We start from the raw sequence: 55,192 nt of genomic DNA on the forward strand, positions 1-55,192 counted from the left end.
CGAACGCCTTCAGTGCCAGGTGCAGCATGACGATGGAGTCCTTGCCGCCCGAGAACAGGATCACCGGACGCTCGAACTCCCCCGCCACCTCGCGGAAGACGTGCACCGACTCGGCTTCCAGGGCGTCCAGGTGCGAGAGCGCGAAGGGGCTCTCGGTCCCGGGAAGGCTGTGGGTCGCGGTCGTCATGCCAGGCCCCTCGTGGTCAGGAAGGTGTGCAGTTCGGCGGCCGAGTCGGCGACCGTCCGCCCCTGGGTCTCCAGGCGCAGCTCCGGGTCCCGGGGCGCCTCGTACGGGTCGTCCACGCCGGTCAGGCCGGAGATCTCGCCGGCAGCCTGCTTGGCGTAGAGGCCCTTCACATCCCGCTCCGAGCAGACCTCGACCGGCGTCGCGACGTGGATCTCCAGGAAGTCCGTGCCGTTCGCCGCGTGCCGCTCGCGCACGGCGGCGCGCGAGTCGGCGTACGGTGCGATCACCGGGGCGAGGACCTTGACGCCGTTGGCCGCCAGCTTCTCGGCGACGAAGCCGATCCGGGTGACGTTGGTGTGCCGGTCCTGCTTGGTGAAGCCCAGGCCCTTGGAGAGGAACTCGCGGATCTCGTCACCGTCGAGGACCTCTACCTTGTGGCCTTCGGCGCGCAGCCGCTCGGCCAGCGCGAACGCGAGGGTGGTCTTGCCCGCGCTCGGCAGTCCGGTCAGCCACACAGTGGCGCCGCGCTCGCAGGGGGCGGCCGCGGGGGCCGCCGTAGCCCCCGCGACGGACTCCTCGCGGTGCGAGGTGTCGGCTGTCGTCACGGTGATGTCTCCTGATCGGTAAGTGAATTGACTGGTGGTCAGAGATGGATGCCGCACTCGGTCTTGCCCGAGCCCGCCCACCGGCCGGCCCTGCCCTGCTCGCCCTCGCCGGGCTTGGCGGTGCAGGACAGCGGGGAGCAGCCGATGGAGGTGTAACCCTCCCACAGCAGCGGGTTGAGCAGGACCCCGTTGGCGTTGACGTAGGCGTCCACGTCGGCCTGGGTCCAGCGGGCGATCGGCGCGAGCTTGACCTTGCGGCGCTTGGCGTCCCAGGCCACCACCGGAGTGCCGGCGCGGGACGGCGACTCGTCGCGGCGCAGCCCGGTCGCCCAGGCGTCGTACCCGCCCAGGCCCCGGTTCAGCGGCTCGACCTTGCGCAGCGAGCAGCACAGGTCCGGGTCGCGGTCGTGCAGTTGCGGCCCGTACCGGGCGTCCTGCTCGGCCACGGTGAGCTTCGGGGTCAGCGTGATGACGTTGACCGGCATGACCGCAGCCACCGCGTCCCGGGTGCCGATGGTCTCGGCGAAGTGGTAGCCGGTGTCCAGGAACACCACGTCCACGCCCGGGAGGACCGAGGAGGCCAGGTGTGCCACCACCGCGTCCTCCATCGAGGAGGTGACGCAGAACCGCTTGCCGAAGGTGTCGGCGGCCCACCGCAGGATCTCCTGCGGGGTGGCCTCCTCCAGCTCGCGGCCGGCTCTGGTCGCCAGCTGCTCCAGATCAGTCGTGGTGCTCATGCGGTGTACCCCCGTTGGCGGTCGACAGCAGGCCGAGGAACTTCAGCTGGAAGGCCCGGCGGCAGGCCGCGCACTCCCAGGCGCCGTGGCCGGTCTCGTTCGGGCGCAGGTCCTCGTCCCCGCAGTACGGGCAGTAGAACGGTGCGGCGCGCTCGCTCACGACAGGGCCTCCTCGTTCGCCCGGGCGGTCCACTGGGCGAACCGCTCGCCTTCGAGGCGCTCGGCCTGGTAGCGGGTCAGCAGGCGCTCGACGTAGTCGGGCAGGCCGTCCTTGGTGACCTTGAGCCCGCGGACCTTGCGGCCGAACCCGGCCTCCAGGCCCAGCGCGCCGCCCAGGTGCACCTGGTAGCCCTCGACCTGCTCGCCGTTCTCGTCCGTCACCAGCTGGCCCTTGAGACCGATGTCCGCGACCTGGATCCGGGCGCAGGCGTTCGGGCAGCCGTTGATGTTGATGGTCAGCGGCTCCTCGAACTCCGGTAGGCGGCGCTCCAGTTCGTCGATGAGGGTGCGGCCGCGCTCCTTGGTCTCGACGATCGCCAGCTTGCAGTACTCGATGCCGGTGCAGGCCATGGTGCCGCGGCGGAACGGGGACGGGGTGACCCGCAGGTCCAGCGCCTCCAGGCCGGCCACCAGCGACTCGACCCGGTCCTCGGCGATGTCGAGGACCAGCATCTTCTGCTCGGCGGTGGTGCGCAGCCGGTCCGAGCCGTGCTCGGCGGCGAGGTCGGCGATCCTGGTGAGCAGCTCGCCGTTGACCCGGCCGACCCGCGGGGCGAAGCCGACGTAGAACTTCCCGTCCTTCTGCCGGTGCACGCCGACGTGGTCGCGCCAGCGGCCGCTGGGCTCCTCGGGTGCCGGGCCGTCGATCAGCTGGTACTTGAGGTACTCGTCCTCCAGCACCTGGCGGAACTTCTCCACGCCCCAGTCCGCGACCAGGAACTTCAGCCGGGCGCGGTTGCGCAGGCGCCGGTAGCCGTAGTCGCGGAAGATGCCGATCACACCGCCGTAGACGTCCGCGACCTCGTCCAGCGGCACCCAGGCGCCGAGGCGGACGCCCAGCTTGGGGTTGGTGGACAGCCCGCCGCCGACCCAGAGGTCGAAGCCGGGGCCGTGCTCGGGGTGGACCACGCCGACGAAGGCGATGTCGTTGATCTCGTGCGCCACGTCCAGCAGCGGCGAGCCGGAGACCGCGGACTTGAACTTGCGCGGCAGGTTGGAGAAGTCCGGGTTGCCGATGAAGCGGCGCTGGATCTCGTCGATCGCCGGGGTGCCGTCGATGATCTCGTCCTCGGCGACACCGGCGACGGGCGAGCCGAGGATGACGCGGGGCGTGTCGCCGCAGGCCTCGGTGGTGGACAGGCCGACGGCCTCCAGCTTCTGCCAGATGGCCGGGACGTCCTCGATCCGGATCCAGTGGTACTGCACGTTCTGCCGGTCGGTCAGGTCGGCGGTGCCCCGGCCGTACTGCTCGGAGACCTCGCCGATCGCCCGCAGCTGGGCCACCGTCAGCCGGCCGCCGTCGATGCGCACGCGCAGCATGAAGTACTCGGCGTCCAGCTCGTGCGGGTCCAGGATGGCCGTCTTGCCGCCGTCGATGCCCTCCTTGCGCTGGGTGTACAGGCCCCACCAGCGCATCCGGCCGCGCAGGTCGGCGGGGTCGATGGAGTCGAAGCCCTGGCGCGCGTAGATCGTCTCAATACGTGTCCGTACGTTGAGACCGTCGTCGTCCTTCTTGAACTGCTCGTTGGCGTTGAGCGGCGTGAAGTGGCCCATGCCCCACTGGCCCTCGCCGCGGTGGCGGGTCACCTTGCGGGCGGCGGCTGGGCGGCGCACGGGTGCGCTGTCGGCCGCGGGCTCGACCGTCTCGGGAGTGGTGGCCATGGTGTCGTCCTTTGGGCGGCAGGCTGGGGGAGGGGCTGGCATCCCGACCGCGAAACTGCTTCCGACCTGCGGACTTGGGCAGGTTCAGGCAGGCAGTGACCTCGGCCGGAGGGCGCCTGTGCAACCGCTTCTGCGGGTATGGCAAGGGGTGGCGCCGGGTGCGGTGGTGGCAGCGGGGTGGGGCTCAGGTCACCGGACAGATGGCGCTGGACACGCGAAGGAGATCGACGTGCAGTCGACCTACCAGGGTGGCTCCGGCGCTTGGCATGGCAAGAGATTCGCACGGCGAGCGACTCTCGGTCCACTAACATCCGAATAGTGGACGCATTGGTTTCACTATGCGATACGCCAGGAGCAAGCCGCAGACCGGGCCCGCTGTGTCACCTGCCGCACTGCGCGGGCGAGTCGGAACCGCCCCCGCCACCCCCCTTATATACGTCGTACCCGCCGCCCCTCGGCCGGCCGTCCGGCGGGGTGCCCGGCGGCCGGTCCGAGCGGCCCCGGCGGCCGGGTCGCAGGGCGGGCCGGGAGGGGGCACCGGGCCCGCTACCGTAGGGGCGTGCAACCAGCAGGGGAAACCTCCAGGACGACGCCCGACCGGCCTTCACGACGCCGTGGCAGGCGTCGGCGCGCCGTGCGCAGATCGGCGTGGCGGACCACGCTCTGGGCCCTGCTCAAGGACACCACCAACACCTGCGTCGAGTACCGCGTCACCGGGCTCGCCGCGGAGGCCGCGTTCTTCACCCTGCTCTCCATCCCGCCGCTGCTCCTCTGCCTGGCCGGCACGCTCGGCTACCTGGACGAGATCCTCGGCGCGGGCACCATCGACAAGCTCAAGCACGACATCGTCTCGGCTGCCGGGACGGTCCTCTCACCCAGCTCGATCGAGCAGATCGTCCAGCCGCTGCTCACCGGGGTCTTCGACAACGGCCGCCCCGACCTCATCTCGATCGGCTTCCTGCTCTCGCTCTGGTCCGGCTCGCGGGCCCTGTACATCTTCATCGACACCATCACCGTCATGTACGGGCTCGACGGCAAGCGCGGCATCGTCCAGACCCGGCTGATGTCGCTCGGCCTCTACCTCGGCGCCCTGGTGATCGGCTCGCTCGTGCTGCCGCTGCTGGTCGCAGGACCTGGGCTGCTGGTCTACGAGCTGCCCACGGCGGCGGGCGTGGTCAACGCGCTGTACTGGCCCGCCACCATCCTGCTGCTGGTCGCCTTCCTCACCACGCTCTACCACGTGGCCGTCCCGGTCAGTACCCCCTGGCGCGAGGACATCCCCGGCGCGCTGGTCGCCCTCGGCGTGCTGGTGGTCTGCAGCGTGCTGCTCCGGATCTACCTGATCCACTCGGTGGAGGGCCCGTCGGTGTACGGGTCGCTGGCCGCGCCGGTGGCCGTCCTGCTGTGGATCGGTGTGGTCGCGCTGGCCGTCCTGATCGGCGCCGCGATGAACGCCGCCATAGACCGCAGGTGGCCGACGGTCGAGACCGCCGACGCCCGCGCCGAGAACGAGCGCGCCAGCGAGGAGGCCGCGGCGGCGGTGGTCCGCGAGGTCACCGCCCGGCGCGCGGTGGAGCGGGCCCGGCTGGCCAGGGAACTCGGCCTCGCCGAGGGCCACGAGGACGAGTACGAGGACGACGAGGACGACGGCGACGTCCCCTCCGAGTACCCCGAGCGCTGGGCCGAGATCCTGCCGCCGAAGGACCTGCGCGGCCGCCTGCGCCCCGGCGGCACCCACCGCCGCCAGCCCCCGCCACCGCCCGACGCCGACCGCCCGGCCGCCCCGCCGCACGGCAACCCCCACCACGGCCCCCGGCCCGGCCGGTAGGGCTTCGTCGCGCGGCATCTCCGCACCGTCCGAACTCGAATCCGGGTGACCGGCATCGGCATCGGCACGGACCGGTACCGGCAGCAGGGGCCCGGACGCCTGGCACGGCCGGGCCCGGATTGCGACCGGTGATACGAAATCGTATAGTCCTAAATCGTGCAGTCCGAAACCGTGCCATCCGAGTGGTCGGCCCTGCTGGCGCTCCAGCGGGCCACCCACGCCACCCTCCAGGTGCTCGCCGCAGAGCTGGTCGACCTGGACCTGACCGCTTCCGAGATCAATGCGCTGGCCAACCTCGCCGATGGTCGCGGGCGGACAGTGTCCGAACTGGGAGCGGCCGTGGGCACCCGCCCCACCACCCTGACCAGCGTGCTGGACCGCCTGGAACGGCGCGGCCACATCACCCGGGGCACCCGCCCGGGAGACCGCCGGGCGGTGCTCATCGAGCTCACCTCCTCCGGACGGCTCGCCGCCACCACGATCCGGCAGGCCGTCACCGACCTGGAGCGCCGCGCGCTCGGCCAACTGCCCGCCGACGCGATTGCCGGCCTGCGCACCGCCCTGCAGGCCCTGACCGAGGTGTCCTCATGACCCCGCACCAGTCCGGGACGCAGACCGACAGCGTGCCCACCTTCGATGCGTTGATGGCCGAAGTGATGGCGACCGCCGAGCGGTTCGGTCACCGGGAGCATGTCCACCTGACGTGGCTGGCCGTGCGGCGGTGCGGCGTGCCCGCAGCGGTCGGCCTGGTCAGCGACGGCATCCAGCGCACCGCCAGCTATGCGGGTGCGCCCCAGAAATACCACGTGACCGTCAGCCGCGCCTGGGTGGAACTGGTCGGACACCATGCGGGCGAGCTCGGCGAGAGTGACTTCACCACGTTCGCCGACCGCCACCCCGAACTGCTCGACAAGCGTCTGCTGACCCGTTTCTACCGTCCGGCGACACTGGCCGGCCCGCAGGCGAAGAACGGCTGGGTCGAGCCCGACCTCGCCCCGTTCCCCCGGTAGGACGCCGACCGGCGGCACCCCGGGAGGAACGGGCGCGGCGGCGGCAGCGGAGCAACGGCCGCACGGGTTCAGCAGGTTGTGGCAGGCGGCTGGCCCGTGCGGCCTGCCCTCACCCTGCCCCGCCGGGGCTGCGAGGTGGGCCTGGCCGGCAGAGCCTCCTGCGTAAGACCGGTCCCACGGATATGTACCGGGTGCTGATCGTCTGTGAAGCCGACAACCTCGCCTCGGTGAAGACGATCGAGCACCACGGCGGCGTCCTCGAAGGCGTCCGGGACGACGAACACGGCCCCGTGCGGCGTTACCGGATCAATATCCAGTCTGAGATCCATGCCCCCGGGTGGTGCCCGGCTGCCCCTGCGGGAGGCGTACGAAGTCGCCTGACGGGGCGCGCAGTTCACCGCGCCGCCGGGACACCGGCCCTGACGGCATGCCCCCTCGATCGCCGGGATGCCGTCGGGTGGCCAGATGGAGGCGGCGGGCGGACAGCAGGGCGGCGGCGAGCAGCAGCAGGTCGCGCGCGGCGAGCAGTAGGGCGGCCGGCACCGAGCCCTCGGCCAGTGCGCGGCCCATGAACGGGAACACCGCCATGGTCAGCGGACAGGCCGTCAGGACCAGGTAGGCCACCGGCCGCTGCGAGCTCTCCCGGTGCAGCAGGCAGACCGCCGCGAGTGCCACCAGCCACACCAGGTACTGGGGACTCAGCACCCGGCTGGTCACCGTGAACAGCAGCACCGCCGTCAACGCCGCGTCCGGCAGCACCCACTCCGGCCGCAGGTCGGCCCGCAGCCGCCAGCACACCAGCCACCCGAGCGCCAGCACCGTGCAGACCTCGCTGACCACTGTCGCCACCCGGACGTACGGCCCGAGGAACTCCGTCGAGCCGTAGTTGACCGCCAGCCGGCCGGACCAGCCCAGGTGCCGGGCGAGGTGGAACGGCAGCGCGCCGAGCGACTCGAACTGGATGCCCCGCTCCTGCTGCGCCGTCAGGAACCCGTACGCCCCGGGCCAGGCCAACGCCGCCCCGCCGCCGGCCACCACCAGCCCGAGCAGCGCCGCCGTCCGGCTGCGCCGGGTGCGGAGCCCGCGAGCGGTGCCGATCAGCAGCAGTACCGGCCACGCCTTGATCAGCGTGCCGAGCGCGACCAGTGCGCCGAACACCCGGTCGCCGCGCGCCGTACCCCGGCGGCCCGCGAGCAGTGCGGCCACCGCCACGGCGGCCACCACGATGTCGAACCGGGTCCACGGGACGGTCCACAGCAGCGGCAGCCCCGCCGTCCACAGCCAGAGCGCCGCCGTACCGCGTCCGGACCCGACCCCGGCTCGGACCAGCCCGGCCAGCACCGCCAGGTCGCACAGCGCGCACAGCAGCACGAAGGCGCGGTCGTACCCGACGAAGGGGAACAGCGCGGGGGCCAGGATCACCCCGGCCGCGCCGGGCGGGTACTGCCAGGTGACGTCGCCGATCGGGAAACCGCCACCTGACAGGACGTCGAACCACCCGTGGTAGACCCGCGAGACCGAGTAGTCGAGCGGGTCCGTCGTCGCGAACGGCCCGACCTTGAGTGCGCCGGCGACCAGGACGGCACGGCTTAACAGCCAGACGAGGACGGGCCAGGCGGTGGGCGGGACGCGTCGTCGGAGGTGCGGAATCATCGGGCCAGTCTGTCAACCGGTCAGTTCGGGCCCGGCGCCGGTGTTCCGCATACTGAATGATCGTGACCACCAACGAACCACCGACGCCGGACCGGGTCCGGCCCGTCGTCCTGCCACCGGCCCTGCTGATCCTCCTGCTCGGACTCTGGGGGATCGGGCGGGGCGGGAGCATCTGGCGGGACGAGGCGGTGAGTTACCAGGTCGCCCACCGGAGCCTGCCCGAGATCTGGCGGATGCTCCACGAGATCGACGCGGTGCACGGGCTGCACTATCTCCTCCTCCACACCGTCTTCCGGTGCTGGGACGGCGGTCTGCTCGCGCTGCGGCTGCCCTCGGTGCTCGCCATGGTGCTGGCCGCCGCCGCGCTGGCCGAGATCGGCCGACGGCTCGCCGGGCCGAGGGCCGGGCTGCTGGCCGGGCTGGTCTTCGCGCTGGTGCCCGCCGTGCAGCAGTACGCGCAGGAGGGCCGCAGTTACGCCTCGGTGTGCGCGGCCGTGGTGGTCGGCAGCCTGCTGCTGGTCCGGGCCTGGCAGCGGCCGCGGGCCTCGGCCTGGGCGGCGTACGGGGCGGTGATGCTGCTCGGTGCGCTGCTGCACGAGTTCGCCGTGCTGGCGGTGGCCGGGCACGCGGTGACCCTCTGGTGGGGGCGGGCCGGGCGCCGGGTGTGGCGCGGTTGGGCCGTGACGACGGCGCTCGTGCTGGTGGGGCTGCTCCCGCTGGTGCTGATCAGCCGCGCGCAGGCGGACCAGGTCGCCTGGATCAGGACGCCGGACTGGTCCGACCTCTGGGCCCCGGCGCTCACCGGCGCCGTCGGCGCGCTCTGCGCCTGCCTGCGGCAGCCGGCCGTCCCCGGTGCGGTGCCCCGGCTGCGGGCACTGGCGCTGCCGCTGCTGGTGCTGCCCCCGGCGGTGCTGATCCTGGTCTCGTACCTGGACCCGCTCTATGTGGACCGCTATGTCGTCTTCAGCTACGCGGGTCTCGCCCTGCTGCTCGGTCTCGCGCTCGACCGGGGCTGGGCCCGGCTGCCGCGTGCGCTGGCCCGGTGGCCGACCGCCGGGCGGCCGGTGGTCGCGGCCTTCGCACTGGCCGCACTCGTGCTGGCGCCGCTGCCGCTGGAACGCGGTCTGCGGACCCCGCAGAGCAGGCCCAACGACGTGGCCGCGGCGGCGCGGGCGGCGCGGGACCTCGGGCGCCCGGGGGACGCCGTGCTCTTCGTCCCCGGTTCCCGCCGGGAGGCCGCGCTCTACGACCCCGCCGCCTTCGCCGACTTGACGGATATCGCACTGGTCCGGAGCGGCGCGGACTCCGGGACCATCAACGGCGTCGAGGCCGCACCCGAGCGGATCCGGGCCGCCCTGGCCACCGTGCACCGGGTCGTCCTGGTCACCGACCCGCGCCCGCGGGGTGCCTCCGCGCGCGACCGGGCCAAACTCGCCGTGCTCGCCGCGCGGTTCAAGCCCTGCCGCAGTACGGCGGTCCGCGGCATCACGGTCACCCTCTATGCGGTCCGGGGTTCCTGCGACTGACGTCGCAGGTGCCGGCCGCGGTTCGGCCCGATGGCGGGATCGTGGCCACTGCGTCAACTCGGGCAGGTCCGGGAGCGGTTGCGGTCTTGATCGACAACTCCCTTGACCGGCTGGGAGGTTGGCCTTACTCCGTCAGGTCACCGGCGCGGCTGCGCACGCAGAAGCGCACAGGCCCCGGGCCGGGCCGACCGGTTGGGGTCGACCCGGCCCGGGGCGGCGGGCTAGATGAGCGGAACCGCACCCGGCAGGACATCGGCGCGGAAGCTGAGTTCGCCCTGCTGGCGGGCGGTGACGCGGACCAGGCCGGAGGGGAGCAGCTGGGTCTCGATCCGGCACGGGGTGTCGAGCTCGACGTAGCGGTGGAAGGCGGTCTCCATCGCGACCGGCAGTGCCGGGTGCGGGTGCAGGACGGCCTGGGTCGCCTGGCGGGCCGCTTCCAGGAGCAGCATGCCGGGCACGTGGTCGACGGGATGGTCGAAGTACTTGGGGTGCGAGGTGTCCACCCGCAGCTGCCAGGCGCTGCCCGGGCCGTCGTGGTCGGCGAGCGGCGAGAGCAGGACGTCCTCGGCCCGGTGCCGGCCGGACTCCGTTGCGGGAACCGGTGGTTGGAGGGGGAGTGCGGAGGCCATGGCCCGCGAGGCGTCCGAGTGGTCGGCGCGCAGCCGGCGGTAGACGGCGGGGGCCTGGATGGTGAAGCGCGAGCGTGCGCGGGCGTGCAGCATGCCGTCGCGGAGCAGTTCGATGTGCATGGTCATCGCGACCGGGCGGCCCCGGCGCTGGACCAGATCGGTGCAGAGCACGCGTAACTCGAGCTCCACGGGCCCGAGTCGGGTGCCGGGGTGCAGCACGTCGGGGATCAGTGCGTAGCGGTAGCTCTCCCAGACCAGGTGCTGGTCGAGCGGGATGTCGTAGCCGACATGGCAGAGCAGTGGGAAGAGTTGACGAACTGTCTCGGTCACCAGCAGTGGCTCGTAGGATCCGTCCGCACCTAAGTGGAAGGACTGGTCCTCGGGCCACCGGGCGGTGACGGTGAAGGAGTCGGGGGAGGTGCGCTGCCAGGCCGTCAGGAAGACCTCGTCGGGGTCGAGCTTGTGCACGAGGTGCTGCGGGACGGTTCTTTCGGACATGGCTGCGGCGGGGGCAGTGTGCGTAAGGTTGGACATATCGGGCGTCTCTCAACTCCGAGTGCAGCGCTTCTCGGTACGCGGGTTGAATACTGCGACGGTCAAAAAATAAAGTACGTTCAGTTTTTTGTCGATGTCCCAGGAGCGAGTTGATGGCACAGCCCAAGCAGGAACGGGCGATCCGCAAGCGGTGGTTGATCCTCGAAGCCGCAGCCGAGGTTTTCGACCGGTACGGGTACTCCGGGGCAGCGATCAGCAAGATTATGGAGCGGGCCGAGACCACCCAGGGGGCGGTCTACTTCCACTTCAAGTCCAAGGAGGACCTGGCGCGGGCGGTCATCGTGCACCAGGCCGACAAGCTGGACCTGCCGAAGTCCCCGCAGGGGTTGCAGCAGTTGGTGGACCTCACCCTCTACCTGGCGGTCGAGCTGCGGCACAACGTGCTGCTCCGGGCCGGGGTGCGCCTCGCCGTCGAGCAGGAGGAGTCCGGGCTCGCCGAGTACTCGGTCTACGAGTGGTGGATCGAGCAGTTCTCCAAGGAGCTGACGGTGGCCCGCGAACGCGGTGAACTCCTTCCCGACGTGGACAGTCGGGGCTTCGCCCGGCTCCTGGTGGCGGCCTTCACCGGTACCCAGGTCATGTCGCAGATCTCGACCAACCGGACCGACCTGCCGGAGCGGATCGCCGAACTCTGGCGCTACCTGCTGCCGGGAGTCGCCCGGCAGGAGGTGCGGGAAGACGTGGCCATCGACATCAACCGCTGTGGAGCATGGTCATGACGGTGCGAATCGCGCTGACGGGTGCGACCGGCTTCATCGGGTCGACGGTACTGCGTACGCTGCTCGGTACGGGTGCGGAGGTCCGCGCCCTGGTGCGGGGCGCTGCGCCGCAGGACGGCGGGGTGCACCGGGTGCCCGGGGACCTCACCGACCGGGCCTCGCTCCGCGAACTGTGTTCCGGCGCCGAGGTCTTACTCCACCTGGCCGCGCGGGTCGGCGGCACCGCCGAGGAGTGCGAGGCGGTGAACTCCCGGGGGGCCGGGATGCTGATGGCGGAGGCGGTACGGGCCGGGGTGTCGCGCATCGTGCAGCTGTCCACGGCCGCCGTGTACGGCTGCGGTCCGCACCGGGGCATCCCGGTGGACGGGGTGCGCCCGGAGCCGGTCTCCCATGCGAGCAGGACCAGGCTGGCGGCCGAGGGCTTCGCCCGGGAGGCCGGCGCGGTGGTCCTGCGGCCGGGTCTGGTGCTCGGCGCGGGGGACCGCTGGGTGGTGCCCGCCTACTCCGAACTGGTCAGCCGGGTACCGGCGTTGTGGGCCGGCGGTGCCGGCCTGCTGTCCGTGGTGGAGGTCCGCGAGCTGGCCCGCCTGATCGCCGCGCTCGCGACGGCGGCGGAGCCGGTCGAGCCCGGTGTGTACCACGCGAGCCACCCGCAGCCCGTGCCGGTCGGCGAGCTGCTCGCCGAACTGGCCCGGCACGGCGTGCTGCCGCCGCAGTCCGGGCCCGACCTGCCGTGGTCGGAGTGCGTACGGCTGCTGGCGGAGACGCAGGGGCGGGTGTCGGTACGTCAGTTCTCGCTGCTGGCCCAGGACCACTGGTACCGCAGCGCGGAGATCTGGCAGCTGGCGGACTGTCCGGCCGGTCCGGGGCCACTGGCGCGGCTGGGTGACGCGGCCCCGTGGTACCGCGACCATCTCGCGACGGCCGAACGGCCCGAGGCGGGCTGAACTCCCCCTGACGGACGAGGAGGTGGCGTTCCGGCCACCTCCGGGGGCCTCGTAGGGCAGCTCTGGCCACCTCCGGGCGCCTCTGGCCGGTCGGAAGCGGAGGGTTCCGTTCCTTCAAAAACAAAGAGAGCGTTCTGTATTATTCTCGGGGCGGTCAGGTTGTGGCACGCGGCGGAGGGGAGGCGGACGGGCGGCGGAGCCCGCAGGGGACCGGTGGCGCCGGCCGGGGTGCGCCGATGCTCCGGTGTCACGGAATGATGTCGTCATGCGCTATTTACGGACCGGCCAATACTGGTGTGCTAGCGTTCGGCGCGTACCTGCACGGTCGGTCGTAGACGAAGATCGAACATATTCGTCGACGTCATCCGATGTTCAGAGCGCGGTAAATCACGAGTCCGCTCCCGTGGGCTGCGTCCGATTCTCCGTCGGGCCCGAGCGGACTTCCTTCTTGAATGCTGCAGGGTCGGTGGCCTGCGCTCACCGGGGTCCATGCTCGCCGTCTGCTGCCGCTTCCCCGAGATACGGTGGAGGGTGACCGGGTCATGCACGTTTTGCTCGGGCCGCATGAACTGCCACTGCGCGGTCGTGCCGCCGAGATATCCAGAATCCGTGAGCTGATTTCCTCGGTGGAGGTTCTCGGCAGCGTACTGCTCGAATTCGAGGGAACCTCCGGCGCCGGGAAATCCAGAATGCTCCACGAGGCCGGGCGGGTGGCGGAAGGGCTCGGCGTCCCGGTCCTGAACGGCCTGCGCGGCGAGGTGGACTCGGGCGGCCCGCTGGTCGTCCTGCTCGACGACCTCCACGGTGCGGGTGCCGAGGACGCCAGGGCGCTCAACGCCCTGCGCGGACAGGTCGCGGACACCCCGACCGTCTGGTGTGTCACCCGCCGGCGCGGTTCGGCCAACGGCCCGGTGGACAACGCCCTGCTCTCCATGACGATCCATCACGAGCGAGTGGCACTCAGCCGGCTGGGTGAACCCGAGGCGCACGCGCTCGCCGCCGACCTGCTGGGGGCCGAACCGGATGCCGCACTCGCCCGGGTGCTGGCCGAGGCGGGCGGGCACCCCGAGGCGTTGAAGGCGCTGGTCGAGGGAGTGCGGGAGGAGGGCTGCCTGACGTTCGGGCCGACGGCCCGGCTCACCTCGTACGCGACCCCCGAGCGGGTCCGCGTCCTCGTGCAGCGGCTGCTGCACGAATGCTCCGCCTTCTGCCGCCGGATGCTGCGGGTGGCGGCCGTACTGGACCGCCGGATCGCCTTCGACGAGCTGGCGAGGCTGCTGGGCACCACACCCGCCAATCTGCTCCCCGCCTTCGACGAGGCGGTGATCGCCGGGCTGGTGCGCGGCGACACCGGTGACCTCGCCTTCGCGAACGAGCTCTTCTGGCGGACGACCTGCGAGTCGATGCCGCCCACCGTGCGGACGGCGCTGCGGCGGCAGGCCGCAGCCCTGCGGGCCCAGCACTTCCGGGCACAGGGGCCGGCGGAGGCGGGCCGGGGAGGGCTTGGGAGCGATCAGCCGGCCGAGGGCCGGGCTGGGCGAGCCCCGGGCTGGGCGGGCGTGGATAAATCGATGGCCCTCCCGGACGGACCCGCACTACCGTGGTGCCCGTCCGGGAGGGCCCATCGGTGGCCGTGCCCCGGGCTGTTGACTGTGTCGGCTGTCGAGTGACAAGGGAGGTGGGGACCGTGGTGGCTGTCGTTGTCCGGCGCGTCGCCCGTGCCAAGAAGACCGGCGTTCCTACCTCCGTGGTCTCCGGCCGACCCACTCCCACACCCCTGCGCTGACGCCCGAGCGTCGAGCGCGCACGGCCGGGGCCACCTTTTCTTCCGAAGGGTCACCCCCCGTTGAACAACTTCTCTGTCGCCCCCCCGCTGTCCGGCTTCGGCTGGGACGAGGCGCGGGCAGCCGAGTTCACCCCCCTCGCCGAGGCCGGGCTCACCCCTGCACGTATCGCACGGGTGGACCGCGGCCAGTGCGAGGTCGTGCTCACCGACCCCGAGTCGGGCGAGCTGCGGACCGTACGGGCCGACTCCCGGCCGGTCCACGACACCGACCCGGTCGGCAATCCCTGCACCGGTGACTGGGCGGCCGTCGACCTGGCGGCCACGCCGCTGCCCACCGTGGCGGCGCTGCTGCCGCGCAGCACCGCGATCATCCGCAAGGGCGCGGGCAAGCGCTCGGACGGACAGGTCCTGGCGGCCAACATCGACTCCGTACTGATCGCCGTCTCGCTCGCGGCCGAGCCCGATCTCGGCCGGATCGAACGCTTCCTGGCGCTGGCCTGGGAGAGCGGTGCAGACCCGCTGGTCGTCCTCACCAAGGCCGACCTGGCGGACGACGCCGAGCACATCAGGTCCGACGTCGAGGGGATCGCGCCCGGCGTGCCGGTCCTGGTGGTCAGCGCCGAGACCGGCGAGGGGCTGGACGTCCTGCGCGCCTGCCTCGGCGGCTCGACCGCACTGATCGGCCAGTCCGGAGCGGGCAAGTCCACCCTGACCAACGCGCTCACCGGTACCGAGACGATGGTCGTCCAGCGGACCAGGGACCGGGACGAGAAGGGCCGGCACACCACCACCACCCGGGAGTTGATCCCGCTGCCCGGTGGCGGCGTGGTCATCGACACCCCGGGACTGCGCGGTGTCGGCCTGTTCGGTGGCGAGGGGCTCCGGCAGGCGTTCGGCGAGATCGATGAGCTCGCCGAGGGCTGCCGCTTCCACGACTGCGGCCACCACACCGAGCCCGGCTGCGCGGTGGCCGCCGCCCTGGCGGACGGCACGCTCCCGCAGCGCAGGTGGGAGAGCTACCTCAAGCTGCAGCGCGAGAACGAGTGGAACGCCTCCCGGACCGACGCCCGGCTGGCAGCTGCCCGTCTCCAGCGGTGGAAGAGCATCACCAAGTCGATGCGCGGGCCGCACAGCCCGACCCGCCGCTGAATCCGACGCCCGACCCGGCGCTGGACCCGAAGCTCGACCCGGTGCTGGACCCTGACGTGCGGCCACCCCTGATCGCGGGGGTGGCCGCACGGCCGCGGGCCGGGGCGGTCCGGACCGGGCGCCGCTGACGGCCGTGTCCGATTTCCGCCAGTCGATGCTCCTGCGGTGACGCAGACTGGACAGCGTGATCGACGACGACACCCGATACCGAGCCGTGGACAGCCGGGACGCCCGCTTCGACGGGGTGTTCTTCACGGCCGTCAGCACCACGGGCATCTACTGCCGGCCGAGCTGCCCCGCGGTCACCCCGAAGCGGGTGAACTGCTCCTTCTACCCCACCGCGGCGGCCGCTCAGGGCGCCGGTTACCGGGCCTGCCGTCGCTGCCGCCCGGACTCCGTCCCCGGCTCGCCCGAGTGGAACCACCGGGCCGACCTGGTCGGCCGGGCGATGCGGCTGATCGGCGACGGCGTGGTGGACCGCGAGGGCGTCGCCGGACTCGCCGACCGACTCGGCTACAGCTCCCGCCAGTTGCAGCGCCAGCTGACCGCCGAACTCGGCGCGGGCCCGCTCGCCCTGGCCAGGGCCCAGCGCGCGCAGGCCGCCCGCCTGCTGCTCCAGACCACCGAACTGCCGGTCACCGAGATCGCGTTCGCGGCCGGCTTCGCCTCGGTCCGGCAGTTCAACGAGACCGTCCGCGAGGTCTACGACCGTACCCCCAGCGGCCTGCGCGCGGAGGTCGCGGCCGGCCGCCGGAACACCGTGCGAGCCGGTTCGATCAGCCTGCGCCTCGCCTACCGGGGCGCCCTCGACAGCGAGCACCTGATCGACTTCCTGGCCCTGCGCGCCGTCCCCGGCGTGGAGGAGGTCGTCACCGGCGCACAGCCCGGTGTCCGCACCTACCGGCGCACCCTCGCGCTCCCGTACGGCCACGCCGTCGCCGAGGTGGACGGCCTGGGTCCGGCCACCGACCCCCGCCGGGGCTGGCTGGACTGCCGCCTGCGCCTGACCGACCTGCGCGACCTCACCACCGCCGTGTACCGCCTGCGGGCCCTCTTCGACCTGGACGCCGACCCGGACGCCGTGGACACCCGGCTGGGTGCCGACCCGGTCCTCGGCGACCTGGTCCGCGCCCGCCCCGGCATCCGTTCGCCCGGCCACGTGGACCCGCACGAGCTGGCGGTGCGGGCGGTGCTGGGCCAGCAGGTCTCCGTCGCGGCCGCGCGTACGCTGGCCGGACGGCTCGCCGACCGGTACGGCGTGCCGCTGGCGGAGCCCAGCGGCGGGCTACGGGTGCTCTTCCCGAGCGTCGCCGCCCTGGCCGGGGCGGAACCGGGCGACCTGGCCATGCCGCAGTCCCGCCGCCGGGCACTCACCGGCCTGTGCACCGCGCTCGCCGACGGCACGGTACGGCTGGACGGCGGCGTCGACCGCGAGCAGGCGGAGGCCGCGCTGCTGGACCTGCCCGGGATCGGACCGTGGACGGTCGGCTACCTGCGGATGCGGGCCCTCGCCGACCCGGACGTCTTCCTGCCCACGGACGCCGGCGTCAGGCACGGCCTGCTCCGCCTCGGACAGGCGGGCGACCCCAAGGCGGCCGCCGCGATCGCGCAGACCTGGGCGCCGTGGCGCTCGTACGCCGTCCACCGGCTGTGGTCCACCGCTTCGGCAGTGAACCCGGCACAGGGACGGACGACTTCGGACAGTGTGAAGGGTGAGCAGGCATGACAACGGTGTTCACGACCATGGAGAGCCCGCTGGGCGTGCTGCTGCTGAGCGGCACCCTGGACGGCAACGGACCGGCCGCGCTGACCGCGGTGACCGCACCCGGCCAGAAGGGGGCGCTCTCGGAGCCCGCCCCCGACTGGGTGCCGGACGCGCTGCCGCTGGCCCCGGCCGTGGAGCAGCTGACGGCCTACTTCGCCGGTGAGCTGACCGTCTTCGACCTGCCGCTGGCACCGGTCGGCACGGAGTTCCGGCAGCAGATCTGGCACGCCCTGGACGACATCCCGTACGGCGCCACCGTCACCTACGGTGAACTCGGCGCGGCCGCCGGGAAGTCGCCGCGCGCGGTGCGGGCGGTCGGCGGCGCGGTGGGCGCCAACCCGCTGCTCGTGGTCCGGCCGTGCCACCGGGTGATGGGCGCCAGCGGCGCGCTCACCGGCTTCGCGGCCGGGGTCGACCGCAAGCGCTGGCTGCTGGAACTGGAGCGCGGGACGCTGTTCTGACGGCCCGCCGGTCCACGGCGACCGCCAGTTCGGGTGGCCTCCGCTGGTTCGGGGGCCACCGGGAGCCGCCGGGGTCAGAGGCCGGTGCGGTCCTCGGGCAGGCCTGGGCCGGTCAGTGCCTTGGCCAGCTGCTCCAGACCGGGCAGGGCGCGCATGACGGCCTCGCGGTCCGCCCGCGACAGGCTCTCCAGGGCGTCGGCCATCCGGCGCTCGTGGGCGTGCTGCCAGTCCCTGAGCTGCTGGTGGCCCGCCTCGGTCAGGGCGATCCGGGCGGTGCGGCGGTCGCCGGGGTCGGCCTGCCGGTCCACGAAACCGGCCTCCAGCAGCTTGCCGACCAGGCCGCTGACGGTGTTCGGAGCCAGCCGCTGGCGGGCCGCCAGCTCGCCGACCCGCAGCGGTGCGGCGGCCAGCGTCTGGAGCAGCTCGACCTGGGCCATCGGCAGCGACTCCCAGGGGTACTCGGTGCGGATGCTGCTGCGCAGCGCCCGGCGCAGTCTGGTGATCACATCCGTGAGCCGCTGGGCGCGCTCGATCGCTGCGGCCTTCTCCAGCACGGACTCACCACCGGTGAGGGTGGGGTCGGGGGAGGCGGGAGAGGGGCTGGGCAGCGACGGCATGGCGGAAAGCGTATCGTCTCTCGGCCGCATGGCTCGGTCTGTGACCAGCTCTGTAGACGATTGCATCCCATATCGAGATGGTCGATCGGGGACAGGGTCTGTTCAAGAGTAGTTCGTCGTCCGATATATTCTGCACATGAGCACCGACCGCCGACCAAGACTGCTCGACGGCACCCGGCTGCTCGACAGCCGCCTGCTCGCCGAACACCCCCGGCCCCGGGCGATCGCGGCCTGGCGGCACGCCCACTGGCTGGCGGTCGGAACGGTCTGCCTCGGCGCCTTCCTCGGGCAGCTCACGGCCAGCATCACGGTTCTGGTCTTCCCCGCCCTGGAGCGCGGGTTCCAGGCCAACTTCGCCGCCGTGGAGTGGGTGGCGCTCTCGTACCTGCTGGTCCTGGTGGCCCTGCTGGCCCCGGTCGGCCGGCTCTCCGACCTGGTCGGGCGGAAGACAATGTACCTGGGCGGGTTCGCCGTCTTCGCACTTGCCTCGCTCGGTGCCGGGTTCTCCACCGGCCTGGCCGAACTGGTGGTCTGCCGGGCCGTGCAGGCCGTGGGCGGCGCCATGATGCAGGCCAACAGCGTGGCTCTGGTGGCGCGCGGTGTACCTGAACGAGCGATGCGCACCGCGCTCGGTGTACAGGCGGCGGCCCAGGCCCTCGGCCTCGCCCTCGGTCCGACCCTCGGGGGACTGCTGGTGGCCCACGCCTCCTGGCGCTGGGTGTTCTGGATCAACGTCCCGATCGGCGTCCTCGGTATCCTGGCCGGCTGGTTCCTGCTGCCGCGCACCTACCCCCGGGGCCGCCCTGACCGCCCTGCCACCGGAGGGTCGGTCGGCGCTGCGTCGCACGTCGGCGGGGACGTACGAGTTGGCGGGGACGTACGAGTTGGCGGGGACGTACGAGTCGGTGGGGAGGGGCGGACCGGTGGGGAGGGGCGGACCGGTGGGGAGGGGCGGTTCGACCTGCTCGGCCTGGTCCTGCTCGCCGGCTCCTCGACCGCACTGCTGCTGGCCCTCTCGGTGGCCTCCGGCCTGCCGCTGCCCGGTTGGGCGGTGGGTGGGCTGCTGCTGCTCGCGGCGGTACTGGCGATTGCCCTCGCCCGGCAGGAACAGCACGCGGACCGTCCGATCATCGCCCCCGGACTGGTCAACACCCCCGGGATCCGGGCCGGTCTGCTGGTGGCCCTGATCGGCTACCTGTTGCTGTTCTGCCCCCTCGTGCTCGGCCCGGTGGTGCTCGTGGGCGAGGGGCTCCCGGCCGCCACCGCCGGGCTGGTGATCACAGCGCTGCCGGTCGCGTTCGCGTTCGCCGCCACCTTCGGCGGAGGCCTGCTGCCCCGGCGCTGGTCCGACGCCACCCGCTGCCGCTGCGGCGCGCTGCTCGCCGGACTCGGCTTCGTGCTCCCGGTCCTCCCCGCTCTCCCGATCCTCCCGGCGCTCCCCGTGGAACCGGTCTTCGTGGCGGGCTACACCCTCGCGGGTTTCGGCCTCGGGCTGCTGCTGCCCGCCAACAACGCCCTGGTGATGCGGGCGATCCCGGCCGAGAGCTCGGCGGTCGGCGGTGGCATGGTCAACATGGTCCGCAGCCTGGGCACCGCCCTGGGGACCGCGCTGCCCGTCCTCGGCGTCCACCTGGCGGGCCGGGCGGCCGGAGGCACGACGGTCCTGCTGCTGCTGGTCGCGGCCGCCGCGCTGGCGGTGCTGCTCTCCAAGGCCGCCCCCGCGCGCGAAACCGTACAGGTACCGGCCCCCGTGCGGGCACGGGCGAACCGTTGAGGCGCTGACCGCAGGGCGGCATGCGAACGGGGTGCGGTGGACCGGAGTCCACCGCACCCCGTCGTTCTGCAGGCGGCGCGGGCCGACGAGGCTCAGGAGAGCAGCTTGGCCCCGCGCTCCTTGAGCATGTCGGTGATCAGGTCGATCTCGGAGCGCTGCCCGTTGACCATGGTCTGGGCGAGCCGCTTCTCCACCGGGTTGGTGCTCACGTCGAGGTAGCCCTGGGCCATCTCGATCCCGCCCTTGTGGTGCTCGGCCATCAGCTGGAGGTAGTACACCTCGGCGTCCCGCCCGCTGAGCCCGCGCAGCTTGTCGAGCTCGGTGTTGGTGGCCATGCCCGGCATCAGCGAACCGTCGTGCGCCGTGTAGGCGTGGTCCATCTTCATCCACGCCATGGGCTTGGCGGCCGAGCTCTGCGTCAGCCCCCACTGGTCGAGCCAGCCCATCAGCATCCCGCGCTGGTTGGCCTGGGTGTTGATGATGTCGAAGGCCAGGTTTCGGACGGCGGTGTCCTGGGTGCGGTCCCGGACGATGAACGACATGTCGATCGCCTGCTGATGGTGTGTCGCCATGTCGCGGGCGAACCCGGCCTCGGGCGAGTCGGTGGCAGGCGCGCTGGCCACCGTCCCCGAGGCGGGCGAACCCCCGGCCATCAGCGCCGGGATCCCCAGTCCGAGTGCCACTGCGGCGGCCAGCGCGGCCGGCCACCACATCCGTCGCCTGCTGCGCGGCTTGGCGGGCCCCTCGATGCTGTCGAGCGACTCCACGGCGTCCATGGCGTCCATGGTGGGTTCCACGGTTTCCTCCAGGTGAGGAGCGTCGTCCACGGTCACGTTCGCTGCCCTGCCCCTGGTGCCGTGCCGGTCACTGGGCGGTGCTGCACGACGCCCCCGGCTCCTGGGTCTGCGGGCCCTGCACGTACTTGGTGAAGAACTCGTCCACGCGCGGGTCGCTCGCGCTGTCCAGGACCAGCTGGGTGCCCCAGGCGGTGAGCGTGATGGTGCCCTTCTCGTCCGGGTACGGGCTCATCAGCGAGTACGGGGTCGCCTTCACCTTGGTCGACAGCGTCTTGAGGTCGGCGGCGGACGCCTTGGCGTTGTAGGTGACCCAGACCGCGCCGTGCTCCAGCGAGTGGACGGCGTTCTCGTTCTCGAGCGGCTTGTCGTAGACCGTGCCCATGCAGTTGGCCCAGACCGGGTTGTGGTCGCCGCCGACCGGTGGGACCTGCGGGTAGTTGACCTTGGTGGTCACGTGGTTGCGGGACAGGTTGCTGAAGGTCTTCACGCCCTCGATCGGGGCCTTGGCGGCGGCGGTCTTGGCGTCCTGCTTCGACTTGGCGTCCAGCGCGACCCATGCGCCGACACCGATCATCGAGGCCACCAGCACGCTCGCCGCGCCGATCGCGATGAACTTGTTGCGGCGGTCGCGGCGCTGCTCCTCGGCCCGGAGCTCGGCGATCCGGGCCCGCCGGTCGGTCGCCCCGGCCTTGCCCGTCGCCCCCTGGTGATTGTCCGGCTTGTTCGACTGCTTCGATGCGGAACCCATGGGAAGTGTCCTTGTCCCCGCCGCGTGTCGGAACACGGCGGTATGCGGTGTGGTGGGGATGGCGGAGCCGCCGGCCGTCCGCAGGGCGGTGCGGGCCGACGGTGGGTTCCGCTAGGACCGGTGAACCTGAAGCACGTGCAGGTCGGGTGCGTGGTCGGGCCCGACCAGCGCGACGAACGGCGCCGGGCGGGGCAGCGCCTCCGGCGCGACCGAGTGGGTCGGCACGGCGGCCGCGGGCTGGGGCGGCGCGTTCGGCAGCTGGGACTCCTGGCCGCAGAACGGGTGGCTGGAGCAGCCGCTCCCGGGCATCGGGTGATCACCGTCGACCGAGCACCAGGTCAGCGGTAGGCCGCCGTCCACCGGCAGGCCGTGCAGGGCGTGCGCGGTGGTGTCGTGGGCGGCGGCACCCAGGGGGCTTGCGCCGGTGCCCGGGGAGGCTGCGGCCGGCGCACCCGGGTACCGGACGGCGAGCCGCAGGGCGGCGATCGGCGCGGCGGTGGTGTGCGAGGCGGCGGTGTGCGGGACGGGCACTGCCAAGGTCACGGTGGTGACCGGGGTGGGCTCGGGCTTCGCCGTCACGGCTTGGGCGCGTCCCGCGCAGGGCAGCAGGGCCAGCAGGCCGACCAGCAGCAGTACCAAGAGCGCGCCTGCCGGGCGGCCGACGGTGCCGGCCCTCCCCGGCTGCGGTGCGGTGGCTCCCGGCGCGGTCATGCGCACATATTAATCAGCCGAAGGAGTGAAGCGATGCCCCTTGCCCGCCTTCATTTTCCAGCTCGGTGGCCCGCAGGCGGTGTCGAATCCTCCCCGGTCGGGGCAGTTCGGGCCAGGTCGGGACCGATCGGGCGCAAAGGTGGCCGGAATGCTGCACCCACCGGGTGACCATTTGTCCACGATTCCCGGACAGCGTCGTTCTCCTTGGGGACAATGACGTCGAGTCCGGCACCCAGCCCGCTCGGCAGACGGCAGCACACGAACGAGGAGCCGCCAGATGAGCAACCAGGGCGCACCCCCGCAGCACCGGCCGGACGACGGCTGGTGGCACGCGGTGTACGCGGGCCCGGCGGGCACCCTGCCGGACACCCCCGGCGCCGGCGTGGACGAGGGCAGCGTCGACGACTGGTTCGACACGGCGGCCGGGATGATCAGCGCCCGGCGTGCAGCGGACCGGCGGGAGGGCCCCCGGCCCACCGTTGGCCCTTCCGTTGAGGACCTGCCGGTGGACGACCTGCCCGTCGGTGACGTGCGCGGTGACGACCCGCTCGTTGCCGATCCCCAGCTCCAGGACCTGCCCGTCGGCACCCCGAGTTCCGGGCGGCTGACGGCGGAGCGTGCCGACCGGACGGAGCCGGCCGACTCCATGGCCACCGTCGAGGACCTGGCCGGGAGCGGCCCCCCGCACCCGGCCGAGGTCAGCGTCGACGACTGGTTCGACTCGGCTGTCGGCATGATCGGCGCTCAGCGTTTGGTCGACCACGCGGCCACTCCCGAACCGCCGCTTGCCGCCCGGCAGTCGTCCGACGGCGCGGAGGCTGCGTCCGAGACCGAGACCGAGACCGAGACCGCGTCCGCGCCCGAGACCGAGGCCGCGCCTGAGATTGCGCCCGAGGGCGATAGCGAGCGCGTGGCCGACGCCGAGCCGGTGGTCGCGGCGGCGGAATCCACGCCGGGGTCTCCCTCGCCGGCCAAGACCGTCGTCGCTGACGGCGGCGCCCCGGCGGCGCCCGAAGTACGTGACGTAACGGAGGCATCGGAGGGCCTGCCGCCCCAGCCTGAGCCGCACTCCTCCTCGGAACCGGCCACCGCTCCCGAGCCCGTTCCCCCGGCGACTCCCGTCGACACGCCTGCTGGCGCAGCTGCCGCCGCATCCTGCGGTACGCCCGCCAGTGCACCCGCCGACGGTGACGCGGTCACGCCCCGTCCGTCGGTGCCCCGCCAGGTGCACCAGCACCAGCAGCCGCACCCCGTCCCGCACATCGGCGAACGTCCGCCCACCTACGGGCCCGAGCCCACCGCGCTGCCCGCCGCCGACCCGGACGGACTCGCCGTCCTCGCCCCCGACACCGCCATCGACGGCGCGCAGTACGGTTCGGCGACGCTCCGGGCCGTCTCGGTACGCGGCGACTCCGCCCGCTTCCGGGGCGAACCGCGCCGGGACTCGCTGCTGGTCACCCGGTTCGGCGAGGGCGAGGACGGTCTGCTGCTGGCGGTGCTCGCCACGCCGGGACGCGCCCAGCCGCCGTCCGCCGCCGCGACCGCGGCCGAGGCATGCCGCCAGCTCGCCGCCGCGATCGGCCGCAGCCGTCTCGAACTCGCCGCCGACCTACGGGCCGGTGCCCGCGACCGGCTCCGCTACGGCCTGCAACGCCTCACCGCCCGCGCCGCCACACCGCTCCGGGTCGACCGGCCGTCGGCTCCGGCGGTGGTCCCCGGACCCACCGATCCGGCTGCCGGGTCCGGCGCCGGTTCGTTGCACTGCCTGCTGCTCTCGCTGGACCCGGAGGCCACCCACCGAGCCGCCTTCGGCACCGGACCGGGTGCCCTGTACCTGCTGCGTTCCGGCCACTGGATCGACGCGTACGGGGCCAGGCTGCTGCACCACCCCGACGGCCGACCGCCCGTACCGCCGCCCTCGGTGGCGCCGCCGCGCCCGTTCCGGTTCCGGCTCGTCCCGGCCACTCCGGGGGACATCCTGCTGCTCTGCTCGCCGGGCCTGGCCGAGCCGATCGCCGAGGAACCGGCCGTCGCGCACTTCCTGTCGAGCCACTGGGCCCACCCGCACCCGCCGGGGTCGGTCGACTTCCTCCGTCAGGTCCAGGTCCGGGCCAAGGGCTACGCCGACGACCGTACGGCGGCCGCCCTCTGGACGGAGTAGCTGCCCTGCGGGCCCGTCCGGTGGCCGGGCGGCCGGCTTCAGCGCTCGCGCCTCAGCAGTGCCGCCCAAGCAGTGCCGCCGCGACGGACGCCACCTGCGCGGCGGCCTCGTCCCGGCCTGCCCCCGGAAGTCCGATCGCGATCGGCACGGCGAAACCGTCGAGCAGTGCGCGGATCTGGACGGCCCGGTCGTGCGCGCCGTCCGTCCCCTCGGTGTCGAACGACCCGTCCGCCGCGCCCTCCTCGAGCAGCGCGACCAGGTCGGCCTGCCAGGGCGCCTCGATCTCCAGCTGGCCCTGCCGGATCTCCGCGCTCGACGGTGAACGGCCCCACACCTCCAGCCACAGGATCCACCGCGGATCCCCCGGCCCCTCGGGCAGGTACAGCTCCGTGTACGCCGCGAGCCGCGCCCAGACGTCCCCGCCGTCGCGGCCGAGCGCGGCGCGGCGGCGTACGCCCAGCTGCTCCTCGCTCCAGCGCAGGGTCTCCAACAGCAACTGGTCCTTGCTGCCGAAGTAGTAGAGGAGATGTCCGGCGCTCATCTGGAGCTGCTTGCCGAGTCCGGCCATGGTCAGCTTCGCGACCCCGTGCTCCGCGATCGCGGCCCGAGCGGCGGCGAACACCTCCTCGCGCGGTCGCGCAGCCCGGCGCGCCCGTGGCTCCGCCATCTGCTCGTCCTCCTCCTGACCCGCTCCGACCGGCCTCCCACCATAAGGCTTCGGCCACCCGGTATCCGGGTCGGCTGCCCGCCGCCGTCCGGCCCACCGACCGCGATCCACCTGGGCTGATCCACCAGAAGCGCGACATCGCCTCCGGCGGGGAGCCGGTGGGTTGAGTCCGGGCGGCGCTGCCGTCCACGGCCGGTGTGATGAATTGCCACGGATCGGCGGTGCGCGAGCGCAGAAGGCGGTCCGCTGCCGCGCGGTCGCCGGTGACCGCTGTCGGAGTCCATGGGAAACCGTCCCACTCAAGGATGAGCCGAGGCGTCCGGCGGTTGACGCGAGCGGCCCGTGCGGTGCCGACGGCCGGGCTCACGACTCTCCGCGCGCCGATCGGTGGCAGCCACAACTCGCTTCGTACAGAACGGCCTTCGAGTGGCCTGTCCATGCCCGCTCCTACCGGACCCGCTGTTGACGTGCCCGGTCTCGTACCGGCCCTCGATGCCGGGTACGTCGCGCAGCCGCTGCAGCTCTCCGATCGTGACGGCAATCCGGGTGCCCAGAGTGAGCGGCACGTCCTCCTCGATCTCCCGGGCGCGGGTCACGGGACTGTCTGGATCACCGACGAGGAACCGGATCCGGCAGCCCGAAGCCGCCTTGCGCCGCAGGAGACTGCCGAGGTTCGCCTGCTCCAGCCACAGGAATTAGTTGGTGTAGCCAGCGAACATCAGCTCCTGCTCGGCCTTGCCGATCAGCTGCCGCCACAGTGCCGCGGGCGCCGCAGACCTGTACGGGTAGATTTGAACGATCTCACGGTCGGCACCGGTCTTGACGGTTAACCGGACAGCTGTCGGCCACAAAACCGCCTCCTCCACGTTAAGTGCCTGGCTGGCGGCCCATCGGTGCCGGCCATGCGGGATGCGCCCGGAGTTTGCCAGCCACCGCCCCACCGTTTTCGGATCCACGCCGCAGGCTTCGGCGAGCTGAGCCTCAGTCATCGTGGCAGCCACCATGGCATTTCGCAGGGCCTGGTTCATAGTTCACCTCTCAGGTGCACCCGGGACGAGTCAAGGTGTACCAGTGAGACGTCCCAAACGTCCTCGAAACACGGTCGTGGACGTCCCCGGAAGAGGTCCAGGATCAGACCGTGACCGAGACGCGAAATCCGGCCAGCCCTGATGCGGCCCCAGACGCGAAACCGCGATGCACAGGATGCGGCGCCACCGACAAACCCCTCCACCCGTACATTGGTGAGCCACCGGGTGGTTCTCGCCGTACAGCGTGTTCTGAAAATCCTTGGCTGGACTCGCTGTTCGTGGGCGCTGCGCTCTTCGCGGCGGCCCTCGTCGCCACCAATCTGATGGGGTACCTCGGCGCCCACCTCCCAGCCTGGCTGCCCTCTCCCGCGCACTCGCAGGCTGAGACTGCCGGCGTGCACGACTACCTCAGTGCTGTCACCGTCATCGGGCACGCCGCGGTCATCGAGGAACTGCTGATGACGGCAGCGGTGGCCATCCTGGGGCGCGACGTCTTGCCCGTCTGGGCGATCTACACCGTCAGTGTCAGCCTGCGCGTGGCCGCTCACCTCTACCTGGGCTTCGCCGGCATCCCGGTGGCCATCCTCGGCATCACCTCGGTCCACCTGTACCGCAGGTACGGCCGGATCGTTCCGCTGATGGCCGCTCACTTCGCCTTCGATGTCGGCCAGCTGTTCATCAGCTACTGACCGCCCCCTGACCGCCCGGCCGCGCGCTCCGTACAGCGCACGGCCGCAGTGATGCAGCTGAGACAGTGCCCTGACCTCGAACTAAGTCACGCCTTCGGCTGCTGCTGGGTGATGCAGTGGATGCCGCCGCCGTTGGCGAAGATCTCGCGGGCGTCGACGAGTTCGACCTTGCGGTCGGGGTAGGCGTCGCCGAGGATAGAGGCGGCTTCCTGGTCGCGGGGGTCGTCGAAGGCGCAGAGGATGACGGCGCCGTTGGCGACGTAGTGGTTGATGTAGGAGTAGTCGACCGGCTCGCCGTCCTCGTCGGTCAGGACGGTGGGGGCGGGGAGTTCGATGACCTCCAGCTGGCGGCCGGCGGCGTCGGTGGAGGTGCGCAGGACGGCGACGATCTGCTTGCACACCTCGTGGTCGGGGTGGGCCGGGTCGGGCTGGACGTGGGCCACGACGGTGCCGGGGCGGACGAAGGAGGCGACGATGTCGATGTGGCCGCGGGTGCCGAACTCGTCGTAGTCGCGGGTGAGTCCGCGCGGGACCCAGACGGCCTTGGTGGTGCCGAGCTGGGCGTGCAGCTCCGCCTCGACGGCCTCCTTGGTCCAGTCGAAGTTGCGGCCCTCGCCGAGCTGGACGGTCTCGGTGACCAGGACGGTGCCCTCACCGTCGACGTGGATGCCGCCGCCCTCGTTGATCAGCTTGGAGACGAAGCGCCGGACGCCGGTCAGCTCGGTGATCTTCTCGGCGATGTGCTGGTCGTTGTCCCAGCGGGCCCAGGACTGCGCGCCCCAGCCGTTGAACACCCAGTCGGTGGCGGCGATTTCGCCCTTGCCGTCGATCAGGAAGGTGGGGCCGATGTCGCGCATCCAGGCGTCGTCCAGCGGGCGCTCGACCAGCTCGACCTCGGCGGAGACGTAGCGGCGGGCGGCTTCGGTCTCGCCGACGTTGACGATCATCGTGACCGGCTCGTACCTGACGATGGTGTTGGCGACCCTGGCCCAGGCCTCGCGAGCGGCGTGCAGGTGCTCCGGGTTGTCGAAGGTCTGGTTGTCGGTCGGGAACGCCATCCAGGTGCGCTCGTGCGGGTGCCATTCGGCGGGCATCCGGAAACCGAGGGAAGCGGGAGTCGTCATGAGGGAGAGGTCCTAAGTTCGCTGCAGGGTGGGGGTTTTCAGAGGAAGGTGGGGGGTTTCAGAGGAAGTAGAGGCGGCTGAGGGAGACGGTGTCGGCGGGGGCGGAGCGGAGGGGGGAGCCGTCGAGGGAGACGAGGCCGGTGTCGGCTTGGACGTCGACGTGGCCGGTGCGGGCGTTGCGGATCATGTTGCGGGGGCCGATGCCGCGGGTGTTGCGGACGCCGACGCGTCGTCTGCGGGTGGGGAGTTGGTCGGCTGCGTTGTCGAGGTAGGAGGCTTCGGCGGCGGCTTGGGCGACGAAGGCGACGGAGATGTCGGCGGCGGTGGTGCCGTGGGCGCCGAACTGGGGTCCGAGGATGAGGGGTTCGCAGCGGTCGGTGGAGGCGTTGGGGTCGCCGGTGACGCCGTAGGCGGGGAAGCCGGCTTTGAGGACGAGTTGGGGTTTGGCGCCGAAGTGGTCGGGGCGCCAGAGGACGATGTCGGCGAGTTTGCCGGTTTCGATGGAGCCGACTTCGTGGGCGAGGCCGTGGGCGATGGCGGGGTTGATGGTGAGTTTGGCGATGTAGCGCAGGACGCGTTCGTTGTCGTCGCCGTGGTCGGTGGTGCCGTAGGAGCCGGTGCCGTCGAGGGGGCCGAGTTCGGTTTTCATTTTTCCGGCCATGGCGAAGGTGCGGCGGACGGTTTCGCCGGCGCGGCCCATGCCCTGGGCGTCGGAGGAGGTGATGCCGATGATGCCGAGGTCGTGGAGGACGTCTTCGGCGCCCATGGTGCCGGCGCGGATGCGGTCGCGGGCCATGGCGGCGTCGCCGGGGAGGTCGGTCTTGAGGTCGTGGGCGGAGACGATCATGCCGAAGTGTTCGCCGAGGGCGTCGCGGCCGAAGGGGAGGGTGGGGTTGGTGGAGGAGCCGATGACGTTGGGGACGCCGGCCATTTTGAGGACGTTGGGGACGTGTCCGCCGCCGCAGCCTTCGATGTGGAAGGCGTGGATGGTGCGGCCTTCGAGGACGGCGAGGGTGTCCTCGACGGAGAGGCACTCGTTGAGGCCGTCGGTGTGGAGGGCGACCTGGACGTCGTATTCCTCGGCGACGCGCAGGGCGGTGTCCAGGGCGCGGGTGTGGGCGCCCATGTCTTCGTGGACCTTGAAGCCGGAGGCGCCGCCTTCGGCGAGTGCTTCGATGAGGGGGGCGGGGTCGGAGGAGGAGCCGCGGCCGAGGAAGCCGATGTTGACGGGCCAGGCGTCGAAGGCGTTGAAGGCGTGGCGCAGGGCCCAGGGGGAGTTGACGCCGACGCCCCAGACGGGGCCGAATTCCTGGCCGATGATGGTGGTGACGCCGGAGGCGAGGGAGGCTTCCATGATGCGGGGGGACAGGAGGTGGACGTGGGTGTCGATGGCGCCGGCGGTGGCGATCATGCCTTCGCCGGAGACGATGGTGGTGCCGGTGCCGACGACGACGTCGATGCCGTCCAGGGTGTCGGGGTTGCCGGCGCGGCCGATGGAGACGATGCGGCCGTCGCGGATGCCGATGGAGGTTTTGCGGATGCCCTGGATGGCGTCGATGACCAGGACGTTGCTGATGACGACGTCGCAGGTGTCGCGGACGGCGGCGGCTTTGAGGTGGAGTCCGTCGCGGGCGGTCTTGCCGAAGCCGGCCAGGAACTCCTCGCCGGGGGCCTGGGAGTCGGACTCGACCCGGACGATCAGGCCGCTGTCGCCGAGCCGGATCCGGTCACCCGCGCGGGGGCCGTGCACCGAGATGTAGTCATGGGGAGTGATCGCGCTCATGCGGCCGTCTCCGGGCTGTCGAAGCGGGTGGAAACTCGGGCGGTGCGGAGGCTCACGACTCGGCCTCCGCATCGTCGAAGCTGGTGAGGTAGCCGGTGGCGCGGGCCTTCGCCAGGGCGGCGTCGCGGGCTCCGGGGGCGTCCAGCGGACCGTCCACCAGGCCGGCGAAGCCGATCGCGACGCGCTCGCCGCCGATCGGGACCAGGCCGACCTCCACGGTGGCGCCCGGGTCGAAGCGGACCGAGGAGCCGGCCGGGACGGCGAGGTGGGTGCCGTAGGCGGCCTCGCGGTCGAAGGCGAGCCGGGGGTTGGCCTCGAAGAAGTGGAAGTGCGAGGTGACCGAGATCGGTACCGCCGAGGTGTTGTGGACGGACAGCACGACCGTCTCCTCGATCGGGTCGTAGCCCGTGCCGTCGCCGATCAGTGCGGTGCCCGGGGCCTCGTCGCCGAGTGAGCCCGCGCCCTTGAAGGGGTCGTTGATCACGGCGAGCCGGGTGCCGTCGTCGAAGACGGCCTCGACCTGGATGACGGTGACCACGTCCGGGACGCCGGGCAGTACGTCGTCGGCGGTCAGCACGCTGCGTCCGGCCTCGATGGCCTCGGCGAGGCGGCGACCGTCGCGGGCCGCCTCGCAGACGGTGTCGGCGATCAGGGCGGTGGCCTCGGGGACGTTGAGGCGGACGCCCCTGGCGCGCCGGGCACGGGCCAGTTCGGCCGCTGTGAAGATCAGCAGCCGGTCCCGTTCGGTGGGGGTCAGTCGCACGGTTCCTCGCTCGCGGGTGCCGGTGGGAGCCGGTGTCGGGGTGGTCGGTGTCGGGGTGCCCGATGCCGGGCGGCCGCTCGGAGTTAGAACGGCGTTCAAACAACTCTCCGGCCATTGAACCCGGGCCGGGCCGTCATGTCCAGCGTTGCCGTTGGCGAACCGATCGGCGCGCCGGGTGTCGCAATCGAGTATTCGGCTACGTAGTTATATCAGGAGCCTGATATAAAGAAGTCACCTTGCACTGCCGTGGTGAGCCACGACGGTGCGGGGCCCGAGTCTGTTCGAGTCGTGAGGAGCGCAGCCGTGCGCGCTGTCCGTTACACCCGCACCGGTGGTCCCGAGGTTCTTGAGGTGGCCGAGGTGCCCGTCCCGCAGCCGGGGGAGGGCGAGGTCGCCATCGACGTCAGTCATGCCGGGATCCACTTCGCCGACGTGATGTTCCGGCGCGGCCAGTTCCCGCTGCCGCTGCCCGCCGTGCCCGGCCTCGAAGTCGCCGGTACGGTCGCCGGTCTCGGTCCGGGCGTCACCGGCCTGCGGGTCGGCCAGCCCGTGGTCGCACTGCCGACGGGCTTCGGCGGCAACGCCGAGCGCGTCATCGCGGGCGTCACCACCACCGTCCCGCTGGAGGGTGAACTCGCCGGGCTCGACCCGCTGCTGGCGGCCGGTGCGGCCTGCAACGCCGCCACCGCCGTCGGCACCCTGCGCGGCGCGGCCCGGATCGGCACGGGCGACCGCGTCCTGGTCCTCGGCGCCTCCGGCGGCCTGGGACTGCTGCTCGGACGGCTCGCCCGCGCCTACGGCGCCGCCCTGGTGGTCGGCGCCGCGAGTACCGTGCAGCGGGCCGCCCGCGCCGCCGACGCCGGCTACGACCAGGTCCTGGTGTACGGCGAACTCGCCGACCGCACCTCCGAGTTGACCGACGGCCAGGGTTTCGACGTGATCGTCGACTCGGTCGGCGGCGAGCCGCGCGAGCAGGTCAGGGGACTGCTCGCGGTGCTCGGGCGGCACGTGGTGATCGGCAACGCCGCCGACCGGGACATCACGCTGGACGCCAACCAGGTCTGGTACGACAGCTTCACGCTGGCCGGCTACAACCTCGGCGGCGTGCTGGCCCGCCGCCCCGACCTGCTCCGCGCGCAGCTGGAGGAGGGCCTGCGGCTGGTCGCCGACGGCACCCTGCCGCTGGACGTCGAGGAGATCGGCTGGGACGGCGTCGCCGAGGCGCACCGCAGGCTGGAGAACCGCACGGCGAGCGGCAAGTACGTCCTGCGGGTGCGCTGACCGGCTCCCGCCGGGCGCCGCGGACCGTACGGCCATACTGGTCGGGGCCCGGTCAGGGCCCCGACCAGGCCGGTCGAAGCCGAGAAGGCAGGCACCGGCGCGAGCGAAGGAGAGGCTGCGCCCCATGACCACCGACCCCGCCGAGCTGCTCGCGGGACCGCAGGGCGCCCAGCTGCGCCTCGGCCTCGCGATCAAGCAGGCAGAGCAGGCCATGATGGCGGCCAAGACCGACGCGCTGCGCGAACTCGACCTGACGGTGCCGCAGTACGCGGTGCTGCTGCAGCTGACCGAGCGGTCCGGGATGTCGGGTGCCCAACTGGCGCGCGGGGCGGCCGTCACCCCGCAGACCATGGCGGGCGTGCTGGCGAATCTGGAGGCCAAGGGACTGATCGAGCGCGAACCCTCCGAGCTGCACGGGAAGGTGCTGGTGACCAGGCTCAGCGAGGCCGGGCGGGCGCTGGTAGCAGAAGCCGACGCGCGGGCGGTCGGAATCGAGTCGGCGCTTTGGACAGCCTTCGACGAGTCCGAGCGCGACCTGTTCCGTGGCTTTCTCCAACGTGCAACTGCCCTGCTGCAGAAGTGAATAAAGCATCTCCCTGGTCCCGGTAAAGTGACCTCCCGTCACCCAGTCGGCGTAGTACGTGCGGTAGGCGGGAGAGCGGCGATGACGGACCGGCGGAGTGTGCTCCGGGCGGGGACTCTGGCCATGGCGGCCCTGGCGGCGAGTGCCGGGATCCCGGCGGCGAACGCGGCCCCGCCGGGCCCGGGGAGCGGGGCGGCCGGCACCGCGGCCGGCCCGGCCGACACCCCGGCGCAGGCGCTGGAGCGGCTCCGGGCGGGCAACGACAACTGGGTCAACGACCGCGTCACCCACCCGCGCGCGACCCCCACCCGCCGCTCCGACCTGTCGACCCACCAGGAGCCGTTCGCGGTGGTCTTCTCCTGCATCGACTCCCGGGTCCCGCCGGAGCTGGTCTTCGACCAGGGGCTCGGTGACCTGATGGTGGTCAGGACCGCCGCGCACACCAGCGACGGCCTGGTCGCCGGCAGCCTGGAGTACGGCCCCGCCGAACTGGGCGCCAGGCTGCTGGTCGTGCTCGGCCACCAGCGCTGCGGGGCGGTCACCGCCGCCGTGAAGTCCTTCCGCGAGGGCGAGCGGCTGCCCGGCCACCTCGCGGACATCGCCCGCGACCTGCGCGCCCCCTACGAGGAGGCCCGGCGCCTCGGCGTCCCGGCCGACCGGCTGGTCGAGGAGACCGTCCGGGCCCAGACCCGTCGGACCGTGGCGCAGCTGCGGTCGGACCGGCTGCTGTGTCCGCTGGTCAGGGCCGGGAAGCTCGACGTCGTCGAGGCGTACTACTCGCTCGACAGCGGCGCCGTGACCTTCTCGACGCCGGGCCGGTGACGTCCGGACCCGAGGGGCGCGGTGGTGTTCGAGTGCATCGAGCGGCAACGGTGGTGACGGTTGCGTCGCCGCGGCGGTGACGCAGCCCCCGGTACGGTGCTCACCCAAGGCCGGCCGGGGCGGCCCTCGACATGAGGTGAAAGGCAGTCAGAAACGGTGTGGAGCCCGCGCAAACCTCTCACGGGCCCCGAAAAGGATCACTCAGGAGCCCTCGGGCTCCGCTTCACACCAGGTGACCGCCTACGCACTGTTGCGAACCGCGGCGACTGGGCATGAGGATGGTCGGCAGAACGTGGGACGGACCGACCGACGGGGGACGCGGTGGCCGGCCGTCCGGACAGACGTGGGGGCGTACGGTGATGGATGGTCAGGCGAGGTTTCCGCGCCAGCGGACGACTTCGAACAGTGACACGGTCACACCCGTCGGAAGAAACGGCGACAACCCGCAGCCGGTGCACGAGCCCGGCTGCGCCCTGCACCGCAGACTGCACGCCGCGGTGGACCCGGCCGATCTGGTCGCGGTCGGTGCGGTGCGGCACCGCCTGCGCGCCGCACTGAACCGCTGGGGGGTGCCCGAGCTCGCCGACACCGCCGAGTTGCTCACCTCCGAACTGGTCACCAACGCGCTGGTGCACACCGGCAGAGGAGCAGTCTTCGACGCCGTTCTCACCTCCGAAACCTCCGAGCAGCGCCTGCGCATCGAGGTCCAGGACGGTACCGCCCGGTTGCCGGGCCGCCGCACCCCGGTCGAGTTCGCCACCTCGGGCCGGGGTCTGCTGTTGGTGGAGGCGCTCGCCGACGACTGGGGGGTGCAGCTCCGGGGGGACGGCAAGGTCACCTGGTTCGAGCTCGCCACTCCCTGAGCCGCCGTACGACGAGCCGCCGTACGACGACCGCACGACCGATGGTGTACCGCAGCGCCGACGTCTGTGAAAAGGTGCACAGGCGACCCGCCGGGTTCGGGCATTGCCGCCTTGCCGAACATTCGACAGGATAGTGAGAATGTGTGTCCGGGAAGGCAGCGGGGAGATCCGATCCTCGACTGACCGCCACCACCCGTGACACCGTTCCACCACCCCACGGCCATCGCAGTCCGCCCGGACGGCATGCCACGGCAGCGGCAGGAGAAGCATGGCGACTGAGCCCGAGCCGCAAGGGCCCGCGCGCCGCACCCCACCGGCCCAGGCCTCCCGGAGTGCCGAGCCGAGCAGCGCGCTGCGCACCGCCCCGGGACCGCCGGCCGACCGGACCGTGCCCGCGGCGTCCCGGGGGCTGCCCACCCGCAGCGGCGACTCCACCCCGGACTGGCTCGAACCGGCGATGGCCGCGAACGGCATCGGCTCGTTCGACTGGGACATCCGCCGCGACGTGCTGGAGGGCGACCACCGGGCCTGCGTCATCCTCGGCCTCGACGCCAAGCGCCTCGACCGGAGCTCCGCCGCCTTCCTGGCCATGCTCCACCCCGAGGACGCGCCGGTCGTCCGCCGCCGGGTCGAGCGCGCCGTCGCCGAGCTCGGCCAGTGCGGCGCGTACTACCGCACGGTCTTCCCCGGCGGCGAGCTGCACGCCGCGCGGTTCCGGGGCCGGGTGCTCGCGGACGCCTTCGGCCGCCCGTCCCGGATGGTCGGCTTCGTCTGGGACGCCACCGTCGAGCTGCACAAGCGCGAGCGGGCCGGCGAGCTGGCCGCGCTGCGCGAGGAGCGCTCACGCTTCATCAAGGAAGCCGCCCGCGCCCTCTCCGAGGCGGTCACGGTCCGCGACGTGGCGAGAGTCTTCACCGAGCTGCCGCTGCCCGGACTGCCCCCGGACGGCCTGCTGCTCGCCTCCCTGGAGGCCGGCCGCCTCCAGATCCTCGGCGCCAGCGGCTACACCCCCGAGGCCATCCGACCGTACGACCGCTCGCTGCTGGGCCCGGCCCACCCGGCGGCCGAGGCGATCCGCAACCGCGCGCCGGTCTTCATCGCCAGCCGGGACGAGTACCTCGACCGCTACCCGGAGGCCTGGACCAGGATCTCCCCGAGCAACCCGCGCAGTGCCTGGGCCTTCCTGCCGCTGGTCGCCAGCGGCAGAGCGATCGGCGTCTGCGCGGTGGCCTTCGATGACGACCGGGAACTGGACACGGACGAGCGCACCCTGCTCTCCACCCTCGGCGGCCTGGTCGCCCAGTCCCTGGCCCGCGCCCGGCTGCACGACGCCGAGCACGAACTCGCCGCCGGACTCCAGCGCGTCATGCTGCCGCGCACCGTGCCGTCCATCTCCGGCGTCACCACCGCCGTCCGCTACCTGGCGGCCGGGTCCGGGCTGCAGATCGGCGGCGACTGGTACGACGTCGTCCCGCTGCCCGGCGGCCACGTCGGCCTGGTGATCGGCGACGTCCAGGGCCACGACGTGCACGCCGCCGGAATCATGGGCCAGCTGCGGATCGCCCTGCGCGCGTACGCGGCCGAGGGCCACCCGCCGGCCGCCGTGATGGCCCGGGCCTCCCGCTTCCTGGCCGACCTCGACACCGACCACTTCGCCACCTGTACCTACGCCGAGGTCAACGTGGACTACGGCGTGGTCTACGCGGTCCGGGCCGGCCACCTGGACCCGGTGGTCCGCCGCGCGGACGGCAGCGCCACCCCCGTGCCCGTGGCGGGCGGGCTGCCGCTGGGGGTCGACCCGGACGAGGAGTACCGGGTCACCCGGTTCAGCCTGGACCCGGGCGAGGCCGTGGTGCTCTGCACCGACGGCCTGGTCGAGGCCCGGGGCATGGACCTGGACACCGGTTTCGCCCGGCTCTGCGCCACCGTGTCCGGCGACCTCCCCGCCCGGGGCGAGTCGCCGTACGACCCGTTGGACGTCCTGGCCGACCGGATCGCCTCCCAGGCGGCGGACTCCACCGAGCGCGAGGACGACATAGCGCTGCTGCTGCTCCGCTGGGACGGCCCGGCCGGCGGCCTCGCCGCCCAGCAGCTGCGCCGCCGGATCGGGCAGGCCGACCTGGCCAGGATCTCCGAGCTGCGCGGCGAACTGCGGGACGCACTGCGCCGCTGGGGCGTCGCCGAGTTGGTGGACACCGCCGAGCTGCTCGCCTCCGAGCTGGTCACCAACGCGATCCGGCACACCGACCGGGATGCGATGTTCACCGCCCGGCTCTACCGCGAATCCGCCGGCCAGGGCGAGCCGGCCGGGCGGGCCAGGCTGCGGGTGGAGGTCGAGGACGAGTCGGACCTCTGGCCGACCCGCCGCACCCCGGGGGAGCAGGCCTCCTCCGGGCGCGGGCTGATGCTGGTCGAGGCGCTCGCCGACGGCTGGGGTGTGGAGCCCAGGGGTACCGGCAAGCGGATGTGGTTCGAACTCTCCGCCGACTCGAACGGCGTTGACCCGACGGAGAGTTGAGCGTTCAGCGGGTTTCGGGACGGTCAGCCGAACTGCTGCTCCAGGTCCTTGAGCTTCTGCTCCAGGGAGTCCAGGCGCGGCAGGGTCATGGTGTCCTCGTCCGGGGTGAGGTCGATGCTGCGGCGGTCCTGGCGGGCCGGCAGGCCGGGCTGGCCGAGCGCGCCCTCGGTGAACGGGCCGGCCGGGGAGGCGGGAGCCGGGTCGGCTCCGGCTATGGCGGGCTCCGATCCGCCGGGCTCCAGCCGGGGTGTGAGTTGCGGTGCCAGCTGGCGGGCGTTGCGCGAGCGCCAGGCGCTGCTGTGCTGGCGGCCCAGTGCCTTGATCTCGGCCCGCTCGCGGCGGTTGGCGAGCCGCTGCCGCTCCCGGTTCAGCGCGGCCTCGCGCTTGTCGTCCCGGACCTCCTCGACCGCCTCGTCCAGTGTGCGGACGCCCTCCAGGAGCATCAACGACCAGGCGGCGTAGGTCTCCCGGGGCGCCCGCAGCCAGCGGACGATCCGGATCTGCGGCAGCGGTCGCGGCACCAGGCCCTGCTCCCGCAGTGCGGCCACCCGGGTCTGCTTGAGTGCGCGGTCGAACAGGACGGCGGCCGAGAGGGACATCCCCGCGAAGAACTGCGGTGCCCCCGCGTGCCCCCAACCCCTGGGCGCGTGAACCCAGTTGAACCAGGCCGAGGCCCCGGCGAAGAGCCAGACCAGCAGTCGCGAGCCGAGCGCGGCGTCACCGTGGCTGGCCTCCCGGACGGCGAGGACCGAGCAGAACATCGCCGCGCCGTCGAGACCGAACGGGACCAGGTACTCCCAGCCGTCGGAGAGACCGAGGTTCTGCACCCCGAAGCCGACCAGGCCGTGGAAGGAGAGTGCGGCCGCGACGGCGGCGCAGCAGAACAGCAGGGTGTACGAGGCCGCCCCGTACAGGGATTCCTTGCGGCGGCGGCGTTCCTCGGTGCGCTCCCAGGAATCGGGGCCGCCGACCGAGGCGGTGGCTTTGGTGCGGACGAAGGCCACCAGCACGGCGGTCACCACCAGTGCGACCAGGCCCGTGACGGCCCAGCCCAGTGGTATGTCGGACAATTTCATGGCCGGAACCAGCCTCGCTTTCCTCCGCGTTGACGGTGAGGGACATCATGGCGGAACTGTGCGCGGGTTTTGGCTGATTTGCTGGCAATGCACCGGGGAGAGCGAATTCGGAGCGAAATTCCGCCCGACGATATGACGGATGATAGACCGTCAATTAAGACATCAGTTCTGATTCGTGCACGTGCGGGGGCAGCTGAAGCAGGTGTCCGCCGGGCGGACGGTGTAGAACAGGCAGCAGCTCGCCCGGCTGCGCGTCCAGCCGGCCGGGGCGCCCGGCTGCTCCAGCGCCCGGAAGCCGCTGCCGCCGACGAACGGCGGGTGCTGCGAGCCGTCCGGCAGCAGCTCGGCCAACTCGGCCACCGCTCGCGCCTCTTCGCCCAGCAGGGCGCCGAGGTACCAGAGGCCCTCGATCACGTCGTCGGTGGCCATCGCCCAGAGCGTGCGCGGTCCACGCCGCAGCTCGGGGCGGAACGCGGCCAGCACCGGGGCGAGTTGGTCGGCCAGTGCGGCCAGCAGCTCGGCCCGCAGCGCCCGTTCGTCCGGCACCACCCGGGCACCGGGCAGCGCGGCCGCCGGGTCGCCCGGCAGGCAGGCGAACCCGTCCGGCTGGACGGTGAGTTCGCCGGAGCTGCGGCGGATCGACACCCGTTCCACCGGAATCCGGGGCACCCGGCGCTCCAGCAGCCACGGCAGCGTGAACAGCAGGGCGACCGGCCAGTTGTAGCGGTGCAGGCAGAATCCGGCGGCGACTTCCGGGCGCAGCGGCTCGCCGTACTCGGCCAGTCCGAGCGCGGCGTCGTAGGCGATCAACTTCCGCAGGGCGGCGGGGTGCTGGACGAAGTCGGCGGTCCTGGCCCAGCCCCGGCCGGTGCGCGGCGCCCCGGCGTGGACGCGCAGCCCGGGGAAGACCCGGCCGAGCCGGGCGTAGCTGCCGAACAGCGGCGACGCCCCCGGCGGGCCGGGGGCGGCCGGTGTGCCCGTGGCGGCCTGCGGGCCTGGAGCGGGCAGCGCGCCAGGGGCGGGCTGTGCGGCGGCCACGGTGCTGCTCACGGTCATGGGTGGGCCCCATCGGGTGGACCGGAGCCCGGGGACTCCGCGACGGCAGGACTGAACCTGCCCGAGGCACTGCTCTCCTCGGGCAGGTTAGGCTCACCTTAGCTGAAAGCTCGCTAGGCTTCCCGCGCGACGGGGCCGTTCGGAGGAGTGGCGGGTGCGGGGACGGCGCTCAACCGGCGCGCGAGCCAGACCGGCACCCCGCCCAGCGCCTGCACCAGCCGGGCGGCCTCCGCCCGCAGCCGGGCCGCCTCGACCGGCTCCGACACCTCGGCCAGTGCCGCCAGCGCGGGCGCCACCCCGACCGTGAACCCCAGGTCCTCCCGCAGCCGCAGCGAGGCCCGGAACCCCTCCCGGGCCCGTTCCCGGTCGCCGGCCGCCAGCGCCAGCGCCGCCAGATGCCCCCAGGTGTACGAGCGCAGCAGCTCGTCGCCGCGCTCCGTCGCACCGTCGTGCGCCCGCCGGTAGGCGATCCAGGCGGCCGTCCGGTCGTGCAGCAGGTTCTCCGCGACCAGGCCGCGCCGGAAGTCCAGCAGCGGCCGCCCGGGAGCGCCCGGTGGAAGGAGGGCGGAGGTCCGTCCGAGGGCGGCCTGGGCCTCGTCCAGCCGGTCGCGCGGGCCGAGCACGCTGGCGACGTACGCCAGGAAGCCGCGCGCACAGGCCGCGCCCGCCCGCTGGTCGGGCGCGGCCGCCCCGGCCTCGGCGAGCCGTAATGCGTGCTCGGCCTCCTGCCAGTGGCCGCCGGTGAACAGGCTCTGTTCGATGAGGAGTTCGGCCCGGCGCAGAGCGACGTCCGGATCGCGCGCGGCGGTCGGTCCGAGCAGCTCGGCGGCCTCCTGCCAGCATCCGCGCGAGCGTAACCGCCATACCGTATCGGCGCTTCCCCCCAGGTCCGTACCGTGCTCCGACAACGCCACCTCCTTGTGTGCGTGTCCAGAAAACGGGACTCTGCGGCCGCAATTCAACACGGGGGTGAGCTTGTGCACCAGATCACGAGCGTCGGAGATTTCGGAAATCCGTGATCGATCTCACGGTGCGACGGGACCTGAGTTGACGGTGGGTCAGCACGGGGTTGACGGTGCGCCGGAGTGTCCCCGGTGCCCGGGTGGACGGAGTCGGGGCCCGGTCAGGACGTCCAGCCGGTCTCGGCCAGCGCCTCCGCCGCGCCGTTGGCGGGCTGCGGAAGTCCGGCCTCGTCCAGCTGGAACAGGGCCACCAGCAGCTGCTCGCCGCGCACCGTCGCCTGGTGCGAGTAGCCGCCCACGGTGAACATCGCGGCGGCGATCTCCTCGGCGTGCAGGGTCTGCAGCCAGAGGCACTCGACGGTCTTGACGTCGGCCGGCTCGATCCCCGCGTCAACCTGGGCCACCATCCGGCTGCCCAGCATGGTGACGGCCGAACTCTCCTGCTCCTCCGTCAACTCCAGGTCTTCGAAACCCAGCCATTGGAGGTAACGGGCGGCGGTGATCACCGCATCCTCCGGCCCGCGCACCGGCTGCGGCCTGAACGGCGGCCGCCGGTACCCCAGGGGATCGCCGTCCTGGCCCGGGAGCCCGGAACCGTACCCCTGCGGCGGCACGGTGGGGACCGGACCGCCGTGCGGCCGCGCCCCGTACGGGCGGGGGCGCGGCGAGACCGGGGCGGTGTGGCCGGGCAGTGCGGCGGGCCCGGGCGGGGCGGCGCTCTGCAGCCGGGGCGAACGGTCCACCGGCAGCCGGACGGTGGCCCCGCAGTTGCAGGTGAACTCGGGCTGCGGCCACTGGTCGCTGCGCCCGCAGTGCGGGCAGCGCATGCTCAGCCAGGAGTCCTCCCAGGAGCGGAACCGCACCTGCACCGGCACACCGCCGCGCAGCAGCGGCACCCGCAGCTGCGCCCCGCACGGGCAGGGCAGGCTCGGCGGCTCGTACATGTGCTCACGGCGGCAGGCCGGGCAGCGGATCGCACTCGCGGCCGGCCCCGGGCCGGTGCCGGCGGCCCCCGACGACCCGCCGGGGCCGTGGGCACCGGCCGGTCCGGACGCGGCGCCTGGGCCGAACCAGGCCGGATCGCTGAAGTCGTCGGGCAGCGGCACTGAGGCCATGGCGTGCACCGTCCGTTCGGGTCGGCTGGGCAGGTTCGCCTCCATCGTCCCTGATCCGCACGGGGCTTGGCGCCGATTGCGGCAATACCTCAGGGACAGTTCAGGGGCGCGGAGGCGTTCCAGCGCGCGAGGTCCGCCGGGGTGTCCAGGTCGTCCGCCACGGCGACGTCGGCGCACTCCACCAGGACGATCTCGGCGGCGTGCGCGGCGAGCAGCGCGCGGGCCCCGGCGTCGCCGGTGGCACCTGCCGCGGCCTCGGCGAAGTGCCGGGCGCCGATCAGCACCGGGTGGCCGCGCCGTCCGCCGTAGGCCGCGGCCGCGAGCTCCGCACCCGAGCGGTGGGCGGCCAGCAGCCGGGCGACGGCGCTCGGAGTCACTCCGGGAGTGTCGACCAGCATCACCAGGACGGCGTCCGCGCCGGGGGGCAGGGCCGCGAGCCCGGCGCGCAGCGAGGAGCCCATGCCGCTCTCCCAGTCCGGGTTGTCGACCAGCCGGCAGTCGCCGACCTCGGCGGTGGCCCTGACCTGTGCGGCGGCCGCGCCCAGTACCGCCACCGTCCCGGTGCAGCCCCCGGCCCGCACCACCGCGAGGGCGTGCTCGATCAGCGGCCTGCCCCGGTGCTCGATCAGTGCCTTGGGCCGCCCGCCGAGGCGCCGGCCGCCACCGGCCGCCAGCACCAGGGCGGGGACGGCTGCCGGGGGAGCGGGAAGCGGGTGCGCACGGTCTGCCATACCGCCAGTCTGACGGGCCGGTCGGCGGGCCTGCAGTTGGAGGAATGCACAAGGCAAAGGTGCAGGTCGCCGTGGTGCACCGGCTCTTCCACCGCTGGATCTTCGCGGGGGCGCGCCCTGTACTTGGGAGATGGCACCTCGTAGTACTGAGCCGACGGGCAGCTCCCCGCTGGTCGACCGCTTCGGCCGCGTCCACACCGACCTGCGGGTCTCGCTCACGGACCGCTGCAACCTCCGCTGCACCTACTGCATGCCGGCCGAGGGGCTCGACTGGCTGCCCAGGGCCGAGGTGCTCAGTGACGACGAGATCGTCCGGCTGGCCCGGATCGCCGTCCAGCGGCTCGGGATCAGGTCGCTGCGCCTCACCGGGGGCGAGCCGCTGCTCCGGCGCGGACTGCCCGGACTGATCGCCAGGCTCACCGCACTCGGTCCCGAGCTCTCGCTGACCACCAACGGCATCGGCCTGGCCCGGACGGCGGGCGACCTCAAAGCGGCCGGGCTGGAACGGGTCAACGTCAGCCTGGACACCCTGCGGCCCGAACGCTACGCCGAGATCACCCGCCGCGACCGGATCGCCGACGTCCTCGCCGGGCTCGCGGCCGCCCGGACGGCCGGGCTCGCGCCGGTCAAGATCAACGCCGTCCCGGTGCGCGGGGTCAACGACGACGAGATCCTCGACCTGGTCGAGTTCGCCGCCGCGCACGGGTACCGGATGCGGTTCATCGAGTCCATGCCGCTGGACGCCCAGGGCGCCTGGGACCGGAACAAGATGATCACCGCCGACGAGCTGCTGGAGATCCTGGCGCGGCGCTGGGAGCTCCACCCGGTCGGGCGGCACGGCAACGCGCCCGCCGAGGAGTGGCGGATCGCCGGTACGGACACGGTGGTCGGGGTGATCGCGTCCGTCACCCGGCCGTTCTGCGGCGGCTGCGACCGGGTCCGGCTCACCGCCGACGGCCAGCTGCGCAACTGCCTGTTCGCGACCGAGGAGTCCGATCTGCGGGCGCTGCTGCGCGGCGGCGCCGACGACGCCCGGATCGAGGCGGCCTGGCGCAGCACCATCGCCCGCAAGGGCCCCGGCCACGACATCAACTCGGCGGACTTCGTCCGGCCCGACCGCCCGATGTCCGCGATCGGCGGCTGAGCCCGGGTCGTCCCCTGGTGGTCCTGGTGGTGCTGGTGGTGCTGGTGGTCCTGGTGCTGCGGGGCCGACCTGACGGATTCAGGGCCCGCCGGTAGCTCCCGGGCCGACCGGGCTTGCACGCTGAGGCGCGCAACAGCCCAAGGGGTCCGGGGGGTTGGGGTGCCACGGCACCGCTCTCCGTCGACCGCGCACACGATCACGGGAGCGAGCAGTGCACAGAGCATTGAGACGTACGATCACCGGCCTGGCCGCGGCGGTGGCGCTGGCCGCCGGTACCGTCGCCGTACCGGCCGCGGCGAGGGCGGACGCCGAGTCGGCCGGCGGGAGCTACCGGGTGGTCTGGGACGACTTCCGCAGTGGCTTCACCCACGGGACGGGCGGCAAGTGGGCGCTGTCGGCCGCCGGTTCGCTGCCGGACGGGGACGGCATCGCGACCACCTCCGCGAGCGGCCTGACCGTCGTCCCGACCGGCCGCAACGCCACGACCGGCAAGCCGGCCTTCGCCTACACCACCGGCCAGGAGCACGACGGCGGCGCCGGACAGGCCGACCACCTGAAGTGGTACGCGGTCGCCAACCACACCGCGAGCACCGGCGTCACCGGCTTCGACGCCGTCCCCGGCAAGGTGCTGACCTGCGGCGCGCGTCTGGGCGCCCGGGCCTACGGGACGGAGCAGAACCCGTTCGGTGCCGAGGTCGCCGACCCGCAGAGCGATCTGCGGCTGGCCTCCGCCGGACTGAGCGCGATCGACTACGAGACGATGATGGTCTTCGACTTCTTCGTCACCAACACCAAGCTGTACGCCTTCTACGAGCGGCTGCCGACACCCGGCGCGGCGTACGCGCCGTTCTCCTACGCCCTCCCGGTCGCGGACCGCACCCCCGGCACCCAGCACGACCTGGCGATCTCCTACGACCGGGCGGCGGGCACGGTGGTGTGGAAGGCCGACGGCCGCGAGGTGTTCAGCATGAACCGGCTCGGCTTCAAGCCCGCCGACCGGTCGCACCTGCTGCTGGACCTCGGCGGTACCGATCAGGCCGCCGCTCCCCGCCAACTCTCCTGCGGGCTCGGGATGTTCGCGATTCTGGACGGCGAGGGCGACAACGGGCACGGCCTGGTCAGGCTGACCGACCAGCCGGACCGCTACTACGACCCGCACCGCGGCGCCCCGACCCCGGAGACCTTCGCCGACGACCTGAGCCTGCCCGGCAACCGGCTGTGGGGCCAGGGCGCGCAGCTCGACGTCGACCGCGTGACGATCTCCTCGCTGCCCCGGTAGTCCGGGGCCTTCCCCGCCCGCCCCGCGCTCGGGGCCCGGCCACCCCGGGGCCCGAGCGCGGGAGTCGGGTCGGCAGGTCCCGGCCGGCGATCGGCTACCGGCGGCGCCGCACCAGGGCGGCAGCGGCGCCGGCGAGCAGTGAGCCCACCACCGGCGCGAGCAGGTAGACCCAGAGCAGTTCGGTCCGGTCGGCGAACAGCGCCGGGCCGAACTGGCGGGCGGGGTTGCCGCCGCCGCCCGACCAGGTGCTGAGCCAGACGATCTGCGCGGCGACCCCCGCACCGGTCAGCGGCGGCAGCCACGGCCCGAACCGGGGCTGCACCAGCGAGACCACCACCAGCAGCATCAGCACCAGCATGAAGGCGCCCTCGAGGGCGAAGACGGACGGCCAGGTCCAGCCCGGTGCGCGGACCAGCGCGGCGTACCCGACCTCGGCCACCTTCCGCCCCCAGACCAGCCGCCCCAGGGCCACACCGGCCACCGAACCCGCCAACTGCGCGACCACGAGCGGCAGTACCAGGCGTCCCGGCAGCAGCCGCATCGCCCACAGGCCGACGGTGACCGACGGGTTGAGCTGGCCCGCGGTGTTGCGGCGCACCGAGATGGTGAACGCCACCGTGACGTACAGCCCGACGCCGACGCCCATGGCGGCCAGTTTGGCGTCCAGCGAGGGGAGCAGGCCACCGAGCGGTGAGGACGGGTGGAAGATCCAGCGGGCCAGCGTCATCACCAGGAAGAGGTTCCCGACCACCGCCAGGAACTCGAGGCCGCCGAGGCGCAGTACGGCCCGCAGCGGCGGCGGCCCGGCCGGTGGTGGAGTGGTGCCCGCGTCCCGGTGTGCGGGCTGGCTGGTGACGGCAGACATCGCGGTCTCCTGAGTACGTCGGAGAGTTGGCAGATAAGGGGCTCGGCAGCGGCCCCGGCGGGCCGACGGGCTCGAAGACCATACCGGCCCCCGAGGAGCCTGTTGGGCGCGGAGGTCCGGCGGCAACCGTGCGCCGTCCAGTTCGTCAGGTCGGCTGCCGCCCGCCGCCCGTCCGGTGCCCGCCTGCTGTCCGCTTGCCGTCGGCCCGGCGCACCCGCTCTGCCACCGCGACCTGACGAAGTGCCGTGCCCGCATGGCGACCCGGCGCCGGTGCGGCCATCATGGGCCGGGTGGCACGGGAGCGCCCGACCCCCGGCGGTGCGCCGGTCGGAGTCGGACGCCGATCGAGGCGAACGGACTGAGGGGTACCCAGCATGAGCACTGTCGGAGAATCGGCCGGCCCCGAATCGGCCCACGTCACCGTCTGGTCGGACATCGGCTGCCCCTGGGCCAGCCTCGCGCTGCACACGTTGCGGGCCGCCGCCGCCGAGCGCGGCCAGGACCTGCTGATCGACCACCGGGCCTTCCCGCTGGAGCTGTTCAACCGCCAGCCCACCCCCAAGTACATCGTCGAGCCCGAGGTCATCGTGATCGGAGCGCGCCGTCCCGAACTGGGCTGGCGGGTCTGGTCGGGTGTCGAGTCCGACTACCCGTCGACCACGCTGCCCGCGCTGGAGGCGGTCCAGGCCGCCAAGGACCCGGCCGTCGGCGGCCTGCGCGGGAGCGACGAACTGGACGCCGCGCTGCGTTACGCCTTCTACGGCGAGAGCAAGTGCATCAGCGTCCACTCGGTGATCCTCGACCTCGCGGACAAGTGCGAGCACGTCGACGCGGAGGAGTTGGCCAAGGCGCTGGAGAGCGGCGCGGGCCGGGCCGAGGTGTACGCCCAGTGGCACGTCGCCCAGGGGCCCGACATCCAGGGCAGCCCGCACCTGTTCACCTCGGACGGCTACCAGGCCCACAACCCCGGTGCCACCTTCACCTGGACCGGAGACCCGAACCAGGGCGGGCTGCCCCGACTGGACGACTACGACCCCTCCTGGGCACAGGAGTTGCTCGACCGCGTGGCGCGGTAGCGTCCCCCGGGGCGGCGGCACCGCCCCGGGGATCGGGGGTGTGAGCCGCGCCATGTCCCCGTCCCCCCGTTGCGGCGACTTGACCGGGTATGACTGCCCTGGTGTGCTGGTGCGCCGTCAGACGTCACACCATTCGGGGGAGACCACAGTGCGCGCCGGCCGTACCGCCCTGTCCGCGATAGCCCTGCTGCTCGCCGCCGCGCCGGTCCTGACGGCCTGCAGCGGCGGCGGACCGTCCGACGACTCCGTGCTGCACCAGTGCGGGGCTTGAAGGGCCCCGCGCGGTCGGCGGCACCCGCGTGAGCACCGCCGCCACCACCGCTGCACACGCTCGGCCGGCCGGCCGGCCCAGCCCCGGAGCCGGGCGGAGCGGCCGGAGCGGTGGCAGGTGCAGGTGCGGTCGTCAGCGCCGCGGACGGCGGATCTTCATGTCGTCGACGCTGGTGGCGGTGGCGCGCAGCACGCCGTGCCCGAGGCCTCGGGCGGCGAGTGCTGTGGCCGCCCGGTCGCAGGCGTACTCGACCGCCATCTCGTCCTCCTCGTCGGCGGGCTGCCGGACCACGCAGCGGAATGAGAAGGCGCGCAGCGCCCGGTCGTAGATGAGGCTGCCCTCGTCGGTGAAGGCCGCGTTGAGGATGTCGTGCCGGTCGGCGGTCGCGAGCAGCTCGGCCCGCTGGGCGTCGTCGAGGTCCGCGAAGACGCCGCGGACGATGACCCGGTAGGTGCGGTCACTCATGGCTCTCGTGCTCTTCTCTGTTCAGGCGTTCAGGCGTTCAGGCGTTCAGGGGTGTCGAGGATGGCGGGGATGGCTGGGATGTCGGGCGGTGGTGCGGAGCCGCTCGGCCCGCTCCGCGTCGGCAGTGAGGCCAGTGACTCCGGTGGTGAGAGGGGCGGGCAGATGGCAACGCGTGTGTTCTCCGATGAGGAGTTGGAGGCCCTGCGCTCGTTCCCGGCGATCGGCAAGGACGACCTGATCCGCTACTTCACCCTTACCTCGGCGGACGAGGCGTTCTGGCGGAAGTTCCTGCGTCCCCAGACGGTGCTCGGCGCCGCGGTGCAGTTGTGCACGCTGATTCCAGCGACGGGCGCTGCTCGGCTGCTCGCCCGTGAATGTACGACTCCCAGCTCTGTACCCGGGGGCAAAGTAGCTGCGAGTGATGCGGTGGCGGGTTCGACCGCGTCATTGGACATTCCCTTCGGCGTCTTCGGCCCCAGGCGATGGCGGTGGCACGCCCTCCCGTTTCTGGCTGAACTGCGGGACAATTTCTTGGACTTGACACTACCTCAGGCCTGAAAAGGTCTTGGGCGAAGGGGGGCGCATGGGCGCGGCATCAGTGCCGGCAGCAGGCGGTCCGGCCTCAAGGTCTGGTGTTCGGGTGCGCGATCTCGTCCGCGAGATCGTCGCCGATGTCGCACCCGAGGAACTGCCTCTCGTAGAAGGGCTGTGCCAGTCCGACGACGAGAGTGTGGTAAGACGGCTCTCCGGCCGGAACCGGTCGCGTGAGCCGCTCGGCTTCGGGCTGGACGAGGTCACCGCATTGGTCTCTCCGGTGGTGTGGCTCGCCCTGGACGAGGCGGTACGCAAGAGCGTGGGTGCCGCCGTGGGGAGCGCAGGCCGGGGGTCGAGGACGTTGCTGCGCAGGATCTTGCGCAAACCTCCTCCCGCCCGAGTCATGCCCGCCCTGACTGCCGAACAGCTGGACGCCGTACAGCGACGGGTGCAGGAGCTGGCCGCGAACAGCGGCATGGAGGAGGTGGCGGCCGTCGTGCTCGCCGAGCGAGTGGTGGCGAGGCTGGCCCTGCCCCCGAAAGAGGAGCGCAGAGGCGAGTCACACGCGCAGAACGACACGTCGACGGGCTGCACCTCGCGCTGCGGTGCGGGAGCGGCGCCATGGCGCTCGCGGCGGTGGTCGTCGCGGTTCTCTGCCGGGGCGACCGGCCGCGCGTGACCGAGGGATCCGAGGAGCCGCACGGGCGTCCCGAACCCTCTGCACGGGTACGGGACGGCCGGTCGGCGGGGCGGGTGCAGCGGACTGCGGGGGCTGAGTGAGGGGGCGGTGCGGAAGGGGTCCGGCTAACCGGCTGCGCCGATCCGGGCCACGTACTTTCCGGTGCCGCGTCCCTCGGCGAGCAGGTCGTGTGCGGCGGGGATGTCGGCCAGGCCGGGCACCTCGGTGACCGGCAGGGTGAGCCGGCCGTCGGCGAGGAAGCCCAGGATGCGGCTCACGGCGGCGGCCACCCGGGTGGGGGCATCGGCGACCAGACCGCGGTGGCTGAACCCGCTGATGGTGAGGTTGCCGCGGAGCAGCCGCTCGACCGGCGGCAGAGCGTCGATCGGCGCGCCGGTGGCGTTGCCGAACAGGACCACCCGGCCGCCGGGGGCCGCCAGGTCCAGGTCGAGGCCCAGGGCGGTGGTGCCCAGCGGGTCGAGGACCAGGTCGACACCCCGGCCGCCGGTGGCGGACCGGATCGCCTCGGTCGGGTCACTGTCGCGGGCGAGGACGAGCTGGTAGCCGGCCCGCTCGGCCTCGGCGATCTTCTCCGGCCGACCGACCGTACCGATCAGCCGGCCCCCGCCCAGCAGCGGTACCAGCCGGGCGATCGCGGTGCCGATCCCGCCGCTCGCCGAGTGCACCAGCACGGTGTCACCGGGGTTGAACCGCCCGGCCTCGGTCAGCAGCAGGAGCGAGGTGGCCAGGCCCAGCGGCGTCGCGGCGGCCTCCGCGAGCCCCACCCCGTCCGGCACCGGCACGGTCAACTCGGCTGCGGCGAGCGCGATCTCGGACATGCCCGCACCCTTGGGCACCGCCACCACGCGGTCGCCGACGGTGAGGTCGTGGACGTCCGGGCCGAGGGCGCGGACCGTCCCCGAGACCTCCAGGCCGGGGCGGTGCGGCCAGGACGCGTAGCCGGCGTCGCCCCGGCGGGCCATCACGTCGACGAAGTTCAGTCCGGCGTGGGCGACGTCGATCGTCACCTCGCCCGGCCCCGGAACCGGTTCGTCGATCTCTGCCAGCACCGAGTTCTCGGCGCCGCCGGGGGCGGTCATCACCAAGGCACGCATCTGTGGATCCCCTCCTGCGAGTACGATGTCTTTCGAAGTTCTACGAACGACGAAATTACTACCACGGCTATTCGATGAATGTCGAACATCGCTGTTCAGGAGGTTTCCCTTGGTCCGCTCGCAGCAGCGCCGCACCCCGCTCCACCATCCGGACGTCGAGGAGATCGACCTGCTCGACGTCCTGCACGCCCTCGCCGACCCCACCCGGATGACCATCGTCCAGACCCTCTGGGCCGAACCCGAGCGGGCCTGCGGGACCTTCCCGGTCGATGTCGCGCCCTCCACGCTCAGCCACCACTTCAAGGTGCTCCGCGAGTCCGGGGTCATCCGCCAGCGCGGCGAGGCCAACCGGCGGTTGAACGAGCTGCGCCGCGACGAACTCCAGGCGCGCTTCCCCGGCGTCCTCGACGCGATCCTCGCCGCAGCGGGCCCGATCGAGCCCGGCCCCGTCGAGCCGGACCCCGTCAAGGCCGGCTGAAGCGGCGCGCCCGGCGCGGGGTGCCGGCCTGGCGCCGGGCCGGGAGGAGCCCGGTCACGCCTCCCGGTCGAGGAACCGGGTCAGGCGGTCGTTCAGCGGGCCCGGGTCGGTCATCGGCATGGCGTGGTGCGAGAGGCCGGGCAGCACCTCGGCCTCGACGTGCGGGAGCAGCGCCCGGGCGGCGGCCGCGACCCGTGCGCCGTCGTGGGTGCGGCTGCGTTCCGCCGTCAGTACCAGGGTCGGGACGGTCAGTGCCCGCAGTTGCCCGGCCGACGGGCGTGGGCCGGTGACGGGCTTCGAGCGCGGGAAGTCGGCCGTGCCCAGTGCATGGACGGTCGACCAGGCGGGGTCGATCAGTCCGGCGGCCGGTGCCCCGCCGGTCTCCCAGGCGATGAAGTCGCGGGCCCGCGCGGCGGTCGGACGGAGCAGGAGCGGAACCGCCCGCAGCAGATAGCCCGGCCGGAACCCGGCGAAGCACTGGGTCGGGTCCAGCAGGGCGAGCCGGGTGACCCGGTGCGGGGCGTGCAGCGCGTAGCCGAGGGCCATCCAGCCGCCGTACGAGTGGCCGACCATGGCGGTCGTGGCGAGGCCGAGCCGGTCGAGGACGCTGTCCAGCCATCCGGCCAGGTCCTCGGCGCGCCGGATCGGACGGCCGTGGCGGACGCTGCGCCCCGCGTCGCCGATCAGGTCGACGGCGTACACGCGGTGGGTGGCCGCGAGCGCCGCGACGTTCGCGTACCAGACCGTCGAGGTGGCGCCGCCGCTGGGCAGCAGCACCACAGGGCGGCCGTCCGCAGGTCCGCAGGCGTTGATTCGCGTGGTTCCGTACTCGGACCGGCAGTCGATCGGCGTCGCCGGGAGAGGCCATCTGGCCAGCGCGGCGTCGTAGGCGGCGAGGAAGGCCGCCTCGGTGCCGGGTGTCCGGAACTCCGGGCGCTCGGACGCTCGGGTGGTCCGGCTGGTGGAAGTGCTCATGGTGTGCCCCCGGATCTGGCAGGATCTACTTGCCGAGCAACAGTCTCGGCAAGCAATACACTCGCTGATCGAGATAATAGATTGGCGAGGTATCTGGCGGAAGCCGTTGCGGACGGAAGAAGGACCATGGGGACGGAGAAGGGCTCGGCGGGCACCGCCGACGGCTCGATGCAGCTGGTGCACCTGCTGCGTGCGCTCACCGTCGAACTCGACCTGCTCGGCGGCGAGTTCGCGGGCCTGCACGGACTGCACCCGACCGATCTGCGGGCCCTGATCGCCCTGCTGGACGCCGCCCGGGCCGGTACGCAGCTGACACCCGGCCGACTGGGGGAGCAACTGCACCTCAACTCGGCCGGGACGACGGCGCTGGTCGACCGGCTGGAACGGCTCGGGCTCATCCGGCGGGTGCGGGACACCGGGGACCGCCGCCGGGTGCTGCTCGTGGTCGAGGAGCGGGCGATGGAGCTCGGGCAGTCGTTCTTCGGCCCGTTGATCGGCGGGATGGTGGCGGCCCTCGGCGACTTCGACGCCGCCGAACTGGCGGCGGCCCGCCGCTTCCTGGTCACGATGGCCCAGGTCGTCGCGGCCACCCGGGAGGGTCCGGCCGGCGGAGCCGCAGTGCGGTGATCCGAAGCGGCAGCCGATGCGCGGAACGGCCCCGGGCCCACCGGAGGGGAGATCCGGTGGGCCCGGGGCCGTCGAGCGCGCCGCGTCAGCCGGTGACCGGCGCCGTCAGGTCGTACACCGTGGTGGTGCCGACGGTCCTGGCGGTGTAGTGGGCGGCCACCCAGGTGGCGATCTGCTCGGACTCCGAGCTCGAACCGCCGCGCATGGCACCGCCGTTGGGACGGGAGCCCACCGCGCTGCCCGAGCCCTCGCCGGTGGCCGAGCGTGCGCCCGCGCCCATGCCGCCACCCCCGCCGGAGCCGATGAAGTAGTGGATCCTCCCCTCCTTCACGTACTGCTGGAAGCCCGCCAGGCTCAGCGAGGGGTCGGTGCCGTTGAAGCCGCCCAGGGCCATCACCGGTTCGCCGGTGGCGAGTTGGTAGCTGGCCTGGTTCTGCGACCCGACGGTCGCCGCGACCCAGGTGTACGAACCGGCGTTCTGCTTGAGCAGCGCGGCGAGCTCGCTGCTGACCCGGGCGCCGTTGAGCAGCCCGCCCATGCCGCCGCCGCCCATACCGCCCATGCCGCTGCCCATGCCGCCGCGCCCGAACTCCCGCCAGGATCCGGCAGCGCCGCCCTGGCCGTTCTGGAAACCCTGACCGCGCGGGCCGCCGAAGCCGCCCGGGAACCCGCCGCCGGGGAACCCGCCCTGCTGGCCGCCTGCCCGGCCGGCGCGCTGCCCGCCCTGGCCGCCGAAGCCGCCGGGGAAGCCGCCGCGTCCGCCGCGCCCGAAGCCGTCGCCGCTGGACACCCTGGGCCCGGCCGTCACGATCGAGCCGGTGTGCGCGGTCGCGACGGTGTCCAGCGCGTAGGCCGTCGGACCGCCGAACGCGGCTGCCAGCCCGGCCAGGCCGACCACCGCCGCCACCCGCCCGGCCAGTCGGCCCGCCAGCAGCAGGGCCGCCGCCGCCAGCAGACCGCCCACCAGCACGGCCCACCGCAGCCACGGCAGGAACGTGGAGCTCCGGCCCAGCAGGACGTACGACCACACCGCCGTGCCCGCCACGACCACGGCCAGCAGCACCGCGTACGGCAGCCGCCTGCGGGCCCGCCAGAGTCCGTCCGCGCCCATGCCGACCAGGGCGGCGACGGCGGGGGAGAGGGCGACCGTGTAGTACTGGTGGAAGATGCCCGACATGAAGCTGAAGACCAGGCCGGTGCAGAGCAGCCAGCTGCCCCAGACCAGGAAGGCGGTCCGGGCGCTGTCGGTACGGGGGTGACGCCGGGTCGCCCAGAGGCCGAGGACCAGCAGGACCAGGGCGGCCGGGATCAGCCAGGCGATCTGGCCGCCGATGTCGCTGCCGAAGAGCCGGGTGATGCCGGTGGTGCCCCACTGGCCGGTCCCGCCGCCACCGCCGGCGGCTGCGGGTCCGCCGCCGACGCTGCCGCGCTCGTTGCCGGTCAGCCGGCCGAGGCCGTTGTAGCCCAGCGTGACCGACAGGAAGCTGTTGTCCTGCGAGCCGCCGATGTACGGGCGGGAGGAGGCCGGGGTCAGCTCGGCGATCGCCACCCACCACCCGGCGGAGACCAGCAGCGCCAGCCCGCCGAGCAGCAGTTGGCCCACCCGGCGCCAGAGTCCGGTCGGTGCCACCACCAGGTGGATCAGTGCGAAGGCGGGCAGGATCAGGAACGCCGCCAGCGTCTTGGTGAGGAAGGCGAAGCCGAACATCACGCCGACGAAGACCAGCCACCGCGTGCTCGCGGTCTCGGTGGCCCGTACCAGCCCGTACGCGGCGAGCGAGAGCAGCAGCACCAGCAGCGCGTCCGGGTTGTTGAAGCGGAACATCAGCGCTGCGACCGGGGTGAGCGCCATCGCGGCGCCCGCGACCAGTCCGCCCAGCGCCGAGAAGCGGCGGCGCACCGTCGCGTAGACCGTGCCGACCGTGGCGACCGCCATCAGCGCCTGCGGGGCGAGCAGGCTGAAGGAGTTGAGCCCGAGGACGCGGGCCGATATCTCCATCGGCCACAGGAACAGCGGGGGCTTGTCCACGGTGATGAAGTTCGCGGAGTCCGAGGAGCCGTAGAAGAACGCCTTCCAGCTCTGGGTGCCCGCCTGCACGGCGGCCGAGTAGAAGGCGTTGGCCCAGCCGGAGACCGAGATGTTCCACAGGTAGAGCACGGCGGTCGCGGCCAGCAGGGCGAGCAGCGCGGGGCGGACCCACTGCGGGTCGTCCGGGCGGCCGCGCCAGGCGCGGGCGGGGAGGGTCTGCAGCCGCCCGGCCCAGGAGGACGGCCCCTTGGGGCCGGCTGCGGGCGGGTCGGACGGCGGGAAGAGCGGTTCGGCCGTGACGCTCGGGACGCTCGTCGGGGGGCCCGGCGGCGGGTAGTTCGCGGCCTCGGGCCACGGTTCTTCGGTCAGAGGGACGGAACTGGTCGAGGTCATGGCACCACGCTCGGGTGCCTCGCTGAGATTCCGATGAGTCCCAGCTATGAGCGTGGTGTGATCTCGGCCGGGGCCGGGGCCGGGGCCGGGTCCGAGTCCTGGGGATCGGGACCCCGGCTCCGAGACCCGCAGTCCGGGCGGGGCCGACTACGCGGGCTTCGCCGGCTGAGGCGGCGTCAGGCGCTTGCCCAGCCACTCCAGCGCGGGCGGGATCTCCCGGGTCCAGGTGTGGAAGTTGTGGCCGCCGCTGTCCAGGGTGATGGTGGACATCGCGGTCGGGGCCTTGAACGCGGCGACCATCTTCTGGGTCGCGGCGTAGTTCTCCTCGTTGGGGCTGGTCGCCAGCAGCAGCGAGACCGGGGCGGCGGGCTTGTTCTTCAGCCGCCACAGCAGGTCGTTCTCCCGCTTGAGCTCGGCGTTCCCACCGAACAGGTCGCCGGTGGTGGGGTCGTTGGAGACGTTGTAGTAGCCGGAGTAGGACGCGGCCGCCCGGTACGCGTCCGGCTTGCGCAGCGCGAACTTCAGTGCGCAGTAGCCGCCGGTGGAGTCACCCATCGCCGCGCGCGCGTCGGGCCGGTCCAGTACCCGGTAGTCGGCGGACATCGCCTTCGGCAGGTCCTCGGTGAAGAAGGTCTCGACCTTCGGTCCGCCGGGGATGTCCATGCACTCGGTGTCGCGGTTGCCGGAGAGCGTCGGCTGCATCATCACCAGGACGGTGGGCGGCAGTTGCTTGCTCTCGATCGCCTTGAGCGCGGACGCCGGGTACTGGAGCAGGCTGATCAGCTTCTCCGCGTTCCCCGGGTACCCGGAGAGCACCAGTGCCATCGGGAACCGCTGGCCGGAGTAGCCGGGCTGGAAGTACTGCGGCGGCAGGTAGACGTACCCCTTCCCGACCAGGCCGGAGCCGTCACCGCTGATCCGCACCTGCTGGATCAGGCCGGACTGCTCCTTGGCCGAGCCCTGCGCGGAGTACATCTTCTGCTCGCCGGTGACCGAGATCGCCTTGCCGCCCGGCTTGTGGTCGACCACCGTGCCGGGGGCGCCGTCCAGACCGAGCAGGTCGCTCCAGGTGCTGAAGAAGCCGAAGTACGAGTTGGCCACCAGTGCGAGCGCGGCCAGTACCGAGATCTGGGTCACGAGGAACGCGCCGATCCTGCCCGTCCAGGCGCGCCAGCTCCGCCCGCCCAGCCGGGGCCAGAGCCACATCGTGGCGGCGAAGACGGCGATCGCCAGCACAGTGGCGATGATCTGCAGCGGAATTCCGGTCAGGCTTGGCACCCGCCGATCGTAGTTGACCTCCCGGACCAGCCTCGGGCGCCCCCCTCGCCGCCGGTCGCGCACCACTGAAGGGCAGGTCGGACGGGGTGCCGGTGCTGCGGGTGCCCGGGGTGCGGGTGCCCGGGCTGACCGTCCTGGACGCCGCCCCGGCAGGGGCGCCGGCCGGTCGCGCCCCGAGGTGCCCGTGGCCGGTCCGGTCGAGTTGGTGGCCCCACGGCGGGGCGGGGGTGGCAGACTGGTCGGCGTGCAGCGTCTCCTCCCCCAACCCGTGGCAGTGGCACCGGAGTCGGGCCGGGCCCGGTGGCTCGCGCAGGCGTACCGGTATCCGGCCGAGGTGGTGGGGGAGCGGCCGTGGGTGCGGGCGTGCATGGTGTCCGGGCTGGACGGCGGGGCGGTGTGGCAGGGTCGGTCGGGCGGCCTCTCCGGGCCTGCGGACGCGGAACTGCTGGCCGTGCTGCGGGGGTCGGCCGACGTCGTGCTGGTCGGCGCCGGGACGGCGCGCAGTGAGGGGTACGGACCGGCCGACGTGCACCCGGAGCTGGCGGAGGCCCGGCTCGCCGCCGGGCAGGAGCCGGCGCCCGCGATCGCCGTGGTGAGCGCCCGCCTGGACCTCGATCCCGCCTCGGACCTCTTCAGCCGCCCCCCGGCGTCCCCCGGTGCGCGGACGCTGGTGATCA

55 protein-coding genes and 1 pseudogene (1 of these 56 cut by a window edge) are annotated in these 55,192 nt (G+C 72.8%); 27 read left to right on the plus strand and 29 right to left on the minus strand.

The window, feature by feature from the left end; translation table 11 throughout:
* The 6 genes from UK12_RS05080 to UK12_RS44945 all read right to left on the minus strand — a co-directional run.
* Positions 1 to 187 (minus strand): phosphoadenosine phosphosulfate reductase domain-containing protein (locus UK12_RS05080; RefSeq protein WP_045299999.1); only part of this gene is annotated, 187 nt, incomplete at its 3' end.
* Positions 184 to 792 carry an adenylyl-sulfate kinase gene (gene cysC / locus UK12_RS05085; RefSeq protein ID WP_197084579.1) on the minus strand — a complete coding sequence of 203 codons (609 nt, stop codon included), beginning with the start codon at positions 790 to 792 and terminating at the stop codon, positions 184 to 186. The genes cysC and UK12_RS05080, both read right to left, overlap by 4 nt.
* Positions 793 to 830: 38 nt before the next feature.
* Positions 831 to 1,529 (minus strand): phosphoadenylyl-sulfate reductase, encoded by a 699-nt coding sequence (locus UK12_RS05090; protein WP_045300001.1) that lies wholly within the window; start codon positions 1,527 to 1,529, stop codon positions 831 to 833.
* On the minus strand, positions 1,513 to 1,689 hold the full coding sequence (locus UK12_RS40905; protein ID WP_197084580.1) for a hypothetical protein: 177 nt from the start codon (positions 1,687 to 1,689) through the stop codon (positions 1,513 to 1,515). The genes UK12_RS05090 and UK12_RS40905 overlap by 17 nt, the downstream gene beginning before the upstream one ends.
* Complete coding sequence (locus tag UK12_RS05095) at positions 1,686 to 3,410, minus strand: nitrite/sulfite reductase (RefSeq protein ID WP_045300003.1); 1,725 nt, start codon at positions 3,408 to 3,410, stop codon at positions 1,686 to 1,688. Before UK12_RS05095 ends, UK12_RS40905 begins: the two co-directional genes overlap by 4 nt.
* Before the next feature lie 184 nt (positions 3,411 to 3,594).
* A complete protein-coding gene (locus UK12_RS44945; protein WP_317634116.1) occupies positions 3,595 to 3,678 on the minus strand; it encodes a putative leader peptide in 84 nt (27 codons plus the stop codon).
* Between the two features lie 366 nt (positions 3,679 to 4,044).
* Between UK12_RS44945 and UK12_RS05100 the strand changes: the two genes are divergently transcribed.
* The 3 genes from UK12_RS05100 (at position 4,045) to UK12_RS05110 (ending at position 6,248) form a co-directional block, all read left to right on the plus strand.
* Positions 4,045 to 5,238 (plus strand): YihY/virulence factor BrkB family protein, encoded by a 1,194-nt coding sequence (locus UK12_RS05100; protein ID WP_045300005.1) that lies wholly within the window; start codon positions 4,045 to 4,047, stop codon positions 5,236 to 5,238.
* A 156-nt stretch (positions 5,239 to 5,394) separates the two neighbouring features.
* Positions 5,395 to 5,829 (plus strand): MarR family winged helix-turn-helix transcriptional regulator, encoded by a 435-nt coding sequence (locus UK12_RS05105; RefSeq protein ID WP_045300007.1) that lies wholly within the window; start codon positions 5,395 to 5,397, stop codon positions 5,827 to 5,829.
* Complete coding sequence (locus tag UK12_RS05110) at positions 5,826 to 6,248, plus strand: hypothetical protein (RefSeq protein WP_045300009.1); 423 nt, start codon at positions 5,826 to 5,828, stop codon at positions 6,246 to 6,248. The genes UK12_RS05105 and UK12_RS05110 overlap by 4 nt, the downstream gene beginning before the upstream one ends.
* A gap of 306 nt (positions 6,249 to 6,554) precedes the next feature.
* Here the strand turns inward: UK12_RS05110 and UK12_RS05115 are convergent, their stop codons facing one another.
* Positions 6,555 to 7,901 carry a glycosyltransferase family 87 protein gene (locus UK12_RS05115; protein WP_052681560.1) on the minus strand — a complete coding sequence of 449 codons (1,347 nt, stop codon included), beginning with the start codon at positions 7,899 to 7,901 and terminating at the stop codon, positions 6,555 to 6,557.
* 62 nt (positions 7,902 to 7,963) lie between these two features.
* Here UK12_RS05115 and UK12_RS05120 point away from each other — a divergent pair, with 62 nt between their 5' ends.
* Positions 7,964 to 9,427, plus strand: coding sequence for a glycosyltransferase family 39 protein (locus UK12_RS05120; RefSeq protein WP_197084581.1), 1,464 nt, complete (start codon positions 7,964 to 7,966; stop codon positions 9,425 to 9,427).
* Between the two features lie 221 nt (positions 9,428 to 9,648).
* On the opposite strand, the gene UK12_RS05125 is transcribed toward UK12_RS05120, so the two are convergent.
* Positions 9,649 to 10,554 carry a ScbA/BarX family gamma-butyrolactone biosynthesis protein gene (locus UK12_RS05125; protein WP_197084582.1) on the minus strand — a complete coding sequence of 302 codons (906 nt, stop codon included), beginning with the start codon at positions 10,552 to 10,554 and terminating at the stop codon, positions 9,649 to 9,651.
* Positions 10,555 to 10,703: 149 nt separating this feature from the next.
* Between UK12_RS05125 and UK12_RS05130 the strand changes: the two genes are divergently transcribed.
* From UK12_RS05130 to UK12_RS05155, 6 genes are all read left to right on the plus strand, one after another.
* The gene (locus UK12_RS05130; RefSeq protein ID WP_045300015.1) at positions 10,704 to 11,330 is read left to right on the plus strand and encodes a ScbR family autoregulator-binding transcription factor; all 627 of its coding nucleotides are present in this window, start codon (positions 10,704 to 10,706) and stop codon (positions 11,328 to 11,330) included.
* On the plus strand, positions 11,327 to 12,277 hold the full coding sequence (locus tag UK12_RS05135) for an NAD-dependent epimerase/dehydratase family protein (protein WP_045300018.1): 951 nt from the start codon (positions 11,327 to 11,329) through the stop codon (positions 12,275 to 12,277). The genes UK12_RS05130 and UK12_RS05135 overlap by 4 nt, the downstream gene beginning before the upstream one ends.
* A gap of 542 nt (positions 12,278 to 12,819) precedes the next feature.
* The gene (locus UK12_RS05140) at positions 12,820 to 13,947 is read left to right on the plus strand and encodes a hypothetical protein (RefSeq protein ID WP_156178543.1); all 1,128 of its coding nucleotides are present in this window, start codon (positions 12,820 to 12,822) and stop codon (positions 13,945 to 13,947) included.
* A gap of 176 nt (positions 13,948 to 14,123) precedes the next feature.
* On the plus strand, positions 14,124 to 15,212 hold the full coding sequence (rsgA, locus tag UK12_RS05145; protein WP_045300022.1) for a ribosome small subunit-dependent GTPase A: 1,089 nt from the start codon (positions 14,124 to 14,126) through the stop codon (positions 15,210 to 15,212).
* 184 nt (positions 15,213 to 15,396) lie between these two features.
* Positions 15,397 to 16,938 carry a DNA-3-methyladenine glycosylase 2 family protein gene (locus UK12_RS05150; protein WP_063838209.1) on the plus strand — a complete coding sequence of 514 codons (1,542 nt, stop codon included), beginning with the start codon at positions 15,397 to 15,399 and terminating at the stop codon, positions 16,936 to 16,938.
* Positions 16,935 to 17,438 (plus strand): methylated-DNA--[protein]-cysteine S-methyltransferase, encoded by a 504-nt coding sequence (locus UK12_RS05155; RefSeq protein WP_045300024.1) that lies wholly within the window; start codon positions 16,935 to 16,937, stop codon positions 17,436 to 17,438. Before UK12_RS05150 ends, UK12_RS05155 begins: the two co-directional genes overlap by 4 nt.
* 74 nt (positions 17,439 to 17,512) lie before the next feature.
* Here UK12_RS05155 and UK12_RS05160 read toward each other — a convergent pair whose 3' ends face one another.
* Positions 17,513 to 18,055, minus strand: a complete 543-nt coding sequence (locus UK12_RS05160) for a MarR family winged helix-turn-helix transcriptional regulator (protein WP_082119319.1) — start codon at positions 18,053 to 18,055, stop codon at positions 17,513 to 17,515.
* Between the two features lie 136 nt (positions 18,056 to 18,191).
* Here UK12_RS05160 and UK12_RS40910 point away from each other — a divergent pair, with 136 nt between their 5' ends.
* A complete protein-coding gene (locus UK12_RS40910; RefSeq protein WP_197084583.1) occupies positions 18,192 to 19,829 on the plus strand; it encodes an MFS transporter in 1,638 nt (545 codons plus the stop codon).
* A 92-nt stretch (positions 19,830 to 19,921) separates the two neighbouring features.
* Here the strand turns inward: UK12_RS40910 and UK12_RS05170 are convergent, their stop codons facing one another.
* The 3 genes from UK12_RS05170 to UK12_RS05180 all read right to left on the minus strand — a co-directional run bounded on the left by UK12_RS05170 (position 19,922) and on the right by UK12_RS05180 (position 22,085).
* Entirely contained in the window at positions 19,922 to 20,626 is a 705-nt protein-coding gene (locus UK12_RS05170; protein WP_231591049.1) for a DUF305 domain-containing protein, read from the minus strand.
* Positions 20,627 to 20,693: 67 nt separating this feature from the next.
* Positions 20,694 to 21,374, minus strand: coding sequence for a DUF3105 domain-containing protein (locus tag UK12_RS05175; protein WP_045300026.1), 681 nt, complete (start codon positions 21,372 to 21,374; stop codon positions 20,694 to 20,696).
* 111 nt (positions 21,375 to 21,485) lie between these two features.
* Positions 21,486 to 22,085 (minus strand): hypothetical protein, encoded by a 600-nt coding sequence (locus UK12_RS05180; protein WP_045300028.1) that lies wholly within the window; start codon positions 22,083 to 22,085, stop codon positions 21,486 to 21,488.
* Positions 22,086 to 22,362: 277 nt separating this feature from the next.
* Here UK12_RS05180 and UK12_RS36320 point away from each other — a divergent pair, with 277 nt between their 5' ends.
* The gene (locus UK12_RS36320; protein ID WP_052681567.1) at positions 22,363 to 24,246 is read left to right on the plus strand and encodes a hypothetical protein; all 1,884 of its coding nucleotides are present in this window, start codon (positions 22,363 to 22,365) and stop codon (positions 24,244 to 24,246) included.
* A gap of 52 nt (positions 24,247 to 24,298) precedes the next feature.
* On the opposite strand, the gene UK12_RS05190 is transcribed toward UK12_RS36320, so the two are convergent.
* The 3 genes and pseudogenes from UK12_RS05190 to UK12_RS40915 all read right to left on the minus strand — a co-directional run bounded on the left by UK12_RS05190 (position 24,299) and on the right by UK12_RS40915 (position 25,941).
* Positions 24,299 to 24,913: a TetR/AcrR family transcriptional regulator gene (locus UK12_RS05190; protein WP_045300031.1), complete on the minus strand. Its 615-nt coding sequence runs from the start codon at positions 24,911 to 24,913 to the stop codon at positions 24,299 to 24,301.
* A 223-nt stretch (positions 24,914 to 25,136) separates the two neighbouring features.
* Positions 25,137 to 25,352 (minus strand): annotated as a pseudogene (locus UK12_RS44950) (DUF6087 family protein); the annotation flags it as partial.
* A 256-nt stretch (positions 25,353 to 25,608) separates the two neighbouring features.
* Entirely contained in the window at positions 25,609 to 25,941 is a 333-nt protein-coding gene (locus UK12_RS40915) for a helix-turn-helix domain-containing protein (RefSeq protein WP_052681569.1), read from the minus strand.
* Positions 25,942 to 26,219: 278 nt separating this feature from the next.
* Between UK12_RS40915 and UK12_RS05200 the strand changes: the two genes are divergently transcribed.
* On the plus strand, positions 26,220 to 26,630 hold the full coding sequence (locus UK12_RS05200; RefSeq protein WP_045300033.1) for a CPBP family glutamic-type intramembrane protease: 411 nt from the start codon (positions 26,220 to 26,222) through the stop codon (positions 26,628 to 26,630).
* Between the two features lie 86 nt (positions 26,631 to 26,716).
* Here the strand turns inward: UK12_RS05200 and UK12_RS05205 are convergent, their stop codons facing one another.
* The 3 genes from UK12_RS05205 to UK12_RS05215 are packed head-to-tail and all read right to left on the minus strand — an operon-like array spanning position 26,717 to position 30,300.
* Complete coding sequence (locus UK12_RS05205) at positions 26,717 to 27,754, minus strand: agmatine deiminase family protein (protein WP_045300035.1); 1,038 nt, start codon at positions 27,752 to 27,754, stop codon at positions 26,717 to 26,719.
* 58 nt (positions 27,755 to 27,812) lie between these two features.
* Positions 27,813 to 29,537: an urease subunit alpha gene (locus UK12_RS05210; RefSeq protein ID WP_045300037.1), complete on the minus strand. Its 1,725-nt coding sequence runs from the start codon at positions 29,535 to 29,537 to the stop codon at positions 27,813 to 27,815.
* Between the two features lie 52 nt (positions 29,538 to 29,589).
* The gene (locus tag UK12_RS05215; RefSeq protein WP_045300039.1) at positions 29,590 to 30,300 is read right to left on the minus strand and encodes an urease subunit gamma; all 711 of its coding nucleotides are present in this window, start codon (positions 30,298 to 30,300) and stop codon (positions 29,590 to 29,592) included.
* Between the two features lie 303 nt (positions 30,301 to 30,603).
* Here UK12_RS05215 and UK12_RS05220 point away from each other — a divergent pair, with 303 nt between their 5' ends.
* The 5 genes from UK12_RS05220 to UK12_RS05240 all read left to right on the plus strand — a co-directional run bounded on the left by UK12_RS05220 (position 30,604) and on the right by UK12_RS05240 (position 36,367).
* Positions 30,604 to 31,581, plus strand: a complete 978-nt coding sequence (locus UK12_RS05220; protein WP_052681571.1) for a quinone oxidoreductase family protein — start codon at positions 30,604 to 30,606, stop codon at positions 31,579 to 31,581.
* Between the two features lie 124 nt (positions 31,582 to 31,705).
* The gene (locus UK12_RS05225) at positions 31,706 to 32,164 is read left to right on the plus strand and encodes a MarR family winged helix-turn-helix transcriptional regulator (protein WP_045300043.1); all 459 of its coding nucleotides are present in this window, start codon (positions 31,706 to 31,708) and stop codon (positions 32,162 to 32,164) included.
* Between the two features lie 81 nt (positions 32,165 to 32,245).
* The gene (locus tag UK12_RS05230; RefSeq protein ID WP_045300045.1) at positions 32,246 to 32,986 is read left to right on the plus strand and encodes a carbonic anhydrase; all 741 of its coding nucleotides are present in this window, start codon (positions 32,246 to 32,248) and stop codon (positions 32,984 to 32,986) included.
* 452 nt (positions 32,987 to 33,438) lie between these two features.
* On the plus strand, positions 33,439 to 33,849 hold the full coding sequence (locus UK12_RS05235; protein WP_045300047.1) for an ATP-binding protein: 411 nt from the start codon (positions 33,439 to 33,441) through the stop codon (positions 33,847 to 33,849).
* A gap of 268 nt (positions 33,850 to 34,117) precedes the next feature.
* Positions 34,118 to 36,367, plus strand: a complete 2,250-nt coding sequence (locus tag UK12_RS05240; protein ID WP_052681573.1) for an ATP-binding SpoIIE family protein phosphatase — start codon at positions 34,118 to 34,120, stop codon at positions 36,365 to 36,367.
* A 23-nt stretch (positions 36,368 to 36,390) separates the two neighbouring features.
* Here the strand turns inward: UK12_RS05240 and UK12_RS05245 are convergent, their stop codons facing one another.
* From UK12_RS05245 to UK12_RS05265, 5 genes are all read right to left on the minus strand, one after another.
* Positions 36,391 to 37,443: a DUF2637 domain-containing protein gene (locus tag UK12_RS05245; protein ID WP_045300053.1), complete on the minus strand. Its 1,053-nt coding sequence runs from the start codon at positions 37,441 to 37,443 to the stop codon at positions 36,391 to 36,393.
* A 162-nt stretch (positions 37,444 to 37,605) separates the two neighbouring features.
* Positions 37,606 to 38,499 carry a (2Fe-2S)-binding protein gene (locus tag UK12_RS05250; RefSeq protein WP_156178544.1) on the minus strand — a complete coding sequence of 298 codons (894 nt, stop codon included), beginning with the start codon at positions 38,497 to 38,499 and terminating at the stop codon, positions 37,606 to 37,608.
* A gap of 113 nt (positions 38,500 to 38,612) precedes the next feature.
* A complete protein-coding gene (locus UK12_RS05255) occupies positions 38,613 to 39,407 on the minus strand; it encodes a hypothetical protein (protein WP_197084584.1) in 795 nt (264 codons plus the stop codon).
* A gap of 215 nt (positions 39,408 to 39,622) precedes the next feature.
* Positions 39,623 to 40,576, minus strand: a complete 954-nt coding sequence (locus UK12_RS05260; RefSeq protein WP_197084585.1) for a hypothetical protein — start codon at positions 40,574 to 40,576, stop codon at positions 39,623 to 39,625.
* Positions 40,577 to 40,665: 89 nt separating this feature from the next.
* Positions 40,666 to 41,307, minus strand: coding sequence for a nucleotidyltransferase family protein (locus tag UK12_RS05265; protein ID WP_045300057.1), 642 nt, complete (start codon positions 41,305 to 41,307; stop codon positions 40,666 to 40,668).
* 130 nt (positions 41,308 to 41,437) lie between these two features.
* Between UK12_RS05265 and moaA the strand changes: the two genes are divergently transcribed.
* Positions 41,438 to 42,451, plus strand: coding sequence for a GTP 3',8-cyclase MoaA (gene moaA / locus UK12_RS05270; protein ID WP_045300059.1), 1,014 nt, complete (start codon positions 41,438 to 41,440; stop codon positions 42,449 to 42,451).
* A gap of 223 nt (positions 42,452 to 42,674) precedes the next feature.
* Positions 42,675 to 43,730: a DUF6081 family protein gene (locus UK12_RS05275; RefSeq protein ID WP_052681576.1), complete on the plus strand. Its 1,056-nt coding sequence runs from the start codon at positions 42,675 to 42,677 to the stop codon at positions 43,728 to 43,730.
* 94 nt (positions 43,731 to 43,824) lie between these two features.
* Here the strand turns inward: UK12_RS05275 and UK12_RS05280 are convergent, their stop codons facing one another.
* Complete coding sequence (locus UK12_RS05280) at positions 43,825 to 44,595, minus strand: aquaporin (protein ID WP_052681578.1); 771 nt, start codon at positions 44,593 to 44,595, stop codon at positions 43,825 to 43,827.
* A gap of 374 nt (positions 44,596 to 44,969) precedes the next feature.
* On the opposite strand from UK12_RS05280, the gene UK12_RS05285 reads away from it, so the two are divergent.
* Together UK12_RS05285 and UK12_RS44305 are read left to right on the plus strand one after the other, a co-directional pair.
* Positions 44,970 to 45,671 carry a DsbA family oxidoreductase gene (locus UK12_RS05285; protein WP_045300061.1) on the plus strand — a complete coding sequence of 234 codons (702 nt, stop codon included), beginning with the start codon at positions 44,970 to 44,972 and terminating at the stop codon, positions 45,669 to 45,671.
* A gap of 148 nt (positions 45,672 to 45,819) precedes the next feature.
* On the plus strand, positions 45,820 to 45,942 hold the full coding sequence (locus tag UK12_RS44305; RefSeq protein WP_269431990.1) for a hypothetical protein: 123 nt from the start codon (positions 45,820 to 45,822) through the stop codon (positions 45,940 to 45,942).
* A 132-nt stretch (positions 45,943 to 46,074) separates the two neighbouring features.
* On the opposite strand, the gene UK12_RS05290 is transcribed toward UK12_RS44305, so the two are convergent.
* Positions 46,075 to 46,407, minus strand: a complete 333-nt coding sequence (locus UK12_RS05290) for a DUF6204 family protein (protein WP_045300063.1) — start codon at positions 46,405 to 46,407, stop codon at positions 46,075 to 46,077.
* A 162-nt stretch (positions 46,408 to 46,569) separates the two neighbouring features.
* Here UK12_RS05290 and UK12_RS43010 point away from each other — a divergent pair, with 162 nt between their 5' ends.
* Positions 46,570 to 46,965, plus strand: coding sequence for a DUF4158 domain-containing protein (locus tag UK12_RS43010; protein WP_231591050.1), 396 nt, complete (start codon positions 46,570 to 46,572; stop codon positions 46,963 to 46,965).
* Positions 46,966 to 47,047: 82 nt separating this feature from the next.
* Positions 47,048 to 47,620: a hypothetical protein gene (locus UK12_RS40920; protein WP_063838211.1), complete on the plus strand. Its 573-nt coding sequence runs from the start codon at positions 47,048 to 47,050 to the stop codon at positions 47,618 to 47,620.
* A 125-nt stretch (positions 47,621 to 47,745) separates the two neighbouring features.
* Here UK12_RS40920 and UK12_RS05305 read toward each other — a convergent pair whose 3' ends face one another.
* Positions 47,746 to 48,735, minus strand: coding sequence for a quinone oxidoreductase family protein (locus UK12_RS05305; protein ID WP_045300065.1), 990 nt, complete (start codon positions 48,733 to 48,735; stop codon positions 47,746 to 47,748).
* A gap of 109 nt (positions 48,736 to 48,844) precedes the next feature.
* Between UK12_RS05305 and UK12_RS05310 the strand changes: the two genes are divergently transcribed.
* On the plus strand, positions 48,845 to 49,213 hold the full coding sequence (locus UK12_RS05310; RefSeq protein WP_045300067.1) for an ArsR/SmtB family transcription factor: 369 nt from the start codon (positions 48,845 to 48,847) through the stop codon (positions 49,211 to 49,213).
* A gap of 54 nt (positions 49,214 to 49,267) precedes the next feature.
* Here UK12_RS05310 and UK12_RS05315 read toward each other — a convergent pair whose 3' ends face one another.
* Entirely contained in the window at positions 49,268 to 50,188 is a 921-nt protein-coding gene (locus tag UK12_RS05315) for an alpha/beta fold hydrolase (protein WP_082119325.1), read from the minus strand.
* Between the two features lie 126 nt (positions 50,189 to 50,314).
* On the opposite strand from UK12_RS05315, the gene UK12_RS05320 reads away from it, so the two are divergent.
* Positions 50,315 to 50,815, plus strand: a complete 501-nt coding sequence (locus tag UK12_RS05320) for a MarR family winged helix-turn-helix transcriptional regulator (protein ID WP_045300069.1) — start codon at positions 50,315 to 50,317, stop codon at positions 50,813 to 50,815.
* Between the two features lie 85 nt (positions 50,816 to 50,900).
* Here UK12_RS05320 and UK12_RS05325 read toward each other — a convergent pair whose 3' ends face one another.
* Complete coding sequence (locus UK12_RS05325) at positions 50,901 to 53,237, minus strand: ArnT family glycosyltransferase (protein WP_045300071.1); 2,337 nt, start codon at positions 53,235 to 53,237, stop codon at positions 50,901 to 50,903.
* A gap of 147 nt (positions 53,238 to 53,384) precedes the next feature.
* The gene (locus UK12_RS05330) at positions 53,385 to 54,515 is read right to left on the minus strand and encodes an alpha/beta hydrolase (protein ID WP_045300073.1); all 1,131 of its coding nucleotides are present in this window, start codon (positions 54,513 to 54,515) and stop codon (positions 53,385 to 53,387) included.
* Positions 54,516 to 54,783: 268 nt separating this feature from the next.
* Here UK12_RS05330 and UK12_RS05335 point away from each other — a divergent pair, with 268 nt between their 5' ends.
* Positions 54,784 to 55,192: the 5' portion of a pyrimidine reductase family protein gene (locus UK12_RS05335; protein WP_231591051.1), read on the plus strand. 371 nt of this gene lie beyond the right edge of the window; only the first 409 of its 780 coding nucleotides appear in the window; it begins with the start codon at positions 54,784 to 54,786; the stop codon falls past the right edge of the window.

It is taken from the genome of Saccharothrix sp. ST-888, assembly GCF_000955975.1.
In the GTDB taxonomy this organism is placed as follows: domain Bacteria; phylum Actinomycetota; class Actinomycetes; order Streptomycetales; family Streptomycetaceae; genus Kitasatospora.

Coding starts and splice junctions, on each gene's coding strand:
- UK12_RS05090 (WP_045300001.1), bottom strand. CDS start 1,529: ATGAGCACCACGACTGATCTGGAGCAGCTGGCGACCAGAGCCGGCCGC.
- UK12_RS05095 (WP_045300003.1), bottom strand. CDS start 3,410: ATGGCCACCACTCCCGAGACGGTCGAGCCCGCGGCCGACAGCGCACCC.
- UK12_RS44945 (WP_317634116.1), bottom strand. CDS start 3,678: ATGCCAAGCGCCGGAGCCACCCTGGTAGGTCGACTGCACGTCGATCTC.
- UK12_RS05110 (WP_045300009.1), top strand. CDS start 5,826: ATGACCCCGCACCAGTCCGGGACGCAGACCGACAGCGTGCCCACCTTC.
- UK12_RS05115 (WP_052681560.1), bottom strand. CDS start 7,901: ATGATTCCGCACCTCCGACGACGCGTCCCGCCCACCGCCTGGCCCGTC.
- UK12_RS05125 (WP_197084582.1), bottom strand. CDS start 10,554: ATGTCCGAAAGAACCGTCCCGCAGCACCTCGTGCACAAGCTCGACCCC.
- UK12_RS05130 (WP_045300015.1), top strand. CDS start 10,704: ATGGCACAGCCCAAGCAGGAACGGGCGATCCGCAAGCGGTGGTTGATC.
- UK12_RS05135 (WP_045300018.1), top strand. CDS start 11,327: ATGACGGTGCGAATCGCGCTGACGGGTGCGACCGGCTTCATCGGGTCG.
- UK12_RS05140 (WP_156178543.1), top strand. CDS start 12,820: ATGCACGTTTTGCTCGGGCCGCATGAACTGCCACTGCGCGGTCGTGCC.
- UK12_RS05155 (WP_045300024.1), top strand. CDS start 16,935: ATGACAACGGTGTTCACGACCATGGAGAGCCCGCTGGGCGTGCTGCTG.
- UK12_RS05160 (WP_082119319.1), bottom strand. CDS start 18,055: ATGCCGTCGCTGCCCAGCCCCTCTCCCGCCTCCCCCGACCCCACCCTC.
- UK12_RS40910 (WP_197084583.1), top strand. CDS start 18,192: ATGAGCACCGACCGCCGACCAAGACTGCTCGACGGCACCCGGCTGCTC.
- UK12_RS05175 (WP_045300026.1), bottom strand. CDS start 21,374: ATGGGTTCCGCATCGAAGCAGTCGAACAAGCCGGACAATCACCAGGGG.
- UK12_RS05180 (WP_045300028.1), bottom strand. CDS start 22,085: ATGACCGCGCCGGGAGCCACCGCACCGCAGCCGGGGAGGGCCGGCACC.
- UK12_RS36320 (WP_052681567.1), top strand. CDS start 22,363: ATGAGCAACCAGGGCGCACCCCCGCAGCACCGGCCGGACGACGGCTGG.
- UK12_RS05190 (WP_045300031.1), bottom strand. CDS start 24,913: ATGGCGGAGCCACGGGCGCGCCGGGCTGCGCGACCGCGCGAGGAGGTG.
- UK12_RS40915 (WP_052681569.1), bottom strand. CDS start 25,941: ATGAACCAGGCCCTGCGAAATGCCATGGTGGCTGCCACGATGACTGAG.
- UK12_RS05205 (WP_045300035.1), bottom strand. CDS start 27,754: ATGACGACTCCCGCTTCCCTCGGTTTCCGGATGCCCGCCGAATGGCAC.
- UK12_RS05210 (WP_045300037.1), bottom strand. CDS start 29,537: ATGAGCGCGATCACTCCCCATGACTACATCTCGGTGCACGGCCCCCGC.
- UK12_RS05225 (WP_045300043.1), top strand. CDS start 31,706: ATGACCACCGACCCCGCCGAGCTGCTCGCGGGACCGCAGGGCGCCCAG.
- UK12_RS05230 (WP_045300045.1), top strand. CDS start 32,246: ATGACGGACCGGCGGAGTGTGCTCCGGGCGGGGACTCTGGCCATGGCG.
- UK12_RS05240 (WP_052681573.1), top strand. CDS start 34,118: ATGGCGACTGAGCCCGAGCCGCAAGGGCCCGCGCGCCGCACCCCACCG.
- UK12_RS05245 (WP_045300053.1), bottom strand. CDS start 37,443: ATGAAATTGTCCGACATACCACTGGGCTGGGCCGTCACGGGCCTGGTC.
- UK12_RS05250 (WP_156178544.1), bottom strand. CDS start 38,499: ATGACCGTGAGCAGCACCGTGGCCGCCGCACAGCCCGCCCCTGGCGCG.
- UK12_RS05260 (WP_197084585.1), bottom strand. CDS start 40,576: ATGGCCTCAGTGCCGCTGCCCGACGACTTCAGCGATCCGGCCTGGTTC.
- UK12_RS05265 (WP_045300057.1), bottom strand. CDS start 41,307: ATGGCAGACCGTGCGCACCCGCTTCCCGCTCCCCCGGCAGCCGTCCCC.
- moaA (WP_045300059.1), top strand. CDS start 41,438: ATGGCACCTCGTAGTACTGAGCCGACGGGCAGCTCCCCGCTGGTCGAC.
- UK12_RS05280 (WP_052681578.1), bottom strand. CDS start 44,595: ATGTCTGCCGTCACCAGCCAGCCCGCACACCGGGACGCGGGCACCACT.
- UK12_RS05285 (WP_045300061.1), top strand. CDS start 44,970: ATGAGCACTGTCGGAGAATCGGCCGGCCCCGAATCGGCCCACGTCACC.
- UK12_RS05290 (WP_045300063.1), bottom strand. CDS start 46,407: ATGAGTGACCGCACCTACCGGGTCATCGTCCGCGGCGTCTTCGCGGAC.
- UK12_RS43010 (WP_231591050.1), top strand. CDS start 46,570: ATGGCAACGCGTGTGTTCTCCGATGAGGAGTTGGAGGCCCTGCGCTCG.
- UK12_RS05305 (WP_045300065.1), bottom strand. CDS start 48,735: ATGCGTGCCTTGGTGATGACCGCCCCCGGCGGCGCCGAGAACTCGGTG.
- UK12_RS05315 (WP_082119325.1), bottom strand. CDS start 50,188: ATGAGCACTTCCACCAGCCGGACCACCCGAGCGTCCGAGCGCCCGGAG.
- UK12_RS05320 (WP_045300069.1), top strand. CDS start 50,315: ATGGGGACGGAGAAGGGCTCGGCGGGCACCGCCGACGGCTCGATGCAG.
- UK12_RS05325 (WP_045300071.1), bottom strand. CDS start 53,237: ATGACCTCGACCAGTTCCGTCCCTCTGACCGAAGAACCGTGGCCCGAG.